The 56068-nt window shown below is 62.7% G+C and carries 54 protein-coding genes (2 of these 54 cut by a window edge); 33 read left to right on the top strand and 21 right to left on the bottom strand.

Features of this window, described 5'->3' with window-relative positions:
- Positions 1-607 carry the 5' portion of a substrate-binding periplasmic protein gene (locus LCU97_RS04675; RefSeq protein WP_232775696.1) on the bottom strand. 269 nt of this gene lie to the left of the window's left edge, so only the first 607 of its 876 coding nucleotides appear in the window; its start codon is at positions 605-607; its stop codon lies off the left edge, out of view.
- Positions 608-612: 5 nt separating this feature from the next.
- Entirely contained in the window at positions 613-1074 is a 462-nt protein-coding gene (gene pedF / locus LCU97_RS04670) for a cytochrome c-550 PedF (protein ID WP_053150752.1), read from the bottom strand.
- A gap of 252 nt (positions 1075-1326) precedes the next feature.
- Here pedF and exaA point away from each other — a divergent pair, with 252 nt between their 5' ends.
- A complete protein-coding gene (gene exaA, locus LCU97_RS04665) occupies positions 1327-3183 on the top strand; it encodes a quinoprotein ethanol dehydrogenase (protein WP_232775695.1) in 1857 nt (618 codons plus the stop codon).
- Positions 3184-3264: 81 nt separating this feature from the next.
- Entirely contained in the window at positions 3265-3909 is a 645-nt protein-coding gene (locus LCU97_RS04660; RefSeq protein ID WP_232775694.1) for a pentapeptide repeat-containing protein, read from the top strand.
- Positions 3910-3944: 35 nt separating this feature from the next.
- Here the strand turns inward: LCU97_RS04660 and LCU97_RS04655 are convergent, their stop codons facing one another.
- Together LCU97_RS04655 and LCU97_RS04650 are read right to left on the bottom strand one after the other, a co-directional pair.
- On the bottom strand, positions 3945-4583 hold the full coding sequence (locus tag LCU97_RS04655) for a response regulator (RefSeq protein ID WP_232775693.1): 639 nt from the start codon (positions 4581-4583) through the stop codon (positions 3945-3947).
- Positions 4580-5839 carry a HAMP domain-containing sensor histidine kinase gene (locus LCU97_RS04650; RefSeq protein ID WP_232775692.1) on the bottom strand — a complete coding sequence of 420 codons (1260 nt, stop codon included), beginning with the start codon at positions 5837-5839 and terminating at the stop codon, positions 4580-4582. Before LCU97_RS04650 ends, LCU97_RS04655 begins: the two co-directional genes overlap by 4 nt.
- A 428-nt stretch (positions 5840-6267) precedes the next feature.
- Here LCU97_RS04650 and LCU97_RS04645 point away from each other — a divergent pair, with 428 nt between their 5' ends.
- The 6 genes from LCU97_RS04645 to LCU97_RS04620 all read left to right on the top strand — a co-directional run bounded on the left by LCU97_RS04645 (position 6268) and on the right by LCU97_RS04620 (position 11456).
- Complete coding sequence (locus tag LCU97_RS04645; protein WP_232775691.1) at positions 6268-7431, top strand: ABC transporter substrate-binding protein; 1164 nt, start codon at positions 6268-6270, stop codon at positions 7429-7431.
- A gap of 27 nt (positions 7432-7458) precedes the next feature.
- Positions 7459-8439, top strand: coding sequence for a YVTN family beta-propeller repeat protein (locus LCU97_RS04640; RefSeq protein ID WP_232775690.1), 981 nt, complete (start codon positions 7459-7461; stop codon positions 8437-8439).
- The gene (locus LCU97_RS04635) at positions 8436-9167 is read left to right on the top strand and encodes an ABC transporter ATP-binding protein (RefSeq protein WP_053150730.1); all 732 of its coding nucleotides are present in this window, start codon (positions 8436-8438) and stop codon (positions 9165-9167) included. Before LCU97_RS04640 ends, LCU97_RS04635 begins: the two co-directional genes overlap by 4 nt.
- Complete coding sequence (locus LCU97_RS04630) at positions 9164-9955, top strand: ABC transporter permease (protein WP_053150729.1); 792 nt, start codon at positions 9164-9166, stop codon at positions 9953-9955. Before LCU97_RS04635 ends, LCU97_RS04630 begins: the two co-directional genes overlap by 4 nt.
- A 246-nt stretch (positions 9956-10201) precedes the next feature.
- On the top strand, positions 10202-10735 hold the full coding sequence (locus LCU97_RS04625; RefSeq protein ID WP_053150725.1) for a PQQ-dependent catabolism-associated CXXCW motif protein: 534 nt from the start codon (positions 10202-10204) through the stop codon (positions 10733-10735).
- 55 nt (positions 10736-10790) lie between these two features.
- On the top strand, positions 10791-11456 hold the full coding sequence (locus LCU97_RS04620) for a response regulator transcription factor (RefSeq protein ID WP_053151254.1): 666 nt from the start codon (positions 10791-10793) through the stop codon (positions 11454-11456).
- Between the two features lie 84 nt (positions 11457-11540).
- On the opposite strand, the gene nahK is transcribed toward LCU97_RS04620, so the two are convergent.
- The 5 genes from nahK to LCU97_RS04595 all read right to left on the bottom strand — a co-directional run bounded on the left by nahK (position 11541) and on the right by LCU97_RS04595 (position 19607).
- Positions 11541-14177 carry a hybrid sensor histidine kinase/response regulator NahK/ErcS' gene (nahK, locus tag LCU97_RS04615; protein WP_408636346.1) on the bottom strand — a complete coding sequence of 879 codons (2637 nt, stop codon included), beginning with the start codon at positions 14175-14177 and terminating at the stop codon, positions 11541-11543.
- Positions 14107-15270 carry a nitric oxide-sensing protein NosP gene (nosP, locus tag LCU97_RS04610; RefSeq protein WP_053150719.1) on the bottom strand — a complete coding sequence of 388 codons (1164 nt, stop codon included), beginning with the start codon at positions 15268-15270 and terminating at the stop codon, positions 14107-14109. Before nosP ends, nahK begins: the two co-directional genes overlap by 71 nt.
- Positions 15271-15447: 177 nt before the next feature.
- The gene (locus LCU97_RS04605; RefSeq protein ID WP_232775688.1) at positions 15448-16632 is read right to left on the bottom strand and encodes a porin; all 1185 of its coding nucleotides are present in this window, start codon (positions 16630-16632) and stop codon (positions 15448-15450) included.
- Between the two features lie 306 nt (positions 16633-16938).
- A complete protein-coding gene (locus tag LCU97_RS04600) occupies positions 16939-18213 on the bottom strand; it encodes a glucarate dehydratase family protein (RefSeq protein ID WP_053150711.1) in 1275 nt (424 codons plus the stop codon).
- On the bottom strand, positions 18210-19607 hold the full coding sequence (locus LCU97_RS04595) for an MFS transporter (RefSeq protein WP_053150708.1): 1398 nt from the start codon (positions 19605-19607) through the stop codon (positions 18210-18212). Before LCU97_RS04595 ends, LCU97_RS04600 begins: the two co-directional genes overlap by 4 nt.
- 107 nt (positions 19608-19714) lie before the next feature.
- Between LCU97_RS04595 and LCU97_RS04590 the strand changes: the two genes are divergently transcribed.
- Entirely contained in the window at positions 19715-20611 is an 897-nt protein-coding gene (locus tag LCU97_RS04590) for a LysR substrate-binding domain-containing protein (protein ID WP_053150705.1), read from the top strand.
- A 117-nt stretch (positions 20612-20728) separates the two neighbouring features.
- Complete coding sequence (locus tag LCU97_RS04585) at positions 20729-21163, top strand: nuclear transport factor 2 family protein (RefSeq protein ID WP_232775687.1); 435 nt, start codon at positions 20729-20731, stop codon at positions 21161-21163.
- A gap of 103 nt (positions 21164-21266) precedes the next feature.
- Here the strand turns inward: LCU97_RS04585 and LCU97_RS04580 are convergent, their stop codons facing one another.
- On the bottom strand, positions 21267-22190 hold the full coding sequence (locus tag LCU97_RS04580; protein ID WP_232775686.1) for a LysR family transcriptional regulator: 924 nt from the start codon (positions 22188-22190) through the stop codon (positions 21267-21269).
- Between the two features lie 128 nt (positions 22191-22318).
- Between LCU97_RS04580 and LCU97_RS04575 the strand changes: the two genes are divergently transcribed.
- Complete coding sequence (locus LCU97_RS04575) at positions 22319-22525, top strand: tautomerase family protein (protein ID WP_013693518.1); 207 nt, start codon at positions 22319-22321, stop codon at positions 22523-22525.
- Between the two features lie 305 nt (positions 22526-22830).
- On the top strand, positions 22831-23565 hold the full coding sequence (locus tag LCU97_RS04570; RefSeq protein ID WP_053150695.1) for an SDR family NAD(P)-dependent oxidoreductase: 735 nt from the start codon (positions 22831-22833) through the stop codon (positions 23563-23565).
- 54 nt (positions 23566-23619) lie between these two features.
- On the opposite strand, the gene LCU97_RS04565 is transcribed toward LCU97_RS04570, so the two are convergent.
- Both LCU97_RS04565 and LCU97_RS04560 read right to left on the bottom strand, forming a co-directional pair.
- Entirely contained in the window at positions 23620-25761 is a 2142-nt protein-coding gene (locus LCU97_RS04565) for a TonB-dependent siderophore receptor (RefSeq protein ID WP_053150691.1), read from the bottom strand.
- Between the two features lie 126 nt (positions 25762-25887).
- Positions 25888-27264 carry an aminotransferase-like domain-containing protein gene (locus LCU97_RS04560; RefSeq protein WP_232775685.1) on the bottom strand — a complete coding sequence of 459 codons (1377 nt, stop codon included), beginning with the start codon at positions 27262-27264 and terminating at the stop codon, positions 25888-25890.
- Between the two features lie 131 nt (positions 27265-27395).
- Here LCU97_RS04560 and LCU97_RS04555 point away from each other — a divergent pair, with 131 nt between their 5' ends.
- The 17 genes from LCU97_RS04555 (at position 27396) to LCU97_RS04475 (ending at position 42579) form a co-directional block, all read left to right on the top strand.
- Complete coding sequence (locus LCU97_RS04555) at positions 27396-28631, top strand: MFS transporter (RefSeq protein ID WP_082339719.1); 1236 nt, start codon at positions 27396-27398, stop codon at positions 28629-28631.
- The gene (locus LCU97_RS04550) at positions 28628-29299 is read left to right on the top strand and encodes a GntR family transcriptional regulator (protein WP_053150684.1); all 672 of its coding nucleotides are present in this window, start codon (positions 28628-28630) and stop codon (positions 29297-29299) included. Before LCU97_RS04555 ends, LCU97_RS04550 begins: the two co-directional genes overlap by 4 nt.
- 185 nt (positions 29300-29484) lie before the next feature.
- Positions 29485-30417 (top strand): 4-hydroxyproline epimerase, encoded by a 933-nt coding sequence (locus LCU97_RS04545; RefSeq protein WP_232775684.1) that lies wholly within the window; start codon positions 29485-29487, stop codon positions 30415-30417.
- Positions 30414-31529, top strand: a complete 1116-nt coding sequence (locus LCU97_RS04540) for an NAD(P)/FAD-dependent oxidoreductase (RefSeq protein WP_053150678.1) — start codon at positions 30414-30416, stop codon at positions 31527-31529. Before LCU97_RS04545 ends, LCU97_RS04540 begins: the two co-directional genes overlap by 4 nt.
- Complete coding sequence (locus tag LCU97_RS04535) at positions 31522-31758, top strand: 2Fe-2S iron-sulfur cluster-binding protein (RefSeq protein ID WP_053150675.1); 237 nt, start codon at positions 31522-31524, stop codon at positions 31756-31758. Before LCU97_RS04540 ends, LCU97_RS04535 begins: the two co-directional genes overlap by 8 nt.
- Complete coding sequence (locus tag LCU97_RS04530; protein ID WP_232775683.1) at positions 31755-33011, top strand: NAD(P)/FAD-dependent oxidoreductase; 1257 nt, start codon at positions 31755-31757, stop codon at positions 33009-33011. The genes LCU97_RS04535 and LCU97_RS04530 overlap by 4 nt, the downstream gene beginning before the upstream one ends.
- Positions 33012-33215: 204 nt before the next feature.
- Positions 33216-33968 carry an AraC family transcriptional regulator gene (locus LCU97_RS04525; RefSeq protein ID WP_232775682.1) on the top strand — a complete coding sequence of 251 codons (753 nt, stop codon included), beginning with the start codon at positions 33216-33218 and terminating at the stop codon, positions 33966-33968.
- Positions 33969-34197: 229 nt separating this feature from the next.
- Positions 34198-35016: an ABC transporter substrate-binding protein gene (locus LCU97_RS04520; RefSeq protein WP_053150666.1), complete on the top strand. Its 819-nt coding sequence runs from the start codon at positions 34198-34200 to the stop codon at positions 35014-35016.
- Positions 35017-35026: 10 nt separating this feature from the next.
- Positions 35027-36796, top strand: a complete 1770-nt coding sequence (gene lhpI, locus LCU97_RS04515) for a cis-3-hydroxy-L-proline dehydratase (RefSeq protein WP_232775681.1) — start codon at positions 35027-35029, stop codon at positions 36794-36796.
- Positions 36789-37454, top strand: coding sequence for an amino acid ABC transporter permease (locus LCU97_RS04510; protein WP_232775680.1), 666 nt, complete (start codon positions 36789-36791; stop codon positions 37452-37454). The genes lhpI and LCU97_RS04510 overlap by 8 nt, the downstream gene beginning before the upstream one ends.
- Before the next feature lie 38 nt (positions 37455-37492).
- Positions 37493-38143 carry an amino acid ABC transporter permease gene (locus LCU97_RS04505; protein ID WP_053150655.1) on the top strand — a complete coding sequence of 217 codons (651 nt, stop codon included), beginning with the start codon at positions 37493-37495 and terminating at the stop codon, positions 38141-38143.
- The gene (locus LCU97_RS04500) at positions 38136-38858 is read left to right on the top strand and encodes an amino acid ABC transporter ATP-binding protein (RefSeq protein ID WP_053150652.1); all 723 of its coding nucleotides are present in this window, start codon (positions 38136-38138) and stop codon (positions 38856-38858) included. Before LCU97_RS04505 ends, LCU97_RS04500 begins: the two co-directional genes overlap by 8 nt.
- Before the next feature lie 114 nt (positions 38859-38972).
- Positions 38973-40001 carry a trans-3-hydroxy-L-proline dehydratase gene (locus tag LCU97_RS04495; RefSeq protein WP_232775679.1) on the top strand — a complete coding sequence of 343 codons (1029 nt, stop codon included), beginning with the start codon at positions 38973-38975 and terminating at the stop codon, positions 39999-40001.
- A gap of 76 nt (positions 40002-40077) precedes the next feature.
- Positions 40078-40995: a dihydrodipicolinate synthase family protein gene (locus LCU97_RS04490; protein WP_232775678.1), complete on the top strand. Its 918-nt coding sequence runs from the start codon at positions 40078-40080 to the stop codon at positions 40993-40995.
- A 150-nt stretch (positions 40996-41145) separates the two neighbouring features.
- On the top strand, positions 41146-41700 hold the full coding sequence (locus LCU97_RS04485; RefSeq protein WP_232775677.1) for a DinB family protein: 555 nt from the start codon (positions 41146-41148) through the stop codon (positions 41698-41700).
- Between the two features lie 25 nt (positions 41701-41725).
- Positions 41726-42076 carry a DUF6152 family protein gene (locus LCU97_RS04480; protein ID WP_232775676.1) on the top strand — a complete coding sequence of 117 codons (351 nt, stop codon included), beginning with the start codon at positions 41726-41728 and terminating at the stop codon, positions 42074-42076.
- Positions 42076-42579 carry a DUF6644 family protein gene (locus tag LCU97_RS04475; protein ID WP_232775675.1) on the top strand — a complete coding sequence of 168 codons (504 nt, stop codon included), beginning with the start codon at positions 42076-42078 and terminating at the stop codon, positions 42577-42579. Before LCU97_RS04480 ends, LCU97_RS04475 begins: the two co-directional genes overlap by 1 nt.
- 52 nt (positions 42580-42631) lie before the next feature.
- On the opposite strand, the gene LCU97_RS04470 is transcribed toward LCU97_RS04475, so the two are convergent.
- From LCU97_RS04470 to LCU97_RS04450, 5 genes are all read right to left on the bottom strand, one after another.
- The gene (locus LCU97_RS04470; RefSeq protein ID WP_232775920.1) at positions 42632-43696 is read right to left on the bottom strand and encodes a 2,3-butanediol dehydrogenase; all 1065 of its coding nucleotides are present in this window, start codon (positions 43694-43696) and stop codon (positions 42632-42634) included.
- Positions 43697-43777: 81 nt separating this feature from the next.
- Positions 43778-44890 carry an acetoin dehydrogenase dihydrolipoyllysine-residue acetyltransferase subunit gene (locus LCU97_RS04465; RefSeq protein WP_232775674.1) on the bottom strand — a complete coding sequence of 371 codons (1113 nt, stop codon included), beginning with the start codon at positions 44888-44890 and terminating at the stop codon, positions 43778-43780.
- Positions 44890-45906, bottom strand: a complete 1017-nt coding sequence (locus LCU97_RS04460; protein WP_053150630.1) for an alpha-ketoacid dehydrogenase subunit beta — start codon at positions 45904-45906, stop codon at positions 44890-44892. Before LCU97_RS04460 ends, LCU97_RS04465 begins: the two co-directional genes overlap by 1 nt.
- 35 nt (positions 45907-45941) lie before the next feature.
- Complete coding sequence (locus LCU97_RS04455) at positions 45942-46919, bottom strand: thiamine pyrophosphate-dependent dehydrogenase E1 component subunit alpha (RefSeq protein ID WP_232775673.1); 978 nt, start codon at positions 46917-46919, stop codon at positions 45942-45944.
- Positions 46920-46921: 2 nt separating this feature from the next.
- Positions 46922-48004 carry an ATP-NAD kinase family protein gene (locus LCU97_RS04450; protein ID WP_053150625.1) on the bottom strand — a complete coding sequence of 361 codons (1083 nt, stop codon included), beginning with the start codon at positions 48002-48004 and terminating at the stop codon, positions 46922-46924.
- 342 nt (positions 48005-48346) lie between these two features.
- Here LCU97_RS04450 and LCU97_RS04445 point away from each other — a divergent pair, with 342 nt between their 5' ends.
- On the top strand, positions 48347-50212 hold the full coding sequence (locus LCU97_RS04445; protein ID WP_232775672.1) for a sigma-54-dependent Fis family transcriptional regulator: 1866 nt from the start codon (positions 48347-48349) through the stop codon (positions 50210-50212).
- Between the two features lie 9 nt (positions 50213-50221).
- On the opposite strand, the gene LCU97_RS04440 is transcribed toward LCU97_RS04445, so the two are convergent.
- The 3 genes from LCU97_RS04440 to LCU97_RS04430 form a co-directional block, all read right to left on the bottom strand.
- Positions 50222-50551 (bottom strand): hypothetical protein, encoded by a 330-nt coding sequence (locus tag LCU97_RS04440; RefSeq protein WP_053150620.1) that lies wholly within the window; start codon positions 50549-50551, stop codon positions 50222-50224.
- Between the two features lie 101 nt (positions 50552-50652).
- Entirely contained in the window at positions 50653-51891 is a 1239-nt protein-coding gene (locus tag LCU97_RS04435; RefSeq protein ID WP_232775671.1) for a cytochrome c biogenesis protein DipZ, read from the bottom strand.
- 111 nt (positions 51892-52002) lie between these two features.
- Positions 52003-52266, bottom strand: a complete 264-nt coding sequence (locus tag LCU97_RS04430; protein WP_053150614.1) for a DUF2790 domain-containing protein — start codon at positions 52264-52266, stop codon at positions 52003-52005.
- 253 nt (positions 52267-52519) lie between these two features.
- On the opposite strand from LCU97_RS04430, the gene LCU97_RS04425 reads away from it, so the two are divergent.
- From LCU97_RS04425 to LCU97_RS04415, 3 genes are all read left to right on the top strand, one after another.
- Positions 52520-53260 (top strand): response regulator, encoded by a 741-nt coding sequence (locus LCU97_RS04425; protein ID WP_003202589.1) that lies wholly within the window; start codon positions 52520-52522, stop codon positions 53258-53260.
- A complete protein-coding gene (locus LCU97_RS04420; RefSeq protein WP_232775670.1) occupies positions 53257-54579 on the top strand; it encodes an ATP-binding protein in 1323 nt (440 codons plus the stop codon). Before LCU97_RS04425 ends, LCU97_RS04420 begins: the two co-directional genes overlap by 4 nt.
- 176 nt (positions 54580-54755) lie before the next feature.
- Positions 54756-55271 carry an HvfX family Cu-binding RiPP maturation protein gene (locus tag LCU97_RS04415; protein WP_053150610.1) on the top strand — a complete coding sequence of 172 codons (516 nt, stop codon included), beginning with the start codon at positions 54756-54758 and terminating at the stop codon, positions 55269-55271.
- 104 nt (positions 55272-55375) lie between these two features.
- Here the strand turns inward: LCU97_RS04415 and LCU97_RS04410 are convergent, their stop codons facing one another.
- On the bottom strand, positions 55376-56068 hold the 3' portion of the coding sequence (locus LCU97_RS04410) for an HvfC family RiPP maturation protein (protein WP_232775669.1). It continues 54 nt past the right edge of the window; 693 of the gene's 747 nt are visible here — the last part of the coding sequence; its start codon lies beyond the right edge, outside the window; its stop codon occupies positions 55376-55378.

The following is a 56068-nucleotide window of genomic DNA, read 5'->3' as shown; positions in this document are numbered from 1 at the left end:
CCTGCATCGCCTTGAACGCCTGGCTGACACTGGGGTAATGGTGAGTCCTGGCGCTGAGCATGCCGTTGAACACCGACGTCAGGTAGAACGACGGCACGCTGTCGACTTCGACGCCGATGGGGTGCTGCTGGAACACTGCGACGCTGCCCACCGAATCCAGCCGCCGACGGTCATACGCCACCTGCCAGCGCTCCTGCTGATAGGGTCCGAACATCACCACCTGGGCATTTTCCAACTCGCCGACATCGTTACGCCTTTGCACGTAATCGTGATCGTAAGGCACGCGCATCATCAAGTCGGCCAATTGTCGGTCGTGCAGCGGGCTGCTGCGCCATATGTAATCGCGCAGGTCGTCATCGAGCTTCTCGCCGGGAGGCGCCCAGATCAGTTTCAGGCGTACGCCCATTGCCTTGGCCAAGGCTTGGGCCAGTTCCACATCGACGCCCCTGGGCTGGCCGTTTTCTTCGAAGCTGTAGGGCGCGAAGTCCTTGTAGACCGCCACTTTCAACTCACCGGCCGCGATCATCTGATCGTAGCTGCGCACCTGCGCCTGCACCGTCTGGCCGCACAGCAGCAGGCTGCAAATCACCCACGCGAACAGGCGCATGGCGATCACTCCTCGACGTGCACGCTGTCGAGATAAGTGCGCACGGCCCACAAGGCTTCCTGGCTCAGGTAATCGGCCATTTTCGGCATGTAGACCCGACCGTCGCGTACGGCGCCGTGACGCACGCGTTCGACGAACCATTCGTCGCCGGCCTCGGCGGCATCGAGCATGCGCAGGTCGGGGGCAATCCCGCCGGATTTGGCTTCCAGGCCATGGCACGCCGCACAGTTCTGGTTATACGCCGAGGCGCCGATCTCCACGGCCCGGTCCCGTTCGGGAGAATTGCGATAGGGGTTCTGGGAAGCCCAACCGTCGGCGTCCAATGGCAGGTTGGTGTCCTTGATGGGGGTCAAGCCCTTGGTTTCCACTGCCTGGGGCACTACGTTGCCATGGGCCCATGCGGAGCCTGCGCCGATCAGCCCCATCAGCAATGCGGTAGCGATGATGGCGTTGCGTTTTGTTGTCATTGTTATGCCCTCTGGATTACACGCAAGACCTCTTCGCAGAGGCCGTGCCGTCATCTTAGGAACCGTGTCGCGCCAGCCGAATGCTGCTTTGGTGCGCGGGTCCTAGTTCCTTGGTAGCAAGCCCTCCGACGCAGGTCGCAAAGACAGGCGGTTCGGGAAGACTTCCCGGCAAGGGCGGGATTTTTTCCGTATCGGCCAGGCCCCGGCGCGACCCAACCTAGTCAGGCCAAAACCTCACTGGGAATGCCCACCATGACAATAAAAAACCCACCCGCCCTCTGCGCCCTGAGCGCCGCCCTGCTGCTGGCCGGCAGCTTGTCGTTCAGCTCCCTGGCCAGCGCTGCCGTCAGCTGGGAAGACATCGCCAACGACCACCTGACCCCTCAGGACGTGCTGCAATACGGCATGGGCACCAACGCCCAACGCTGGAGCCCGCTGGCCCAGGTCAACGACAAGAACGTCTTCAAGCTCACCCCTGCCTGGTCCTATTCGTTCGGCGACGAAAAGCAGCGTGGCCAGGAGTCCCAGGCCATCGTCAGCGATGGCGTGGTGTACGTCACCGGCTCGTATTCCCGGGTGTTCGCCCTCGACGCCAGGACCGGCAAGCGCCTGTGGACTTACAACCACCGGCTGCCCGACAACATTCGCCCGTGCTGTGACGTGGTCAATCGCGGCGCGGCCATCTATGGCGACAAAATCTACTTCGGCACCCTGGACGCGCGGGTGGTTGCCCTGGATAAAAACACCGGCAAAGTGGTATGGAACAAGAAATTCGGTGATCACTCCGCCGGCTACACCATGACCGGCGCCCCGGTGCTGATCAAGGACAAGAGCAGCGGCAAGGTGCTGCTGATCCACGGCAGCTCCGGCGATGAGTTCGGCGTGGTCGGACAGTTGTTCGCCCGCGATCCCGACACGGGTGAAGAGGTCTGGATGCGGCCCTTCGTCGAAGGCCACATGGGCCGCCTGAACGGCAAGGACAGCACCCCGACCGGCGACGTCAAGGCGCCCTCCTGGCCCGACGACAAGACCACCGAAACCGGCAAGGTCGAGGCCTGGAGCCACGGCGGAGGCGCGCCCTGGCAGAGCGCCAGTTTCGACCCCGAGACCAACACCATCATTGTCGGCGCGGGCAACCCCGGCCCATGGAATACCTGGGCCCGCACGGCCAAGGACGGCAATCCCCGCGATTACGACAGCCTTTACACTTCCGGCCAGGTGGGTGTCGATCCCAGCACTGGCGAGGTGAAATGGTTCTACCAGCACACGCCCAACGATGCCTGGGATTTTTCCGGCAACAACGAGCTGGTGCTGTTCGACTACAAGGACAAGGATGGCAGGGTGATCAAGGCCACCGCCCATGCCGACCGCAACGGCTTCTTCTATGTCGTGGACCGCAACAACGGCAAGTTGCAGAACGCCTTTCCTTTCGTCGACAACATCACCTGGGCCAGCCACATCGACCTCAAAACCGGCCGCCCGGTGGAAAATCCCGGCCAGCGCCCGGCCAAACCGTTGCCCGGCGAAACCAAGGGCAAGCCGGTGGAAGTGTCCCCGCCGTTTCTCGGCGGCAAGAACTGGAACCCCATGGCCTACAGCCAGGACACGGGGCTGTTCTACGTCCCCGGTAACCAGTGGAAGGAAGAGTACTGGACCGAGGAAGTGAACTACAAAAAGGGCTCGGCCTACCTGGGCATGGGGTTTCGCATCAAGCGCATGTATGACGATCATGTCGGCAGCCTGCGGGCGATGAATCCCACCACGGGCAAGGTCGTCTGGGAACACAAGGAACCGTTGCCGCTGTGGGCCGGCGTGCTCGCCACCAAGGGCAACCTGGTGTTCACCGGCACCGGCGACGGTTTCTTCAAGGCTTTCGACGCCAAAACCGGCCAGGAGCTGTGGAAATTCCAGACCGGCAGCGGCATCGTCTCCCCGCCCATCACCTGGGAGCAGGACGGCGAACAGTACATCGGCGTCACCGTCGGCTATGGCGGCGCCGTACCGCTGTGGGGCGGCGACATGGCCGAATTGACCAAGCCGGTGGCCCAGGGCGGGTCGTTCTGGGCGTTCAAGATTCCGAGTTGGGATAAGGCGACGGCGCAGAAGTAGCACGCTCTCAGAACCTCAACCCAATTCCCCATTGTGGGAGCGGGCTTGCTCGCTCCCACAGGGTCAACCGAGTTTACTGCCATGAATTACTTACCCCTGGCATTGGTGCTGCTCGCCTCTAGTGCCCATGCCGAAGACTCCGACGCGGCCCTGATCCTCAACGGCTGCGTCATCGCCGAATCCAGCCAATGCCCCGGCGCCAACCTGCGCGGTGCCCGGCTGGCCAACCAGGACCTGCGCAAGATGAACCTCAGCGGTGCCGATCTACGGGATGCCGACCTGCGGCACGCGAGGCTGGACCTGGCGAATCTGGAGCGCGCCCGACTGCAGGGCGCCAACCTGACCCGTGCCAGTCTGCAGCAAAGTAACCTGCGCCTGGCCGACTTCACCGGTGCGACGCTCAAGGCCATCCAGGGCTGGGGGCTGTTTGCTCAAGGTGCACAGCTCCAGCGTGCCGACCTGAGCGCAGCCTATCTTCAGTTCGCTCGCTTATCCGGCGCGCGACTGCACGGAGCCAACTTGCAAGCGGCCGACTTGGAAATGGCTTGGCTGAGCAAAGCCGACCTCAAGGGCGCCGACCTGCGCGACGCCAACCTGCAAGAAGCCAAGTTCGGCGAAAGCAACCTGGAACAGGCCGACCTGAGTGGCTCGCGTCAGCATTACGGGAACTTCCAAGATGCAAACATGCAGGATTGCAAAGGATGTCCGGAATCCTGGGACCGATGAGAGCCTTTCGCCACAGGATGAGTTCTATAGGTTTTTTACCCCGCCACCCGCACCAAGCCCAGGTCGATCCCCAGATGCACCAGCTCGGCATGAGAGCTGACCTGCAACTTGCTCTTGAGCAGTGTCAGATGGTTCGACACGGTTTTAGCGCTGATGCACAACTGCTCGGCGATGGTGCGTGCGGGTGTGCCCTTGGCGAGCATGACGAAAATCTCCAGCTCACGCTGGGTCATGCTTTGCAGGCGCGGGTCGGTGTTTTGCCGGGGGCCGGCGCAAGCCAATTGGGTCGCCAGGGACTGTTCGATATAGGCGTGGCCGGCCGATACCCGGCGCACCGCCTCCACCAGCACCTGGGGCGCCGAGTTCTTGGTCAGATAACCGCAGGCACCGGCGTCCAGTGCCTGACGCACCAGCGGCAATTCATCGTGCATGCTGAAAAACAGGACCCGCAGTTGCGGCAGGCGCTGGCGCAGGCGCCGCGTGGTCTCCAGGCCACTGATACCGGGCAGGCCGAAGTCCATGATCACCAGATGCGGTACCTGTTCCTGCACGTGGCTTAACGCCTCTTCTCCGGTGGCTGCCTCCCGGACATGCAAATCCGGCATCAAGGCCCGCAGGAGACTAGCGTAGCCCTGCCGAACCACCGCGTGGTCGTCCACCAACAAAATGTTCATCGTGCCTCCAGAGGGATATTCAAGGCCAGTGCCCAGCCTGCACCGGGCCGGCAGATGACGCGCAATTCGCCGCCCAGGCTGCGGGCCCGCTCGCACATCGAATGCAGGCCCACGCCCGGTCGATACGGCTGGAGGGCGCCCTGGCCGTTGTCGCGAACCAGCAGGCGCAGACGGCCGGCACGCTGACGCAAACGGATCCGTACATGGGTCGCGTTGGCATGGCGGGCAACGTTGGTCAGTGCTTCCTGCAACAGGCGATACAGGTGGGTCTTGTCCGGTCCCGACAACGGTGGCAAGGCATCCGCGATGCGTAACTCACAGGCGATGCCATGGGTGTCCTGGCATTGCCGCGCCAGCAAGCCAATGGCTTCGCCAAGCGGCAAGTGTTGCAGCACCACCGGGTACAGATCATGGACCAACGCCCGGAATCCCTGTTGCAAGTGCTCGCAGTCGTGCTCCAGCTGACTGACCGTCTGCTCCAGTACCGAAGGCTGACCGGTGACCAGGCGCAGCAGACAGGCCCTGGCGCGGATGCCAGCCACATACTGGCCCAGGTCGTCGTGCAGCGCCTGGGCCAAATGGGTACGCTCACGCTCCTGCACCGCCAGCAGCGCCTGGGTGAGCCGGGTGTTATCGGCCCGAGATTGGGCCAGGGCGGCGGTCATTCGATTGAAATGCCCTGCCAACTGTCGCGCCTCAGGGATGCCTTCGGCGGGCAGGTGCACTCGCAGGTCGCCGCTCGATACCTGGCGCAGCGCCCCCAGCAACTGATCCAGCATGCGCATGACCCGGTCCACCGCCCAGCGAATCACCAGCAGGCTGAGCAGCAGGGCCATGGCACAGACAACCAGCAACTGCACCAGCGAATCGAGGATCTCGTCGATTTCGTCTCGTGGATCGACGGCAATCCAGGCCCGTCGCCCGTCGCGCAACTGCACCACTTGAGCCATAGGACTGTCGTCGAGCAGCCATCGCCCGACCCAGCCCTTGGGCCCCTCTTCGTCCGGTATCGGGAACACCTCTCCAGGCCCCAGCCAACGCACCCGCACATGGCGCAAGCTGCCTGTCAGCCGTGGCTGCAGGCTCGTCGGATCGCGCTCGGCGGTTTCCTTGAGGTAATGCACCACGGATTCGGCTGATTGCAACTCGCGCTTCACGTCGGCCACGGCCTGATGCAACAGCAGCAGCGCACAGGCCAGGGTGACCAGGGCGAAGAATGCCGTGACCCAGAGGTTGATGCGCCACAGAGCAGACATGGTCAGTACCCCATTGCCGGGTTGAACTCACACCCCCAGCGCCAGACACATCCCTCTTGTGGGAGCGGGCTTGCTCGCGAAAACGGTCGATCGGTTTGCATAGAGGTGGACAGTGCCGCCGCCTTCGCGGGCAAGCCCGCTCCCACAGGGGGCCGCGGGTGTTTGCAGGTTTCGTGTTCACCGCACGATCCCTGTTTTCCAGACAACCGATCAACCCCGATCAAACTCAGGACCAGCAACAACGGCAACAGCAGCGCTTTGAAAGTCCGCACAGTCCGTCCGCTCCCTGATGAATGACAATGCCCTGCATCCTAGAACCCCGGGCCCGGCGGCGGGTTACTACCTTGGTACTGCACCGGCGATACTTTCTGCATATTTCCCCATGGGCGCGTGCTTCCTATGCTGGCGCTACCTGTAGTGGAGGTGTTATGCGTCGGCTCGTCAGTCTCACCTTGATTACTCTTCTTGCAGTCGCCGCCCAGGCGGATGAGGCGGCGCCGTTGCAGGTGCGTATCGGCTACCTGGGTTACCGTCCCGATCCGGGCCCGCTGCTCTCAAACGTGATCGCTGAGCCTGCCGACGCCGGACTACGTGGCGCTGAACTGGCGATCATCGACAGCAACAGCACCGGACGTTTCCTCAAGCACGATTACCGCCTGGAAAGCGCCAGCGTCGACAGCCCCGAAGCGCTGCTCCAGGCGGCCCGCGCCCAGCATGACCAGGGGCTGCGGTTGTTCGTGGTGAACGCCCCGGCCGCCAGCCTGCGCCAGCTCAGTGCCGCCATGCCCGACAGTTTGCTGTTCAACGCGGGCAGCCCCGATGACAGTCTGCGCACCACGCAATGCCTGGGGAACGTACTCCACAGCCTGCCCGATCGGGCCATGCTTGCCGATGCTTTGGTGCAATTCAGTGTCGTGCGCAAATGGCAGCGGGCACTGCTGATCGTCGGCCAGACGCCCGACGACCAGGCCTACGCGACCGCCCTGCGGCGGGCCATGAAGCGCTTCGGCATGACGGTGGTCGCCGAAAAAGCCTGGCAGTTCGACAACGACCAGCGCCGCAGCGCCCAGGCCGACATGCCGCTGTTCACCCAGACCGCCGAATACGACGTCGTGCTGGTGGCGGATGAACGCGGCGACTTCGGCGAATACCTGCCCTACCAGACCTGGTACCCGCGTCCGGTGGCCGGCACCCAGGGGCTGGTGCCCACCGGCTGGCACAAAACCGTGGAAACCTACGGCGCGGCCCAACTGCAAAAACGCTTTGAATCCCTGGCCGGTCGCTGGATGAACGACCGCGATTTTGCCGCCTGGATCGCCGTGCGCAGCATCGCCAGCGCCGTCAGCAAACTGCGCCAGAACGATGCTCTCGCGATCCGCCAGTTGGCCCTGAGCGATCAGTTGCCGCTGGACGGATTCAAGGGACGCAAACTCAGCTACCGCCCCTGGAACGGGCAACTGCGCCAGCCGATTCCCCTGGTACAGCCTCGGGCTCTGGTGAGCACCTCGCCCCAGGACGGCTTCCTGCATCCGTCCAACGAAATGGACAGCCTGGGCTACGACCGCCCCGAAGTGAGCTGCCGTTACCCCTGATCCGATAACAACAATAAGGAAACCGCCATGCGTCGCCCATTGCTGCAAGCCTGCCAAGCCCTGTCCCTGGGCATCGCGTTGTTCGCCGCCAGCCCTGCCGGCGCCAGCATCGCCTGGGTCTCCAACGAGAAAGACAACAGCCTGAGCCTGATCGATCTGCAGAGCCTGGAAGTCATCGAGACGCTGCCGGTGGGCCAGCGCCCCCGAGGGCTGTTGCTGTCTCACGACAATCGGCTGTTGTACATCTGCGCCAGCGATTCGGACCGGGTGCAGGTGATGGACGTGGCGACGCGCAAAATCATCAAGGAGCTGCCCTCGGGCAAAGACCCGGAACAGTTCGCTCTGCACCCCAACGACCGCTGGCTGTACGTCTCCAATGAAGACGATGCCCTGGTCACAGTGATCGACACCCAGACCTCCGAAGTGCTGGGCCAGATCGGCGTGGGTGTCGAGCCCGAAGGCATGGCCGTGAGCCCGGACGGCAAGTGGGCAGTCAACACCAGCGAAACCACCAACATGTTGCACTGGATCGACACCAGTACCCAGACGCTGGCCGACAACACCCTGGTGGACCAGCGTCCGCGCTTCGTCGAGTTCAGTCGCGACGGCACCCAGCTCTGGGCGTCGGCGGAGATCGGCGGCACTCTGACGATTCTCGATGTCGCCACGCGCCAGGTGCTCAAGACCCTGACGTTCCAGATCAAGGGCGTGCACCCAGACAAGGTGCAGCCGGTGGGCATCAAGCTCAGCGCCGACGGCAAGCTCGCTTTCGTCGCCCTGGGCCCGGCCAACCATGTGGCGGTTATCGACGCCAAGACCTTTGAAGTGCTGGATTACCTGCTGGTGGGCAGGCGGGTCTGGCAATTGGCGTTCACCCCGGACCAGCGTCAGCTGCTGGCAACCAACGGCGTCAGCGGTGACGTCTCGGTGATCGACGTGCAGAGCCGCAAAGTGCTGAAGTCGGTGAAGGTCGGGCGCTATCCCTGGGGCGTGGTGGTGACACCATGAACGCCTTGCAGGTCAGCGACCTGAGCTTCGCCTACGGTACACGCGACGCTCTCCGGCAGTTGGATTTCAGCCTGCCCGCCGGGCAATTCGCCTCGCTCCTGGGGCCCAATGGAGCGGGTAAGTCGACGTTGATCGCGCTGCTCACGCGCCTTTATGACGTGCAATGCGGCGAGATCCGCGTCGGCGGTCACTCTTTGCAAACCTCGCCCCGCCCGGCCTTGCGCCAGTTGGGCGTGGTGTTCCAGCAAAGCACCCTGGACCTGGATTTGAGCGTGGAGCAGAACCTGCGTTATCACGTCGCGCTGCATGGCCTGTCCCGACGCGAGGGCAGCGTCCGGATCGACACTGAGCTGGCCCGTCAGGAACTGACCGAACGGCGCCACGAACGGGTGCGCAATCTCAACGGTGGACATCGTCGCCGGGTGGAAATCGCCCGGGCGCTGCTCCACGAGCCGCGTCTGTTGCTGCTGGACGAACCCAGCGTCGGCCTTGATCCGGCCAGCCGCCAGGCCCTCGGCCAACACGTTCGCCAACTCTGCCGCGAACAGGGCATCAGCGTGCTCTGGACCACCCACCTGCTGGATGAAGTGCAACCCAGCGATACGTTGTTGATCTTGCATCAGGGCCGCCTCGTCGCCAGCGGTCCCGCCGAGGTCATTAGCCTGGAGTACGGCGGAACCCTGGGCTCAGCCTTCAATCGATTGACCGCTGTGGGAGCCCACCCATGAACGCGTACTGGCAGTGTTTGCGCGGCATCGTGATGCGCGAATGGCTGCGCTTCGTCTTGCAACGCACGCGCCTGCTCAGTGCTCTGGTCCGACCGTTGCTGTGGCTGCTGGTGTTCGCTGCGGGTTTCCGGGCGGCATTGGGCATCGCCATCATCGCGCCCTACGACACCTACATTCCTTACGAGGTATACATCGTGCCGGGGTTGGCCTGCATGATCCTGTTGTTCAATGGCATGCAGGGGTCGTTGTCGATGGTCTATGACCGGGAGATGGGCAGCATGCGCGTCCTGCTGACCAGCCCCCTGCCCCGCGCCTTCCTTCTGGCGAGCAAACTGCTGGCGACTTCGCTGATCTCGCTGTTGCAGGTCTATGCCTTTCTCGCCATTGCCTGGTTGTACGGCGTCCAGCCGCCAGCGATGGGCCTGTTGCTGGCGCTGCCGGCCCTGTTGCTGGTGGCCCTGATGCTCAGCGCCCTGGGGTTGCTACTGTCCAATGCCATACGGCAATTGGAGAACTTTGCCGGGGTCATGAACTTCGTGATCTTCCCGATGTTTTTCCTGTCCTCGGCGCTGTATCCGCTGTGGAAGATGCTTGAGGCCAGCCCCTGGCTGTATTGGCTTTGCGCGGTGAATCCGTTCACCCATGGCGTGGAACTGGTGCGCTTTGCCCTGTATGGGCAATTCAATTTGCTGGCGATGACGGTCTGTGCCGGCTTGACCCTGGTCTTCGCGCTGCTGGCGGTGTGGACGTTCAATCCGCAGCATGCGGCGGTGCGCAAGGCTGGCTGACGGTTTGCCTCTAATTCCGTGTGGGAGCGGGCTTGCTCGCGAAAGCGGTGGATCAGGTGACATCGGTCGTTAGCTGACACACCGCATTCGCGAGCAAGCCCGCTCCCACAAATTCGCGCATGTCGATGGATCCATGATCCTCCACTCATTTTTACGACTTTAGTACTGGTTTTCCTGTCTATGGTCGCATTCACAAGACCGCCACCCTGGCATGTAATGGACGCATAACAATAAGGATCAATCCCTATGTTCCGTTCATTGGCGATCGTCTTGCCCTGCCTGTGGCTGTGTGTCGCGCAAGCCGACACCTCGTTGTTCTCTCCCGAGGGATACCGCATCGACCGGTATCGCAGCCCGACGCCCGCCGTGGCGCAAGGCGCGCAAACCATCGATACCCAGGCGTTGCAGCAACTGCTGGGGCAAACCCCGCCTCCGGTGCTGATCGATGTCTACCGCAGGCCCTGGGTGCAGGGGCAATTCATCGACAATGAGCCCCACGCCAACCTTCCCGGCAGCTTGTGGCTGGCCAATACCGGCGACGGCAATCTGGATCCCGCCTGGCGGGATTACTTCGTCCATTACCTGCGCAAAGCCACCGCTGGGCGCGCGGATCGACCGCTGGTCTTTTACTGCCGCTCCGATTGCTGGTTGAGCTGGAACGCGGTAAAACGCGCCGCGTCCATGGGCTATAAGCATCTGTATTGGTACCGTGATGGCCTCGATGCCTGGGAGGCGGCCAACCTGCCCCTGCAAGCGGCCCGGCCCGAGCCCTTTCCTTGATCCTGAATGTGCGTGCAACCGCTCCAGCCCCAACACAATAACGAGGTGAATGGCCGTGTATAAAATCCTGATAGCCGACGATCACCCACTGTTTCGCGAAGCCATCCACAACGTCATCAGCGACGGTTTTCCCGGCAGCGAGGTGATGGAAACCGCCGATCTGGACAGCGCCCTGGCCCTGACCCACGAGCACGACGACCTGGACCTGATCCTGCTGGACCTGAACATGCCCGGCATGCATGGCCTCAATGGCCTGATCAACCTGCGCAACGAAGCGCCCACCATACCCGTGGTGATCGTCTCCGCCGAACAGGACAAACAGATCGTCCTGCAAGCCATCACCTACGGCGCGGTAGGGTTCATTACCAAATCGTCGCCGCGCTCACAGATGACCGACGCCATCGAGCAGATCCTCAACGGCAACGTGTACCTGCCACCGGACATCATCCGCACCCAGAAGAACCCGGTAGGTCGACGCCTGAGCGAAACCCCGGCCTTCCCGCCCGAACTGCTCCAGGCCTTGACCCGCAAGCAATTGCTGGTGCTCGAGCGCATGACCAAGGGCGAGTCGAACAAACAGATCGCCTACACGCTGGACATTGCCGAAACCACGGTCAAGGCTCACGTCTCGGCCATTTTGCGCAAGCTCAACGTGCACAACCGGGTGCAGGCGATCCTCAGTGCGGGGGACATCGATTTCGGGGCTTATCTGAGGCGCTGAGCCGCAATATCCCTTTGCGCAGTTCCATGTTTCGCAGAGTGTTCAATCCTGTGGGAGCTGAGCTTGCTCCCACAAGAACCTGCGCTATTGAGGCCGGACCAACAGGTGACTCATCGCCGTTTTGAGCTTCATCGGCCGCACCGGTTTGTGCATCAGGGTGTGGCCGCGTTCGCGGATCTGCTGCTTGAGTTCGTTGCTGTAGTTGGCGGTGATCATCATCGCCGGGATCGGCGTGGCCCGCCGGGCATTGATCCGCGCCACGGCGTCCACGCCGTTCTGGTCATGGTCCAGGTGATAGTCGGCGATCAGCAGGTCCACCTCGGCGTGATCGCTGTCCAGCTGACGCGCCAGATCCTCCTCCGACAACGCAGTCACCACCCGGCACCCCCACCCCTCGAGCAACGTGCGCATACCGGCGCAGATCGCCGCGTCGTTGTCCAACACCCAGACTCGCGCGCCACGCAAGCGTTCGAGCATGGGTTCGCTCATGTCCAGGCACGGTTGCGGCTTGGGCGCGGTGGCGCTCAAGGGTACATCGATGGCGAACATCGAACCCTTGCCCGGCCATGAACGCACTTGGATCCGATGCCCGAGAATGCCGGCGATCTTTTCGACGATCGCCAGCCCCAGGCCCAACCCGCGATCCTGGTCCGGGCGCTGCACGTCGCCGCGCTTGAACTCCTGGAAGATTTCCTCCAGGCGCTCCTCGGCGATGCCGATGCCACTGTCCCAGACCTGGATCGAGACGCGCTGGCGGTGCCGCCGGCATCCCAGCACGACTCTGCCGCTGGGGGTGTAGCGAATGGCGTTGCTCAACAGGTTGCGCAAGATCCGTGCGAGCAGTTGCATATCGCTGCGCACCAGCACCGAACACGGCACGAAGCGCAGTTCCAGGCCTTCACTGCTGGCCACCTGCGCATATTCAGCGGCCAGGTTTTCCAGCAATTCGCTGAGGGCGAAGGGTGCGATATCCGCCTTGATCACCCCGGCATCGAGTTTGGAAATGTCCACTAATGTACCGAGCAGATTCTCCACGTCCTGCAAGGAATTGCTCACATTGCGCACCAGTTGAGCATTCGCCACCGGCTCACGGCGTTCGAGCAAGGCGCTGGTGAACAACCGGGCGGCGTTGAGCGGTTGCAGCAGGTCATGGCTGACCGCCGCGAGGAATTTGGTTTTCGACAGGTTGGCCTGCTCGGCCTCTTGCTTGGCTTCGCGCAGGCGCACCTCCACCCGGCTGCGCTCGTCGATTTCACGTCGCAATTGATCATTGAGGGTGGTCAGCTCGGCGGTGCGCTCCTGGACCCGCTGCTCCAGGTTCTGATAAGCCTGATGCAGCGCCTCGGCGGTGCGGCGGCGCTCGGTGATGTCGCGAATCAGCACGAAGATCCCCACCACCTCGCCGTTGGCCAGCCGGTTCGGCACGTAGGAGCGCAGCATGTAGCGTTCCTGGTTGTTGATGTTGGTTTCGGCGAATTCGAACGTCACGCTTTCACCCGCCAATGCCCGGGCCACGTAAGCCTCCAGGCGCTGGTAATGCTGCTCGCTGTGGGCCTCGCGCAGGCTCTGGCCGAGCATTACGCCCCGTGGCCAGCAATACCACTGCTCGTAGACTTTGTTGGTGAACTCATAGACCAGATCGGCGTTGAGGTAGGCAATGAGTGCCGGGACGTGATCGGTGATCAGCCGGATCCAGCGCTCGCTTTCACTCAACGCTTCGGCGTGCTGATAACGCTCGGTGATGTCGGTAAAGGTGTTGACGTAGCCGCCGGTGGGCAGCGGATGGGTACGGATTTCCAGGACCCGGCCGTCGGACAGGCGCTGCTCGCACTCGTGGATCAATCGACCGTTGCTGTCGCGGCTGGCGGGGGTCAGCAGTTGCAGTTCGCTGTCGGCGATCACCTCGTTGAACGGCCGGTGGGCCGCCACTGGTGCCAGGCCGCTGAGCTCCAGGAAGCGACGGTTCCACAATTCAAGCACGCCCTGGGCATTGACCATCGCCACGCCCTGGGAGAGGTTGTCCACCGCGCGCTGCAACAAATGGGATTTCTGCGCGACAGCCTGTTCGCGGCGCACGGTTTCACTGAGCTTGACGTCGGTGATATCGGTGAACAGGATCACCCGTCCGCCTTCCTGGGTCGGCCGTTCGCTGACCTGCAACCAGCGCCCGTTCTGCAAACGGTACAGCACATGCTCATCGCCCGGCCCCCGGGTTTCCTCGCTGAACAAGCCGTTGGCGGTCATCAGGCGCTTGACCTCGCCCAGTCGCATCCCGGCGATGATGCGCACTCGACTGTGGGCCCAGAATGCCTTGAAACGGCTGTTGAACAACACGATGCGCTGTTGTTCATCGAACAGCACGAATGCATCGGAAATGCTCTCGATGGCGTCGATCAGATGTCGGTGGGCCGTTTCCGCCCGCAGCCGCGCCTCGCCCAGCAAGTGATTGCCGGCCTTGAGCTCGGCCATGGCCTGGTTCAGCGCGTCGGTGCGTTCGCGGACCTGTTCGGCCAACACCACCGAATGCTGGAATGCCGCATACGGATCGCTGCCTCGGGTCACGCCGGATTCCACCCGCTCGATCAGTGCCTCGTTGATGCGCCGCAACTTACGGTTTTCGTGCTGCAGGTGAGCGATTTGCGCCTGCAGGTCAGCGGTGGCCGGGGACGCGATGTCGGGCAATGGCAACTCCGGTAAAGGTCTGGTTGATGTGCATGCCATTGAACTGTTCTCCGTAGGTGTTGAAGCCCATCACCCGTTGTTCCCGCAGAAACTGCCCGATTTGCTCCAGGCCGCCACGGTCCTCCAGCTCCAGACGCCTGAGGAAACAATCGCAACCGATGGTCAGCAAGAGATCGCCGAGGCGTGCCTGCAAGCCTTCGAACAGGTCTTGCAGGTTGGTCAGCAAGGGACCGGGAGTCATGGCCGTCAGGACGATGCCGTTCTCCACCGCGCAGTAGAAACTCAGGCTCAGGTCCGGGTGCACCTGCTGGATGGCCCGCACGTAGTATTGATCGTTGATGCGCACCGCCAGCGGATGCGCCGCGAAGACCCGGTAATCGAGGCCGCTGACCGGCACGCCGATATGCCGGGCGTATTCCTCGGCGGCGGGTTCGGCGTTGAGTTCATAGACCCGGCGAGAGGTACTGTCGGCACCGGTCACCACCAGTTTCTCCTGCCGGGGCAGGATGTGATGGGTGGTAAAGACTTCAAAGGCCAGCCAGGTGTTGATCAACACCACGACGGCCGCACCGCTGTGGAACTGGCCTTCGAAGTACACGTGGGTATGGGTCAGGTAATTGTCGTCGCCGGCCGAACCACCGAAATGCGGAATGTCTCCCAGGGCGGCACTCAACGCCGCCAGGACCATTTCTTCACGGCTGGACAGGCCATCCAGCAAGGTCAGCGCAAAGCTATGGCCTTTGATCGGTGCCAGGGCATTGCTGCGACAAGCGCCGGCCAGCCGTTCGACCATCTGCTGGGCGTCGATCAGGCTGAAATGCTCCATCTCACCGATCAATTCGGCGGCAATGGAAAAATGCCGGTGATCGAACCCCACCGCCGTCACACAGTTGCGACCGTACCCCTGTGGGGTGATCTCCCCCGCGCTGGTGCAACCCACCAGGCGAATGCCACCGAAACTTTGCGAGAGCGCCTGGCCCAGGGCGGGCAGATTGTACTCGGCGGAACAGAAAAAAAGCACGAACCCCAGGTAGGGATGCAGCAACTGACGCGCCAGTTCCTGGGCCGCTTGCTGGACATCCGTTGCCTGGGACATCGCGCTGACCACGCCTTCGTTCTGGGCCTGCTGCATGGTTGCCTCCGTGGTGAGAGCCTTGAGTGTACGAAGCCGAGCCGGGGCGACGAATGCTACTTGGGTAGCGGGTGGGCGCTTCCATGGGAGGAGAACAGCGAAGGCCCCGGCCGCGATGCGCACGGCTGGAGCCTTCAAAAACCCGATCCGAATAGCCTTTACAGCCGTTCTATAGGGTTACCAGGTCAACACCGCCCCCACCGCAAAAGTGTCGGTGTCTTCGTTCTGGGCGCTGGTGTCGTGGCCGTTGATTTCGAACTGGTTGTACTCGGCCACGAGCTTGAGGTTGTCGTTGACGTCGTGGAACAAGGCGATGCCGCGGGTTTCGTAATCGGCACCGCTGCCCACCACGCCGTTGCCGTCGTCATCGGTCTTGCCGTAGGACAGGGCCAGCCGGTTTTTACCCAACTTGTACGAGCCCTGGAGCAGGTAACCCTTGCTGTCGACGTTACGCAGCGTGGCTTCGCCGGCGTTGTTGGTGAAGAACGGGTTGATGCCTTTGGCCTGAAACCCGGAGCCTGTGAGCGACAGCCCACCCATCTTGGCCTGGACGCCGTAGCCCAGGCCTTTGGAGGTCACCGATTCGACCGTGGAGTCGGTGTTTTCCGACGTCTGGTAGCTGCCGTTGAGCCAGCTGTATATCTTCGCCCCGCCCAGGTCGAACTGGTAGGTAATCTCGCTCTCGGTGCGTGGGTTTTCCTGGTAGGCCTTGCCGGTGGCGCTGTTGTCGTTGGTGTCCACCGGATCCATGATCCCCACCGCCACTCGCAGCCCATCCATCACAGGAGTCCGGTAGGTGATTTGCGACGTCGGGAACGGATAGGGATAACCGCTGCCGATGTTGCCGAACGACACACCGCCACCGTCCACCAACCCCAGAGTGTCGCTGACCTGGCCGTAACCGGCCAACAGTTCGTCCAGCAGAATATTGGAGCGGGCAAACAGGCCGAAGTCCTTACCAATCAACACCTCGCCCCATTCGGGATTGGCGACGGTACCGTAGAACTGGCGCACATCGATAGCGGTGTCGGTGCCGTTGGTTTCGCTGTCGTTGATGGTCACCCAGAATGACGCACGGGCGCCAAGCTTGAGGTCATCGACCTGCTTGCCCATGTTGAAGCCCAGGTAGTTGGGCAAAAAACCCATCTTGACCCGCGACTGACGACGATCGAACTGCTCACCGGCGCGGTCCACGTCACTGTTGACGTAGAAGGCATTGATGTAGCCGTCAGTGGAAAACGTGGTCTGGTCCTTGTCGTACAGCATGATTTCGGCCTGGGCCCAGGGCGTCAGCCCAAGGGTCGAAAGGCTGGCGATGACCGCAGAAAAAAAATGGTGGCGGGTATTTTTATTGTTGTGCATGGCGCGCTCCGCAACAGGGGACGGGATGTCGGAGGCGATTATCGAAAGGCTGGTGGCGGCGCCATACGCTGCCTTGGAGGTAAATGGCGACTGCTTTGGAAGCGCCGGGCCGGCGCGGTTGTTTGGGCGTAAGACTGCAATGCTCGGAGGCGCAATACTTCAGGCCCAACCCTATCCACCTGTGGGAGCGGGCTTGCTCGCGAAAGCGGTGAATCAGTCACAAAATGTGCTGGCTGATACATCACATTCGCGAGCAAGTCCGCTCCCACCGTGGAGGTAGCCACCCGGGCGATGGATGTCTACGCTTTAGAACCTGGGTTTGACGATTTTCCAATCCGGCCGATAGCGCTGCATCTGCCGCACATCGTCACGCTGGCGGATGCCGCAGCTGAGGAACTGGTCATGCAGCTTGCCCAGTTGATCACGATCCAGCTCCAGCCCAAGGCCCGGCGCCCGGGTTATTTTCACGCAGCCATCGACGATGGGCAGCTTGCCGCCCTTGATGACTTCTTCGTCCGGCTCCTGCCATGGGTAATGGGTGTCACAGGCGTAGTCCAGGTTCGGCACGGCGGCGGCCACATGGGCCATGGCCATCAGGCTGATGCCCAGGTGCGAGTTCGAATGCATCGATACCCCCAGGCCAAAGGTGGCGCACATTTTCGCCAGTGCCTGGGTGTCCCTCAGCCCGCCCCAGTAATGGTGGTCCGCCAGGACAATCTGCACGCTGTTGAGCGCCACGCTGCGGCGGAACTCGTCGAAGTCGGTCACCACCATGTTGGTTGCCAGCGGCAGACCGGTTCGCTTGTGCAATTGGGCCATGCCTTCCAGGCCCGGCGTCGGGTCTTCGTAGTACTGGAGGTCATCGCCCAGCAATTCGGCCATGCGGATGGACGTTTCCAGGGACCAGTTGGCATTCGGATCGATGCGCAGCGGGTAGCCGGGGAACGCCTTTTTCAAGGCCTTGATGCACGCCACCTCATGCTCCGGTTCCAGGGCGCCGGCCTTGAGCTTGATGCTCTTGAAACCGTAATCCTGGATCATGCGCCGGGCCTGAGCGACGATCTGCTGCTCATCCAGGGCCTCACCCCAGCTGTCTGGCGGGTAAGGTGAATCGATGTGTTCGGCGTACTTGAAAAACAGATAAGCGCTGAACGGCACTTCGTCGCGAATCGCCCCGCCCAGCAGATCCACCAGCGGAACGTTCAGGTATCGGGCCTGAAGATCCAGGCATGCCACTTCAAAGGCTGAGTAAGCATTGCTGACCGCCTTGCTCGCATGAGACCCCGGCGCCAGCTCCGCCCCGGCCACGCTGGCCGGCCTCTGCGCAGCCACGGTGGCCTGAACGATGGCTCGCAATTGGTTGAGGTTGAACGGGTCCAGTCCAATCAACTGGCTCTGCAGTTGTTGCTGGATCGCCAGGGCCGGCGCATCGCCATAGCTTTCTCCCAGACCAATGTAGCCATTGTCACTCTCGATCTCGATGATCGAGCGCAGTGCGAACGGCTCGTGGATGCCGCTGGCATTGAGCAAGGGCGGATCGCGAAAGGCAATGGGTGTAACGGTGACGCGTTTGATCTTCATACAGCGGCTCCCGATGGGCCAGGGTTCAGGGCTTGGTTTTTTTCCGGCGGGTCGACGGCTTCGACGGTTTCGCGCCGACCGGACAAGGAGTTGGGCGTGTCACGCCCCGGCGTCGTCCGGGCGAAGAAGATCACCACGGCGGCGATCAGCGAAGTGATGGCCAGCCCGTACAGACCGCCCTCGATGGAGCCGGTGGTCTGTTCCAGGAAACCGAAAGCCGTGGGGGCGACAAAACCGCCGAGGTTGCCGATGGAGTTGATCAGGGCAATCACCGCCGCGGCGATACGGGCGTCCAGATAGCCCTGCGGGATGGGCCAGAACAACGCCGACGCTGCTTTGAAACCGATGGCCGCGAAGCAGATCGCAACGAAGGCGAACACCGGTCCGCCGGTGGTGGACATGAACATACCGAACGCCGCAATCACCAGGGTCACGGCGACCCAGGCCTGCTGGAATTTCCATCGACTGGCCAGGGCAGCGAAGCCGTACATCGCCACGATGGAAATGATCCACGGGATGGAATTGAGCAGGCCGACCTGGAAATCCCCCAGGCCGCCCATTTTCTTGATCATGCTGGGCAGCCAGAACGTGGCGCCGTAGATGGTCAGGGCGATGGAAAAATAGATGAAGCAGAACAATGCAATCTGACGGTCGGCCAACAGCTTGAACATCGACGGCTTGATCACCTGGGCGGCTTCCCTGGCCCGTTGCTCCTCGGCAATGGTGGCAATCAGCACGGTCTTCTCTTCGGCCGTCAGCCATCTGGCCTGGCTAGGGTGCGATTGCAGCCAGAACCAGACAAAACCGCACAGCACGATGGAGGCAAACCCTTCGATCAGGAACATCCACTGCCAGCCATGCAGGCCCATGCCGCTGATATGCAACAAGGCACCCGACACGGGGCCGGAAATCACCGAGGCAATCGCCGAACCGCTGAGGAAAATCGCCATGGCCTTGCCGCGTTCGTTCGCGGGCAACCATTGGGTGAAGTAGTAGATGATGCCGGGAAAGAAGCCCGCCTCCGCCGCGCCGAGGATGAAACGCAACACATAGAAACTGGTTTCGCCGCGCACGAAGGCCATTGCCATTGCCGCCGCGCCCCAAGTGAACATGATCCGCGTCAGCCAGGCGCGAGCACCGTAGCGTTGCAGCAGCATGTTGGAGGGCACTTCGAACAGCGCATAGCCGACAAAGAACAGCCCGGCGCCCAGGCCGTAGGCCGCGGCACCGATGCCCAGGTCGGTTTCCAGGTGGCTGCGCACGAAGCCGATGTTGACCCGGTCGATGTAGTTGACGATGAACATCACCACCACCAGGGGCAGGACATGACGTTTGACCTTGGCGGCGGCAAGCGCCAGGGTGCTGTCATGCGTGGAGTCCGATACGTTACTCAAGGGAGCCTCCCAATCATTGTTTTTGTGGGGAACGGCTCGATGATGGACGGGGCATATTGTTTCCGTCTAATCTAACTTGGCACTTGATTGATACCTGGATTGAATCAATGTTCGAACTCGCCCAACTGCGCTGCTTCACCACCGTGGCGACTGAACTGAATTTTCGTCGCGCCGCCGAACGGTTGAACATGACCCAGCCACCGCTGAGCCGGCAGATCCAATTGCTCGAGCATCACCTGGGCGTCGAGCTGTTCACCCGCAGCACCCGCAGCGTGGCCCTTACGGCAGCCGGTCGGGCATTCTTCATCGAAGCGCAGAACCTGTTGCAACAGGCACAACAGGCCGCCGTGGCCGCGCGGCGATTCGCCCAAGGCGACATCGGCTCGGTCACCATCAGCTTTGTCGGCAGCGCGGTGTATGAATTCCTGCCCAAAGTGATTGCCGAGGCCCGGCTGAAGCAGCCCCAGGTCAAGATCGTCCTGTCGGAGATGAACACCTACCAGCAACACGAGGCCCTGCGCGCCCGCCGCATCGACCTCGGGATCGTCCGCTCGCCGCTACTGGAAACCGGTTACGCCACCGAATGCCTGGTGCGCGAGCCCTTCGTCCTGGCAGTGCCCGCCGGCCATCCGCTGGCCCGCGCCGAATCCGTCAATGTGCAAGACCTCGATGCCCAACCCTTCCTCATGTACTCCCACTCCGCCTACCCGCCGTTCAACGAACTGCTCACAGGCATGCTCCGCTCGGCGCGGGTCGCGCCGCAATTCGTGCAATGGCTGGGGTCATCGTTGACGATCCTTGCGCTGGTCAACGCCGGCATGGGCCTGGCGCTGGTGCCCCGGTGTGCCACCAGCGTGGTGTTCAAACAGGTGGTGTTTCGCGAGATCGATTTGGGCGAAGGGGTGCAGAGCGAATTGCATCTGGTATGGCGCGAGGACAACGACAATCCGGCGTTCACCATGTTGCTGGACGGGATCCGCGGGGCGGTTCGCGAAGGAATGTGACATCAACCACGGCGTTGGGCTATTCCCGTTGCCCTACACAAGTTATACGATGACCGATGAGCGTAGGCGATCATCGTCCGCTCCTTTGCCCGACAACTACAAAAACAAGGAAAGATCATGAGAAAAGCCAAATTGCTGATGGGCTTCGTTTGCCTGTTCAGCGGCTACGTCGCCGCCGCCCCCGCAACGGCCGAACAAGAAGTGGCCGAAGCGGTCGATCACCTGACCCAGGCCATGCTTCACAAAGACATCCCACAACTCCAGGCCCTGGCTTCCGAAAACCTGACCTACGGCCATTCCAGCGGAAACATCCAGGACAAGAAAGCCTTCATTGCCGATATCGAAACGGGCAAGAGCGCGTTCAAGACCCTGGAAATGAAGAACCAGAAAATCACCCTGTCCGGCGACACCGCCCTGGTGCGTAACCACTTCTCGGCCCAGGCTCTCAAGGGCACTGAAGTGGTGCCGACGGAAATCGAGAACTTCCAGATCTGGCAGAAGCAGAAGGATGGCAAGTGGCTGCTGATCGGTCGTCAGGCGTTCCGGTTCTGATCGCGAATGGATCCAGGCGTTTTCTGTGGCGGCTTCCGGATGAGTGCTTCGCACTCAAGCGGGTGCAGGCGCTCTCGCCACAGGGAGCGCCTTCAGGCGCGGGTCAGGCACCGGCCCACTGTTGCCGGTATTCCAACAGGAACTCCACGAACGCACGCACCCGTTGCGGCACGTATCGACCATGGGGGTACAACAGAGTGAAAGGACGTGACCGACCGCTGTACGGCTGCAGCACCTCCACCAGGCTGCCGTCCGCCAGTTCCTTTTCGATGATGAAACGGTAAGTCTGGAACAGCCCCGCCCCGTGTTTGGCCAGCGTCACGCCACCCAGTACGTCATCCGAACAGCTATAGCTGCCTTGAGCGAATAGCTCTTTTTCCTTGCCCTCCACATTGAACAGCCAGGAAATCCGCCGCCCGCTGCTGGGCAATTCGAACTGTATGCATTCGTGATCGTCGAGGTCTTCCAGGGTCTGCGGCGTGCCCGCCGTGCGTAGATAATCCGGGGACGCGACCACGACCAGTCGGGCATCCTCCAGCAACCGGGCGATCATCGAAGAGTCCGGCTGCGCCCGCACCCGGATCGCCAGGTCATAGCCTTCTGCAACGAAATCAATGTTCCGGTTACTTAAATGGATGTCCACGCTGACCTGCGGGTAGCGCGCGCGAAAGGCTGGCAGCAGCGGCAGGATCCGGTGATGGCCATAGGTGGTGGGCAGGCTGATGCGCAGTTGCCCGGACGGCATCGATTGCGCGCCCATCACCTCCTGCTGCGCTTCGACCAGTTGCGTCAGTGCCTGTCGGCATTGTTCGAAGTAGGTCCTGCCGGCTTCGGTCAGCCGGATACTGCGCGTGGTCCGCACGAAAAGACGCGAGCCCAGGCGCTCCTCCAGGCGAAAGATCGAGCGGCTCACGGCCGCTGGCGTCACGCCTGCCACCTGGGCCGCCGCCGTAAAGCTGCCCGCCTCGGCCGCCAGGCAGAACAGTTCGATACTGCCGAGCTGCAAGTCTTCGAAGTGCCGCTTCATGATTTATTACACCACGTATCAACTGAATATTCCCGACGCCTGTTTACCATCCTGCTACGTATAAATACAGTGGCCTTCGGTTGCGCAGGAATTGTCCTGCGTCCATTTACCAACAACTGGAGTGCAACATGCCTTTCGTCAACGTACGGATTACCCGTGACGGCGTGACCCGCGAGCAAAAAGCCCAAGTGATCTCGGAAATCACCGAAACCCTCCAGCGCGTGCTGGGCAAGGACCCGCACCTGACTCACATCGTGATCGAGGAAGTCGACACGGATAACTGGGGGTATGCAGGGATGACGACGACGGCGTATCGAAGTCTTCCGAAGGAGTGATGAGGTTTTTTGCCCTGCCGAGCCCGGTCCCAGTGACCGGGCTTTTTCATTGGTCCTGCATACAATCCTGTGGGAGCGGGCTTGCTCGCGAAAGCGGTGTGTCAGCAGCGAATATGTAACTGAACCACCACCTTCGTGAGCAAGCCCGCTCCCACATCAGCGGTGATGACAGGAAGATTGATTACACCACGTATCAACTCAAGTACCAGAGCCCTCATTTATCAAACTCCGGTGCAGCAATAACCTGATCCCAACCAGCGCCCACACGGGCACAACGTTTCAACTCAACGATCAGGAGTCACAACATGAGCAGCAAAAAAACCGTCATCATCACCGGCGCCTCCAGCGGCATCGGCCTGGGTCTGGTCAAGGCGTTTCTGGATAAGGGGTACAACGTGGTCGGCAACGCCCGTTCCCAGTCCGGCCTCGATGATGCTGCCGCACAACTCGGCCACCCGGCCGGTTTCATCGGCGTGGCGGGCGATATCGCCGCTCCGGCTACCTCCACTGCGCTCATCGCCAAAGCCATCGAGGCCTTCGGAGCCGTTGACGGGTTGGTGAACAACGCCGGGTTTTTCTTGCCCAAACCCTTCGTCGAATACAGCCCTCAGGATCTGGAAGCGCTGCTGGACACCAACCTCAAGGGGCTCGTCTACGCCAGCCAGGCAGCCGCCGCGCACATGGTCGGCCGGCAGCAGGGTTTCATCATCAACATCTCGGCCGCGGTAGCCCTGCAACCGAACATCCAAGTGCCTGCCGCCCTGCCGGTGCTGATCAAGGGCGGCGTCAACCAGATGACCCGTGCCCTGGCGCTGGAACTGTCACCCCATCACATCAAGGTCAACGCGGTCGCGCCCGGCATCATCGACACGCCCATGCATGACCCGGCACACCGCGAATTCCTCAACAACCTGGCCCCGGCTGGTCGTGTGGGCACCATCGAAGAAATCGCCGAAGCCGTGCTGTACCTGGCGGGTGCCGACTTCACGACTGGCGCGATCCTGCCGGTGGACGGCGGGATGAGCACCGGCAAGTGGTAAAAAGAAAACCCCGGAGGCAGGCAAGTCCTCCGGGGTTTTCATGAAGCGCGGGATTCAGAGCGTGTAGGAGATGCCGGCCTGCACGGTTCGCGGTGCGCCTGGGTAAGCGTAGACGCCGCCAAACGCGCCCTCCTCATAATCGGCGTCGAACAGGTTCTTCAAGTCCAGGTTCAGGCGGATCCGTTCGTTGACCTTGTAGTAGCCGAGCAGGTCCACGACGGTGTAACTATCCATGGTAAAGGTGCTGGCCGCGGTATTGCCGGCCCGCTCGTCGACGTACCGGGTACCCAAGCCCAGGCCGAGCCCCTTGAGGCCACCGTCCTGGAACTCGTAGACGTTCAACAGGCTGAAGCTGTTCTTGGGTACGTTGAGCAGGCGGGTGCCGGACGGGATACTGATGTCCTTGGTCACTTCGGCATCGACGTAGGCGTAGCCCCCAATCACGCGCCACTCCGGCGTCAGGTTGCCGGCCACGTTCAGGTCAAAACCACGGCTGCGCACCTCTCCGGCGGCTACGTTGAAGGTGGTGTCCAGCGGGTCGGGGGTGAGCACATTGCGCTTTTCGATCTGATAGATCGCCGCGTCGACGCTCAACTGGCGGTCCAGCGCTTCCCACTTGATCCCCATTTCGTAGGACTTGCCTTCTTCCGGCTTGAAGCCTCCGCCCTCACGACGGGCACCGGTGTTGGGTTTGAAAGAGCGGGCAGTGTTGGCGTAGACAGCCACCGTGTCGGTCAGGTCGTAGGTCACGCCCAGACGCGGAGTGACCGCATTATGACTGGTGTCCCAATTTCGGCTGCCGGGAGGATTCTGTGGGACGAAAGACTCGTACTCATGCTCGAACCGCTCGAAACGTGCCCCTGCCAGTACTTTCAAGCGCTCGGTGAGCGCCACTTGGTCCTGGACGAACACACCCAAGGTTTTGAGATTCTCTTGGTCATCGGTGGGCTTGCGCGTCAACGCAGGACGAGGCTGCCCATAGACCGGGTCGAAGATATCGATCGGGTAGGCACCTGCCCCTGCAGCGGAGCGTTGGATGATGGACTGGTACTGGTAGTCCTCGTACTCGATACCCGTCAGCAACGTATGCTCGAACCCGCCAGTGGAGAAGTGCCCGGTGAGGTTGAGCTGGGTGTCACGGTCGGTCCATTCCAACTTGCGATAGTTGAAGTTGCGCCCCAGGGTACGCCCGTCGGCAGCGATGCCGTTGCCTTCCACCGCATTGCCCTGCAAGGTGCCGTCGAGCCACTGGGTGCCGCCGGCCAGGGTCCAGTCGTCGTTGAGCATGTGTTCGAAGCGCACCTGCAACATATTGTTGTCGTTGTGCAGCTTGCCGGCGTCTTTTTCGCCGAAGAAGGTATCGCGCGAGGCGGTGCCGCGCTGGCCGGGGTAATGGGTCAGGCCACGGTCCAGCGGTGCATTGTTGCGCATGAAATCGCCTTCGAAGGTCAGGCGCGTGGTGTCGTTGAGCTGCCAGGTGACCACGGGCGCGATGCCATAGCGCTCGGTCTCGACGTGATCGCGGAAGGTGTCGCCGCCCTCGCCTATCACGTTCAGCCGGTAAGCCAGGCGGCCCTCTTCGTCCAGCGGCCCGGAGGCGTCCAGGGTGCCTCGACGCATCCCCTGGTCATTGACCTGGCTGCCCAGGGTCACCGTGCGCTCGGCCAATGGTTGCTTGGACACCACGTTGAATGTCCCGCCCGGGTCGCCACGGCCATACAGCATGGTGGCCGGGCCGCGCAGCACTTCCAGCCGCTCGATGGTGTTGGCATCGGGCATATTCGGGTAGCCACGGTTGATCGGGAAACCATTGCGGTAGAACTCTCCGGTGGTGAAGCCGCGCACCGTAAATGTGGTCAGCCCCTGGCCGCCGAAATTGTTGGCCCGACCCACCCCACCGGCGTAATCGAGAGCCTCTTGCAGGCGCGTGGCGCCAAGGTCTTCCACGACGTCGCGGGACACCACTGAGATGGATTGCGGCGTTTCGTGGATCGCCGTATCGGTACGGGTTGCGCTGGCGGAACGGGTGGCGTGGTAGCCCTTCACCGGACCTTTTGCAGTCTCGTAATCAGCGCTCCCGATGACGTCGGTGGCTTGCAGTTCTAGCGTTGCCGGGCTGGCCGCGACGGGCTCCTCTGCCCAGGTGGATAAGGAATAAGCCTGAAGCACACACAGTGAAACGAGAATCCGACGCATCGATGCACAATCCTAATGACAGAACACCGGCCACCTGAGGCCGACAAGAATGTGTCGCGAAAGATACAGCAACTCATTCCTATTTGATATACGTTCCCATTAGTATCTTTCCGGACTCCCACAGCCCTAACGCGCTTCCTCTATCCGCTGAAAAAACCTCTGTGCGCGAACATCCTGGACGTAAGCCACATTCAGCCGCAACCAGTCACACGCCTCCCCCGCCGGCATGAAGCGGGCGCTGTTGGAAAGCTGGACCTGCGTTTCACGCGCAATCTGCTGCACCCGCCCGCTCTCCAGATGCCGAGGCCGGGCCCAGACGAACAGCCCTCCTGTCGGCTCGGCGAACACCTCCCAATGCCCCTTGTCCAGCAGGCGAAGCGTGCTCGCCATTTGCTTGTTCAAGCGCTGGCGCAAGCGCTGGAGCAGCTTGCGATACGCCCCGTTGGCCAACAGGGTCGCCACGACATTTTCCGCCAGCAGAGAGCAACCGATGCCAGTCACCATCTTCACTTCGGCCAGGCGATGGATGATGTCGGGTGGGGCGACGACATAACCGATGCGCAATGAACTGGAGAGCGTCTTGGAAAAACTGGCGAGGTAGATCACCCGGTCCAGGCCAGCGAGCGCGGCCAGGCGAGTCGTCGCGCCGTTCTGGAAGTCCGCGTAGATGTCGTCCTCGATAAGGCGCAAATCATGCTGGGTCGCCAGTTGCAACAACCGATACGCCACACCCGGCGCCAGGCTGGTGCCGGTGGGGTTCTGGTACATGCTGTTGATGAAGAAACAAGAGGGTTTGTGCCGCGCCAGCAACCGCTCCAGGCATTCGAGATCAGGGCCCTCGGCGGTCCTGGGAACCGCCAGGGTTCTGACACCGTACAGCCTCAGCAGATTGAACAGGTTGTAATAACCGGGGCTCTCCACCAGCACCAGATCACCGGGCTTGAGCAGCGTGCGCACCAACAGGTCAAGGCCGTGGCTCGCTCCTTGGGTGGTGATGATCTGCTGGGGATCGACGTGGATATCAATCAGCCCCAGGCGTTTTTGAATGTGCTGGCGTAAGTGGGCAGAGCCCAGCGGGGTGCTGTAGTTGAACAAGGCCTGGCTGTCACTGCGCACCACTTGGCGGATCGCCTGGCCCAGGTCGGTGTCGTCGCGCCAGGCATCCGGCAGCCAGCCACACCCCAGCTTGAGCTGCGTCGACGCATTATCGAACAACGACCACGGGCCATCGCCGCTCTCAACGTCCGGTTCCGTCGGGCAGGAACGCTGCTGCGCCACGAAAAAGCCCGAGCCATGGCGGGACTCCAGGACGCCGCTGGCGACCATCCGGTCATAAGCCTTGATGACCGACGACAGGCTCACGCCATTTTCCTGGGCCAGGGACCGGATGGAAGGCATCCGGGCGCCGGGACGGATACGTTGCGCGTTTATCCAGCCTGTGAGGTGCGTCACGAGCTGCCGGATCACGGGCACCCCGGCATTGCGATCGATATTCAGGTCCATGGCGACGCTCTTGGCGAAGTGTTCTCGATTTTTAAGCGAACAGTTAAACACAAATGGTTCGGATGTGTTCCTTGTCCGTGTGAAGCCCGGACGTGATAGTCGCCCAAACGCCTCAACCTTCAGGAAACACTTTGAACACACAGCACCGGCACGCGTGGGGACTGGCTTTCGGTCTCTGCCTGATCACCCTTGCAGTCAACCTGCAAGCCCCGCTCTATACCACCTACGCGCAAGCCTCCGGCTATGGCGCCGGCGCTACGGCGGTGGCGTTTTCATGTTATGTGTTGGGGGTGTTACCCGTCCTGCTCGCCTTCGGTGGACTGCCTGACCGGGTGGGACGCAAACCCTTGATATTGATAGCGCTGGGTCTGTCGATGGTGGCGACTGTGATGACCTTGCTCTGGCCGAATCTGGTCGCGCTGGGCCTGGCAAGATTGATGATGGGGCTGGGCACGGGATTGGCCTCGGCGACATCGACGGCCTATATGAGCGAACTGCTGGCAAACGACGAACCCCGTGCCTGCGCCAATCGGGTCACGGCCAGCACGTCCCTGGGCTTTGGTCTTGGCGCAGCGCTGACCAGCCTGTTCCTGCTGATGTACCCCAGTGTCGTTCCAGGGAGCTTCTGGTTGCAATTGGGATTGGCCGCTATCGCAATGGTCGTGGTTTCACGTCTGCCGGACCCTGCGCCGAAGACCCGCCGCGCCCGCATGTTGCGCCCGCCACTGTTCCCGGCCGGCAGCCTGCCCTATAGCTTTTCGATGCTGCTGGCCTGGGCCACCTCGGGCCTGGTGATCGCCATTCTGCCCTCGGTACTGGCCACCCACGATCTACAGCGCTGGTCGGGGCTCTCGACCTTCACGGTCATCAGCTGCGGCTTGCTCTTCCAGCCCTGGGTACGACGGATGCAACCGGCCCGCGCCACCGGGTTGGGCTTGTTAGTCTTGCCCCTGAGCTATGGATTGTTGGCCTGGGGGGCCAGCCAGGGATCGCTCAGTGCGGTACTGCTGGGAGCGCTGGGGGCCAGCAGCGCGTGCTACGGCTTTCTGTACCTGGGCGGGTTGTCGGCGATCACGACCCTGGCAGGGGCGGAAAAAGCCCGGGTCAGCGCCGGATTCTTTCTGTTCGCCTACGTCGGGTTCAGCATTCCCGTGGTGGTGACCGGGGTGTTGGCGGACCATTTTGGCGCTGATGTGGCGTTGATTCTGTTCGGGGTGGCGTTGTCGTTGGGTGCGTCGGTCACGGGATTAGTCATTGTTCGGACAGAAGCGTACGTAACCCGCATCCAAGATCCAGGACAGCTCGACACCCCTTCTGCCAAGTCGTATACCATATCCCCCTCTCAGCCAGCCGACCCGTCGCCGTGACCTTATCCAAGTTCAACCTGCCAGACCTGGGCAACACCCCCTCCACTTCGGAAATCATCACCCGTCACCTGCGCGACGCCATCGTGGCTGGGCATTTTGCCGAGGACGAGCCGATTCGCCAGGACGACATTGCCCGTCAGTTCAATGTCAGCAAGATCCCTGTGCGCGAAGCCCTCAAGCGGCTGGAGGCCGAAGGCCTGGTGATGTTTCAGCGCAATCGCGGAGCGATGGTCACGCGCATTTCCGAAGCGGAACTGGCGCAGATGTTCGAGGTGCGGATGCTGCTCGAAGACAAGGTGCTGCGCCTGGCGATTCCGAACATGACCGAAGACACCTTCACCCGTGCCGAGGCCATCTGCCGCGAGTTCATCGGCGAGGACGACGTGGGACGCTGGGCCGAGCTCAACTGGCAGTTGCACGCCTGCCTGTACGAGCCGGCGCAACGCCCCTTCATGGTCAGCCTGATCCGCTCGGTCCACGACAAGCTGGAGCGCTACCTGCGCATGCAGATGAGCCTGTCGGCCGGCAAGGAACGCGCCGATCATGAACACCGGGAAATCGTCGACGCCTGCCGCGCCAGGGATGTGGAACGGGCAGTGAGGCTGCTGGACGAGCACATCGCCGGCGTCTGCAAGACCTTGTTCGAGTTCCTGCCGCCCAGTCATTGAGCCCACCCCACCCTCCCTGTGGGAGCGAGCCTGCTCGCTGCCATAGAGGATTCTTGTGTAGCTGGAGTTTGTGGGTGTCGCAGCTGTGCCGATTTCGTCATCAGCACCGGATAAAACCATCAAGCCGCCGACCCTCGGTGCGGGCCACGCTTGCGTTCACTCATCTGAACGGGAGCGGCCTGTCCATGAAACGCATTACCGTCATCGATTCCCACACCGGCGGCGAGCCAACCCGCCTGGTCATCGACGGCTTTCCCGACCTGGGCCGGGGCAGCATGGCCGAGCGCAGGCAACGGCTGGCCGAGGAGCACGATGCCTGGCGCACAGCCTGCGTGCTGGAACCCCGCGGCAGTGACGTGCTGGTAGGCGCGCTGCTCTGTGAACCGGTGGACCCGAAGGCCTGTGCCGGGGTGATCTTTTTCAACAACAGTGGCTACCTGGGCATGTGCGGTCACGGCACCATCGGACTGGTAGCGTCCCTGGCCCATTTGGGCCGGATCGGCCCCGGCGTGCATGCCATCGAAACCCCGGTGGGCACCGTCCAGGCGACCTTGCATGAAGATCGCTCGGTCAGCGTGCGCAACGTACCCGCCTACCGTTACCGCAAGGCACTGAGCGTGGAAGTGCCCGGCATCGGCCCGGTGGTGGGTGACGTGGCCTGGGGCGGTAACTGGTTTTTCCTGATCGCCGACCATGGCCAGCGCGTGGCGGGCGACAACCTCGACGCGTTGACCGCCTACACCTTCGCCGTGCAACAGGCCTTGGAACAGCAAGGCTTTCGCGGCGAAGACGGCGGCCTGATCGACCACATCGAACTGTTCGCCGAAGACCCGCACGCCGACAGCCGCAACTTCGTGCTCTGCCCCGGCAAAGCCTATGACCGCTCTCCCTGCGGCACCGGCACCAGCGCCAAACTGGCGTGCCTGGCGGCGGACGGCAAGTTGCAACCCGGACAGATCTGGCGCCAGGCGAGTGTCATCGGCAGCGAGTTCGAAGGTTCCTACGAACCGGCGGGCGAGCGCATCGTGCCCACCATTCGCGGTCGCGCCTTCATCAGTAACGAAGCCTCGCTGATCATCGAACCGGATGATCCGTTCGCCTGGGGCATTCGTCCGTGAACGAAGCGCCTGTGGCCGATGTGATCGTCATCGGTGCCGGCATCATCGGCGCGGCCTGCGCCAGGGTATTGGCCCGGCGCGGCCTGGAAGTACTGGTGCTGGATGCCGGCTGGCAGGGCGCGACAGCCGCCGGCATGGGCCATCTGCTGGTGCTGGACGACAACCCGGCGGAACTGGCCCTGAGCCAATACTCCCTGCAACGTTGGCGCGAGCTCGCCCGACTGCTGCCCGAGCACTGCGCCATGCGTAACAACGGCACCTTGTGGCTGGCCGCCAATGCAGAAGAAATGGCGGTAGCCCACGACAAATACCGCAACCTGGCGGCCCATGGCGAAGCTTGTGAGCTGATCGGCCGGGCGACCCTGCGCCAGCGCGAGCCCGAACTGCGCGAAGGCCTCGAAGGCGGGTTGCTGATCAAGGGCGACTGCATCCTCTACGCCCCGGCCGCCACTCGCTGGATGCTGGATTCACCGGGTATCCGCCAGCAACGGGCGCAGGTCAGCGAAGTGGATGGCCGGCGCGTGCGCCTGGACGATGGTCGCTGGCTGAGCGCCGAAGCGGTGATCCTCGCCAATGGCATCCAGGCCACCGAGTTATGCCCGGAACTGCCCATCGAACCGAAAAAGGGCCATCTGCTGATCACTGATCGCTACCCCGCCACCGTCACCCATACCCTGGTGGAGCTGGGTTATGTCACCAGCGCCCACAATGCCAGCGGTCCCTCGGTGGCGTGCAACATCCAGCCACGCCCGACCGGACAGTTGTTCATTGGCGCCTCGCGGCAGTTCGGAACCGTCGATCCGCAGGTGGAAGGCTGGATGCTGGCGAAAATGCTCAAGCGCGCCGTCGAGTACATGCCGGGGCTGGCGCACCTCAACGGCATTCGCGCCTGGACCGGTTTCCGAGCCGCCAGCCCCGATGGCCTGCCGTTGGTGGGCCAACATCCGCAGCGCAAGGGGTTATGGCTGGCGGTGGGGCATGAAGGGCTGGGCGTCACCACGGCACCGGCGACGGCCGATCTGCTGGTCGCCCAACTGTTCAACGAAACGTCACCGTTGGCGGCACAGCCTTATCTGCCGCAGCGCTTCCTTGGGGAACCGGTCCATGCCTGAATTATTACTGGATGGTCATCCATTATCCGTCGCCAGTGGAACCAGCGTCGCGGCAGCATTGGCACTGGGCTCAGACGGCAGCAGCCGCACCTCGGTCAGCGGCCAGCGCCGGGCGCCCTTGTGCGGCATGGGCATCTGCCAGGAATGCCGGGTACTGATCGACGGCCAGCGGCGCCTGGCGTGCCAGACGCTGTGCCGAGACGGCATGCAAGTGCAGACCCGACCATGAACGAAACCACCGACCTGCTGATCATCGGCGCCGGCCCCGCCGGCATGGCCGCCGCCCTCGCCGCGGCGAGCAGTGGCGCATCCATTGTGCTGCTGGACGACAACCCACTGCCGGGCGGACAGATCTGGCGCGACGGCCCCCAAGCCAACCTGCCCACCGAGGCACGACGCCTGCGCGAATGGCTGCTCGCCCGCACCAATGTGCGCTGCCATCCTGGCACCCGCGTGATTGCCCGCGCAGCCGACCAGACATTGCTGGTGGAGGACGCCAAACACGGCTGGCAGATCCGCTACGAGCGCTTGATCCTGTGCACCGGCGCCCGCGAACTGCTGCTGCCCTTCCCCGGCTGGACGCTACCCGGCGTGACCGGTGCCGGCGGCTTGCAGGCGTTGATCAAGGGCGGCCTGCCGGTACGCGGCGAACGGTTGGTAATCGCCGGCAGCGGGCCCTTGTTGCTGGCCAGCGCCGCCACGGCGCGGCACCAAGGTGCGCAAGTGCTGCGGATCGCCGAGCAGGCCGGTCGCGCTGCCGTGGCCGGTTTCGTCGCGCAATTGCCCCGCTGGCCGGGCAAGTTCGTACAGGCGTTCAGCTTGTTCGACGGCCACTACCGCACTGACACCCATGTGGTGCAAGCCTACGGGGACGAACGACTCGAAGGCGTGCGCCTGCTGCAACACGGCAAGCCCATCGAGCTGGCCTGCGACCGGTTGGCCTGCGGCTTCGGCCTCATCCCCAATACCCAGCTCGGTCAGGCCCTGGGCTGTGAGTTGACAGGCAACGCCCTGGCGGTGGATAGCTGGCAAGCGACCACCCGCCCCGGCCATTACGCCGCTGGCGAATGCACCGGTTTCGGTGGAAGCGAACTGGCGCTTGTGGAAGGTGCCATCGCCGGACACGCGGCGGTCGACGATACGGCCGCCGCCCGACGCCTGTGGTCGCGTCGTGCACATTGGCAGGCTTTCGCCAGGACGTTGAACAAGGCGTTCGCCCTCGATGCACGGCTCAAAAACCTGGCCCGCGCCGACACCCTGGTCTGCCGCTGCGAAGATGTGGCCTATGGCGAGCTGACCGGACATCCGAACTGGCGTGAAGCGAAACTGGCGAGCCGCTGCGGCATGGGCGCATGCCAGGGGCGGGTGTGCGGCGCGGCGCTGGAATATCTGCTTGGCTGGACACCGCCGGTGCCGCGTCCGCCCTTCAGTCCGGCGAGGATTGAAACCTTGCTGGAGCTGGAAGAATTCCCGCGCAACTGAATCCTGGTATCTGTATTGGGTCTGCCGGCCTCATCGCGAGCAGGCTCGCTCCCCCGGGGATCCGGTGGAAGTTGCATTTGCGACTGATCTCGACCCTTTGTGGGAGCGAGCCTGCTCGCGATTGCGGCGTGACAGCCACCCATTTTTCGAATGACACTGCGCCATCGCGAACCCGCTCGTTCCTACAAAAGGCGCTGCCGGCCCATGTACCCCTCGCTCACTGTTTTCCCACCTTGCGACCTCGATACCCTGCTGCGCAGCCTGCAACCCATCGCCCCGCTGCTCGACACCCTGTCGGACGTGGTGTTTTTCATCAAGGACAAGCAGGCCCGCTACGCCTTCGTCAACCAGACCCTGGCCCGACGCTGCGGCTTCAAGCACAGCGGCGACCTGCTGGGCCTCACCGCCGAGCAGGTATTTCCCGAGCGCTTCGGCCCGCTGTATACCGAACAGGATCGACGGGTCCTGGCAAGCGGTCGGGAACTGGCCGACCAACTCGAGCTGCACCTGTACTACGGCAACCAGCCGGTGTGGTGCCTGACTCACAAACTCGCCCTGTGCGACGCCGATGCACGGATCGTTGGCCTCGCCGGCATTTCCAGGGACTTGCAATTGCCCCGTTCCGCAGACCCGGCGTTCCAGAAGCTGGCGGCGGTCGACGCCCACATCAAACAGCACTTCGCCCGCCCGGTCAGCCTCGCTGAACTGACCGCTATCGCCGGGCTGTCGGTGGCGCAGCTGGAACGTCAGTGCAAACGCATCTTCCAGCTCACGCCCCGACAGATGATTCACAAGGCTCGACTGGAAGAAGCCTCGCGGCTGTTACTGGACAAACACCTGCCGATCACCGAAATCGCCCTGCGCTGCGGTTACACCGACCACAGCGCCTTCAGTCGCCAGTTCCGCGCGCTGACCAGCCTTTCACCGAGCCAGTTTCGCGAGAACCAGCGCCAGTAGCCTGTTCCCTTGCGGGGCATCGGCGGCGCACTTGCTCCTATCTGTAACACTGCGATGAAACAGGCTTGTTTGCTGCTGGGCGTCCGTCCGAAGCAGTTTCTTAACTATCAATGACTTAACCACAGCGAGCGGTAAAACACCGATCAGGCACGTTGATTGCTTTATTTAATATCGTATACGAAATCCTAACTACGATATCTCAACGCACCGATTCGACAGCGAGGCACTTATGAAGAACCCTGCATTGGCCGTAGCGTTAAGCGTTGTCCTGACTCCCCTGTTCATCTCCCCGGCACATGCCGACAAACTCGACGACATCATCGGCTCCGGCAAGCTGCGTTGCGCCGTGACCCTGGACTTCCCGCCCATGGGTTTTCGCGACGAAAGCAACAAGCCGGCGGGCTTCGACGTGGATTACTGCAACGACCTGGCGAAAGTGCTCGGCGTGGAGGCCGAAGTCGTGGAAACGCCGTTTCCCGACCGGATCCCGGCGCTCATTTCCGGTCGCGCCGACGTGATCGTCGCATCGACCTCCGACACCCTCGAACGGGCCAAGACCGTCGGCCTCACCGTGCCCTACTTCGCTTTCCAGATGGTGGTGCTGACCCGCGACAACACCGGCATCAACAGCTTCGCCGACCTCAAGGGCAAGGCCCTGGGCAATACCAGCGGTACCTACGAAGCCATCGCCCTGGAAAAAGACCAGAAAAGCTGGGGCAGCGGCAGCTTCCGGGCCTATCAGTCGCAGAACGACACGTTGCTGGCCGTCGCCCAGGGACACATCGATGCGACGGTGGTGACCAACACCGTGGCGGCCGCGACCATCAAATCCGGCAAGTACAAGAATCTTAAAATTGCCGGCGACGCCCCCTACGTCATCGACTACGTCTCCCTCGGTGCCAAGCGCAGCGAGTACGGCCTGATCAACTACCTCAATCTCTTCATCAACCAGCAGGTACGCACCGGCCGCTACAAGGAGCTGTTCACCAAATGGGTTGGCACCGACATTGCGCCGACCAACCTGACCGTTCCTCAGGTCTACTACTGAGGATCGGGACATGCCAAGCACGCCTGTCCGCGTCGAAGGTCGCTGTCTGGTGGAGGGAGCCGCCCAGGGCACCCTACTCTTCGCCGATGTGAGCCTGAGTTTCTGGGGTGGTGTGGACCCGGCCACCGGCGAGGTGATCGACCGCCACCATCCGCTGAGCGGTGAACGCTTGGGCGGGCGCGTATTGGCGATTCCCGGTGGGCGCGGCTCCTGTACCGGCAGCAGCGTGATGATGGAACTGATCAGCAACGGTCACGCGCCCGCCGCCCTGGTGCTGGCCGAAGCCGACGAGATCCTGACCCTGGGCGTGCTCGTGGCAGAAGTGATCTTCCAGCGTACCCTGCCGGTCGTGTGCGTCGGTCGCGAGGCGTTCGATCGATTGCGGGGCCAAGGCTTCGCGCGCATCGAAGGGAACGGTGTGACCTTGTCCGGACGCCGTCCCAACGATGGCTGGCAAAGCAGGCAGGCTGCCCTGCCATCCTCTGCGCCGTCGAGTGTTCAGCTTACCGGGCAGGATCGGGCATTGCTCGACGGGGCGCATGGCAAGGCTGCCCAGGTGGCGATGCAGATCGTATTGCGCATGGCCGCCATCCAGGGTGCGGAACAACTGCTGGACGTGACCCAGGCGCATATCGACGGCTGTATCTACACCGGTCCGGCCAGCCTGCGTTTTGCCGAACAACTGGTGCAATGGGAGGCGAAGGTACGGGTACCCACCACCCTCAATGCCATTTCCGTGGACCAGCGTCGCTGGCGGGAACTGGGCGTCGACCCGCTTCTGGGCGAGCCGGCCAGCGCCTTGGGCGATGCCTATATGGCGATGGGCGCGCAGATGAGTTTCACCTGTGCGCCCTACCTGCTCGACACAGCCCCCAAGGCCGGCGAGCAAATCGTCTGGGCCGAATCCAATGCGGTGGTCTATGCCAACAGCGTACTCGGCGCACGCACCCAGAAATACCCGGACTTCCTCGACATCTGCATAGCATTGTGCGGACGCGCACCGTTGGCCGGTTGTCACCTGGACGCCCGGCGCAAGGCCGGATTGATCGTCGAGGTGCCGGTGTCGGGCGCCGTCGACGACAGTTTCTATCCGCTGCTGGGCTACCACGTCGGTCACCTGGCGGGCCGGAACATCCCGCTGATTCGCGGCCTGGAACACGCCGCCCCCAGCCAGGACGACCTGAAAGCCTTCGGTGCCGCGTTCGCTACCACCAGCGCCGCGCCGCTGTTCCACATCGCCGGGGTAACCCCGGAAGCCCTCGACCCGGATACGTGGGAGCCGGTTTTGCCGGTCAAAGCCGTCGATATCGCGGGCCTGCTTGCCAGTTGGCGCGAGTTGAACAATGCCCGGGACAACCACGTGGATGTGGTTTCCCTGGGTAACCCGCATTTTTCCCTCAGCGAGTTCGCGGCCCTGGCAAAGCTGTGCGCGGGTCGACATAAACATCCGCAAGTAATGCTGGCGATCACCTGCGGTCGAGCGGTACTGGAACAAGCCCGCGCCGGCGGGTATCTCGCGTCCCTCGAAGCCTTCGGCGCTACGCTGGTCACCGACACCTGCTGGTGCATGTTGGGCGAACCCGTGATCCCGCCACAGGCCACCACGTTGATGACCAACTCCGGCAAATTCGCCCATTACGCGCCGGGCCTGGTGGGCCGCGGTGTGCACTTTGCCAGCCTCGCCGAATGCGTCGAGGCGGCGTGCACCGGCACCACCAGCGGCCAGCCGCCGATGTGGTTGCGCCCTGTCAATCGTCCAGGAAACAGATCCCATGTTTGACTACAGCTTCCAGTGGCGCCCCGCCCTGCGCGCCCTGCCCGATATGCTGGCCGGGGCGTGGGTGACGTTCGAAACCGCGGCCCTGTCGATGATTTTCGGCGTGCTGATCGCCCTGGTGCTGACGGTCATGCGCCAGGCGCGCCACCCATTGCTACGCGGGGTGGGCAACGGCTGGGTTTCCATCGCCCGTAACACCCCCTCACTGTTCCAGATCTACATCCTCTACTTCGGCCTCGGTTCCCTCGGGTTGCACGTCAGTTCATGGCTCGCGCTGCTGGCCGGGATCACCTTCAACAACGCCGGCTATCTGGCGGAGAATTTTCGCGGCGGCCTCAAGGCCGTGCCCGGCACACAGATGCGCGCGGCGCGTTCCCTGGGGATGAGTGCGTTCCAGGCCTACCGGATGATCATCGTCCCGCAGCTGTTGCGCATCGTCTTCTATCCCTTGACCAACCAGATGGTCTGGGCGGTGTTGATGACGTCGCTGGGGGTGGTGGTCGGCCTGAACAACGACCTCACCGGCGTGACCCAGGAATACAACGTCAAGACGTTCCGTACCTTCGAATATTTCGCCCTCGCGGCAGTGCTGTATTACCTGATCGCCAAATCGATCGTCGGACTGGCCCGGCTGCTGTCCTGGCGGCTCTTTCGCTATTGAAAGCATCGTTATTGAAGCATCCTTATCGAGGGCCCGTCATGTTTGCCACAAGCCTCACCGTCAACGACCTGCTGTTCCTGCTCGAAGGGGCCTGGGTCACGTTGCAACTGACCGCATGGTCGATCCTGCTGGGCAGCCTGGCCGGCCTGCTGTTCGGCCTGCTCCGGGCCCTGGCGCCAAGGGCCAGCCTGCCACTGGCCTGGGTGCTGGATGTGTTTCGCAGCGTGCCGCTGCTGATCCAGTTCGTGTTGTTCAACTCTTTCAAGAGCATTGCCGGGCTGAACCTCAGCGCCTTTGCGGTCGGCTGCATCGTGCTTGGAATCTACGCGGCGGCCTATTTCACCGAAATCGTCCGGGGCGGCGTGCTGGCGGTGCCCCTCGGCACGCGGCGCGCCAGTCGCTCCCTGGGCCTGAGTTATCTGCAGGACCTGCGCTTCATCGTCCTGCCGATTGCCACGCGGGTGGCCTTTCCCGGCTGGCTGAACCTGGTGCTCGGCGTAATGAAAGACACCGCCCTAGTGATGTGGATCGGCATCGTCGAACTGCTGCGCGCCTCGCAGACCATCGTCACGCGCATTCAAGAACCCCTGCTGGTGCTGTGCATCGCAGGCCTCATCTACTACGTCATGAGCCTGGTGGTCGCCCGCCTCGGCGCACGGTTGGAAAGAAGGTGGCAGGAAAATGATTGAAATCGAAAACGTGCACAAATCCTTCGGTGATCTGGAGGTGGTCAAGGGCGTGAGCCTGACGGTGGACAAGGGCGAAGTGGTGTCGATCATCGGCGGCTCGGGCTCCGGCAAATCGACGCTGCTGATGTGCATCAACGGCCTGGAGCCGATCCAGAAAGGCAGCATCCGCGTCGACGGCATCGAAGTCCATGACCGCGCCACCGACCTCAATCACTTGCGGCAGAAGATCGGCATTGTCTTCCAGCAATGGAACGCCTTCCCTCACTTGACCGTGCTGGAGAACGTGATGCTGGCACCGCGCAAAGTGCTGGGCAAGAGCAAGCAGGACGCCGAAGCCCTGGCGGTGCGTCAGCTCGAACACGTTGGCCTGGGCGACAAGCTCAAGGCGTTTCCCGGCAAACTTTCCGGGGGCCAGCAACAACGCATGGCCATCGCCCGGGCCCTGGCAATGTCACCGGACTACATGCTGTTCGACGAAGCCACCTCGGCCCTGGACCCACAACTGGTGGGCGAAGTGCTGGACACCATGCGCATGCTTGCCGAAGACGGCATGACCATGGTGCTGGTGACCCACGAGATTCGCTTTGCCCGCGATGTGTCCGACCGGGTGGCGTTCTTTTGCAATGGCCGGGTGCATGAGATCGGGCCGCCGGAGCAGGTCATCGGCAACCCGATGCAGCCGGAGACGGCGGCGTTTCTCAGGTCAGTGAAATAGCCCGATAGCCTTTCGCGAGCAAGCCCGCTCCCACAGGGGATCTGTACGCACCGCGCGCCCTGTGGGAGCGGGTTTGCTCGCGAAGAGGCCCGAACAAACAACAAGGATCACCCCATGCGCTCATCAAAGATCATCCATATAGTCAGCTGCCACGCCGAAGGCGAAGTCGGGGATGTGATCGTCGGCGGCGTCGCCCCACCGCCCGGCGACACGGTGTGGGAGCAGTCGCGCTGGATCGCCCGGGACCAGACCCTGCGCAACTTCGTACTCAACGAACCCCGTGGCGGGGTGTTCCGCCATGTGAACCTGCTGGTACCGGCCAAGGACCCACGGGCGCAGATGGCCTGGATCATCATGGAGCCGGCTGACACGCCGCCGATGTCCGGTTCCAACTCCCTGTGCGTCGCCACCGTGCTGCTGGACAGCGGCATCCTGCCCATGACCGAACCCCGGACGCACCTGGTGCTCGAAGCGCCGGGGGGCCTGATCGAAGCGTTCGCCGATTGCCACGACGGCAAAGTGCAACGGGTAGAAATCAAGAACGTGCCCTCCTTCGCCGACCGCCTCGATGCCTGGATCGAAGTCGAGGGCCTGGGGTCGTTGCGGGTGGACACGGCCTACGGCGGCGACAGCTTCGTCATTGCCGACGCTCAGGACCTGGGCTTTGCCATTCGCCCCGACGAAGCGGCCGACCTGGTGGCCACCGGCATGAAGATCACCCGGGCCGCCAATGAACAGCTGGGTTTCGTGCATCCGCTGAATCCCGAGTGGTCGCATATCTCGTTCTGCCAGATCGCCGCGCCCATCGTTCATGAGGCCGGTATCGCTACGGGCGCCAATGCCGTGGTGATCCGGCCCGGCAAGATCGACCGCTCGCCCACCGGCACCGGCTGCTCGGCACGCATGGCGGTGCTGCAGGCCAAAGGGAAGATGCAGGTAGGAGATCGTTTTATCGGACGCTCGATCATCGGCTCCGAATTCCACTGTCGTATCGATTCGCTGACCGACGTGGCCGGACGCCCGGCGATCTACCCGTGCATCGCCGGCCGGGCGTGGATCACCGGGACTCACCAACTGCTGCTGGATCCCCAAGACCCGTGGCCGCAAGGCTATCGGTTGTCGGACACCTGGCCTGGGGCCTGATTTTGAACTGGCATCGCCCTGTGTGAGCAAACTTTGCTCCCACACATCACAAACCATTAGCAATCGGAGACAACCCATGAGCAAACGCATCAACTGGAGCGGCGTATTCCCTGCCGTCACGACCCAATTCAACGACGATTTTTCCATCAACCTGGAAAAAACCCACCAGGTGATTTCCAACGTCATCCGTGACGGCGTGTCGGGCCTGGTGGTCTGTGGTTCGGTGGGGGAAAACACCTCCTTGAGCGCCGAGGAAAAAATCGCCGTGACCGAAGTGGCGGTGGACGCCTCCCGTGGCCGGGTGCCGGTGATCTGCGGCGTGGCCGAGTTCACCAGCGTGCAAGCTGCCAAGGTCGCCAATGCCGTGCGCAAGGTCGGTGTCGACGGTGTGATGTTGATGCCGGCCCTGGTCTATGGCTCCAAGCCGTTCGAAACCGCCGAGCATTTCCGCTACGTGGCCCGGCACGCCGATGTACCGCTGATGGTCTACAACAACCCGCCGATCTACAAAAACGACGTGACCCCGGACATCCTGATATCCCTGGCCGATTGCGACAACGTGGTGTGCTTCAAGGATTCGTCCGGCGACACCCGGCGCTTCATCGACGTGCGCAACGAAGTGGGTGACCGTTTCGTGTTGTTCGCCGGGCTCGACGACGTGGTGCTCGAAAGCCTCGCCGTCGGCGCCGAGGGCTGGGTGTCGGGCATGTCCAATGTGTTCCCGAAGGAAGGCGAAACCATCTTCCGCCTGGCCCGCGCCGGGCGTTTCGCCGAAGCGATGCCGATCTACGAATGGCTGATGCCGATCCTGCACCTGGACGCCCGCGCGGACCTGGTGCAGTGCATCAAGCTGTGCGAAGCCATCGCCGGCCGCGGCAGCGCCCTCACCCGCCCACCGCGCCTGGCGTTGCCAGAGGAAGACCGGCTGTACGTGGAACAGATCATGGCCAAGGCCATGGCCAATCGGCCGGCGTTGCCGGATGTGGGGCTTTAGGACCTCCCTCTAGAAATATGAAGGCCTGTGTGGGAGCGGGCTTGCTCGCGAAAGCGGTCTGTCTGGCAAGACTATGCTGTATGTGCCGCCGTCTTCGCGAGCAAGCCCGCTCCCACAAAATTTGTGGCGGCCATGACAGGGAGGCTCCCCATGAACTATTTCCTGGCCCAGGCTCTGAACAATCAATGGGCCAATCACAGGCTGCTCAGTGCCTGCGCGCAGTTGAGCGAGGCTGACTACGCCGCGCCGCGCACAGGGTTCTTCCCGTCCATCCAAGCCACGCTTTGCCACATCCTGGAAGTGGACCGCTATTACCTCACCGCCCTGGAAGGCGACCGGGACGGCCAGATAAAGGATTTCTCCGAGACCCTGGCCTTTGCCCCACTGGTGCATCAGCAGACCCAAACCGATCAGCGGCTGGTGGCGCTCTGCGAAGCCCTGCGGCAAACAGACCTCGCCCGCTGCGTCGACCTGGTGCGGGCCAACGGTGTCGTGCGCGAACGAATCGACCGGCTGCTGTTGCACCTGTTCGAACATCAGATCCATCATCGTGGGCAGGTCCACACCATGCTCAGCGCCACCCACGTCGAGCCGCCGCAACTCGATGAGTTCTTTCTCGATTGCGACCGCCCCTTGCGCAAGGACGAGGAACAGCGGCTTCAACTCGATGAACGGCGGGTCTGGCGCGAATATTTGCCTGGTTGAACCGCCCCCAAAAGGAGATCTTGCCATGAACGTTACCCTGCGTTGCATAGGTTTGGCATCGATGCTGATGGCCACGGCAGCACTCGCTCACCACGGCTGGAGCGAATACGACGCCAGCAACCCCTTGGAACTCGACGGCACCATCAAGGAAGCCGGTTACTCCCATCCCCACGGCTACGTGCGCCTGCAAACCACCGACAAAACCTGGACCGTCGTGCTGGCCCCGCCGTCACGCATGGAGAATCGGGGCCTGACCAAAGACATGCTCAAAGCAGGTAACCGGGCCACCGTAGTCGGCTATGCAAACCGCAACAAACCCGATGAATTGCGCGCCGAACGCATCACCATCGGCGACAAGACCACCGAGTTGCGCTGATGCAGGCCTCCCAGGCTGGCGCGCCCCAAGGCTGGATGGACCAACTGGGGGATTCATCCCTGGCGCTGGCCATGCGCAGCGAGCTGTGGCTCTACCCGCTGGTGGAAGTCGTGCATATCATTGGCTTTTCGGTGCTGGTGGGCGCGGTGGTGATGTTCGACCTGCGCATCCTGGGGCTGTCCAAGGGCATCGCCGTGACCGCCCTGGCCCGTCATCTGCTGACCTGGGCCCTTGCGGCCCTGCTGCTGATCGTGCCTGCCGGGCTGATGATGTTCAGCGCGCACCCCCATGACTTTGCCGGCAACGACGTTTTCGTCCTCAAGCTCTGTCTGATCGCGACGGCGGGCCTCAACGCCCTGGTGTTCCACGTTGGAATCTACCGCGGCGTCCAGCAATGGAATGTCGGCCACAAGGCGCCCGGCCTGGCCAGAATCCAGGCGCTGGTGTCCATGGCGCTTTGGATCGCGGTGATCTGCTGTGGCCGGCTTCTGGCCTATACCTGAAAAAAGGCGATGGCCGCTTCGACCATCGCCAAATCGCCCACCTCAGGCGCGCTCAGATCCGTGCGGGCGACACAATGATCTTCACGTTGTGTTCCTTGTTGTTGACCAGTTCCTCGAAGCCCTGTCCGACGATCTGCTCCAACTGAATCCGCCCGGTCACCAGCGGCGAGATGTCCAGGCGTCCGTCAGCGATAAAGGCGATCACGTCGGCGAACTCGCCGTTGTAGGCCAGCGCCCCGAGCACCTGTTTCTCGGTGGAGACCAGTTCAAAGAAGTTGAATGAACTCGGCTCTTCGAAAATGCCCACCAGCACGCATTTACCGGCCTTGCGGATCAGGTCGATGGCCACTTTGGCGGTGTGTTTGTTGCCGATGCATTCGAAGCTGACATCGGCACCCAGGCCGCCGGTCAGGCGCCGGACTTCGGCCAGGGCGTCGCACTCGTTCGGATCGATCACATGGCTGGCGCCGACTTCCAAGGCCTTGGCCTTGCGTGCGCTGGACATTTCCAGGGCAATCACCTGGGCCGCGCCGGCGGCCTTGGCGCACATGATGGTGCACAACCCGATAGTGCCGGCGCCCACCACCACAACGTTCTGGCCCAGCAGGCTGCCGGCCTTTTTTACCGCGTGCATGCCCACCGCCAACGGCTCGATCAACGCACCGGCCTCGGTCGGGAAACCGGCTGGCAACTTGTAGAGCAAATTGGCCGGGACATTGACCAGCTCGGCGAACGCACCGTTATTCATCAATCCGGTAAATGCCAGGTTTTCGCAAATGTTGTACAGCCCGTGGGTGCAGTAATAGCAGGTGCCACAATGCTGGCAGGCGTCGGCCGCCACCGGCTCGCCGACACTGAAGCCCTCGACACCGGCACCCAGCTCGACGATTTCACCGCAAAATTCATGACCGAGGATGCACTGGCCCTTGATACCGGTCAGCGGGTGCGGCGCGTCTACCGGAATGAATACCGGTCCGGCCACGTACTCGTGCAGATCGGAACCGCAGATGCCGCACCATTGCACGCGGATCTGCACCCAGCCGGCGGGCGGCGATACAGGCAATGGCACATCCTCGACGCGGATGTCGTTGCGACCGTGCCAGACAGCGGCGCGCATGCTGCGGGTAGGTATGGTTGAAACGTTCATGACGTTGCCTCCAGAAAGCTTGGGGCGACGACCCGGTCGTCGCCCGATCGATCAGTTCTCTTGAATGAACTCGAGAATCAGCCGGTTGACCTGCTCGGCCGCTTCCATTTGCACCATGTGGCCCTGGCCCGGTAGCACCTCGACCCGTGCCGCCAGCCCTTGACTGTGAGTCGCCGGGATGATGGCGTCGTCACTGCCCCAGATCACCAGCGTCGGCACGTGGCCGGCCTGGACCACTTCGCGCAAGTCCATCTGCTGGCGCCCCTCGGCAAACAGCGTCGCCGACAGCTGGCGCAGCGCGGCGTCCACGCCCTCCAGGCGCTTGTACTTGAGCATGTCGTCGAGCATCTGGCGGTTGACCAGCTCGGCATTGGAGAACAACTGCACCAGTTGCGGCTTGAGGGCGTTGCGATTGGCGGCGTCGACAAAACCTTGCAGATAACTGCCGTTGATCTCCTGGCCCAGGCCAGCACTGCCGATCAGCGTCAAAGAACGCACCCGCTGGGGCATCAGGTGCGCGGTGTTCAAGGAAACGGCGCCCCCCATGGAATGCCCCACCAGGTGTGCGACGTTGATGTCCAGATAATCGAGCAGGCTCAGCACCACCGAGCTCAGTTCATCCAGGTCCCCGCGCTGCAAGGCTTTGCCAGACTCGCCGTGCCCCGGCAGGTCCAGGGCGATGACCCGCCGTCCAGCCGCCAGCGCTTCGTGGTTGAACAGCCAGTTGTTCAGATCACCACCGAAGCCGTGCACCAGCACCAGCGGCGTGCCGCCTTCGCCGCGCTCGAAATAGCGGATCACCCGGCCGTCCAGTTCGATTTTTTGTGGCTTCGGTCCGCTGTCTTCATCGGCGGCATCGCCCGGCACGAAGTTGGACTGGAACTGCTCGATGACCGCATCGATCTCGGCGTCGCTGACCTCGCCTTCCACGACGATGCCGAGCAAGGCGCCGACCGCCAGGGTTTCGTCCTGACGAGCGACCTGCCGGCGCAATACGCCGGAAAATGGCGCTTCGACGCTGCTGGAAATCTTGTCGGTTTCCACGTCCATCACTTCATCGCCCTTGGCAATGGCCTGGCCCTCTTCCTTGAGCCAGGCATCGACCCGGCCTTCGGTCATCGACAGGCCCCACTTGGGCATCGTCAGGGTATGAATCCGGCTCATCAGCGCTTGCTCCATTCGATCAGTTTGAGCACGGCGCTTTCGATCTTCGCCGCGTCGGGGATGTACAGGTCCTCCAGGGAGTCGGAGAACGGCACCGGCGTATGGGGTGCGGTGACCATTTCAATCGGCGCCTTGAGCGCGCCGAAGGCTTTTTGCGCCACCAGCGCCGAGACATCGGTGGCCATGGAACAACGCGGGTTGGCTTCGTCGATCACCACCAGGCGCCCGGTTTTCTCCACGCTCTCAAGGATGCTGTCCTCGTCCATGGGGCTGGTGGTGCGCAGGTCGATGACTTCGCAATCGATGCCCCGCCCGGCCAGGTTGCGGGCCGCGTCCAGGGCGATATTGACCGTACGGCCATAGGACACGAGGGTCACATCCTTGCCATCGCGCAGGAAATTCGCTTCGCCAAAGGGGATGGTGTACAGCTCTTCGGGCACCTCGCCCTGCATGCCGTACAGCAACTTGTGCTCGCAGAAGATCACCGGGTCGTTGTCGCGAATCGCCTGGATCAACAGGCCCTTGGCATCGTAGGGCGATGACGGGCACACCACTTTCAACCCCGGAATGTGCGTCCACAGCGACGTCAGCATCTGTGAATGCTGGGCCGCTGCGCGCAGACCGGCGCCGACCATGGTGCGAATCACCAGCGGCGTGACGGCCTTGCCGCCGAACATGTAGCGAAACTTCGCCGCCTGGTTGAGGATCTGGTCCAGGCAGCAGCCGGCAAAGTCGACGAACATCAGTTCGCACACCGGACGCACGCCGCACGCCGCGGCACCGACCGCGGCACCGACGTAGCCGATCTCCGACAACGGCGTGTCCAGCACACGACCGGGAAACTGATCGTAAAGGCCCTTGGTGACACCGAGCACACCGCCCCAGGCATCGTTTTCACCGGGCGCGCCGGCGCCACCGGCCACATCTTCGCCCATGATGAACACGCTGGCGTCGCGGCGCATTTCCTGGGCCAGGGCCTCGTTGATTGCCTGCTGATAGCTGATTTTTCTCGCCATGATGGGATTCTCTGTTCTTGTTTTAAGGGAGGCGTTCAGGGATAGGAGACGTAGACGTCGGTGAGCAGGTCCGCCGCCGCGGGCTTGGGATCGGACTTGGCCTTGTACACTGCGTTTTCGATCAGCAGCTCCACTTCCTTGTCGATCTGGTCCAACTGCTCGGCCGCCAGCAGTCCGGCCCGGGTGGTGCGCTCGCGGAACTGCATCAAGCAGTCCTGATGCTCGCGAAAGTGCTTGACCTCGTCGGGTGCCCGATAAGTCTGGGCATCGCCCTCGAAGTGGCCGTAGTAACGAGTCAGCTTGACCTCGATCAGCGACGGCCCTTCCCCGGCCCGGGCACGCTCGATGGCGGCCCCGGCGGCTTCGTGCACGGCGAAGAAGTCAAAGCCATCCACCGTCACCCCCGGCATGCCGAACCCGGCGGCCCGGTCGGCGATGTGATCGCAGGCCACCGACCAGTTGGAGGCAGTGGCTTCGGCGTAGCCGTTGTTTTCAGCGACGAACAGGCACGGCAGGTTCCACACCGAGGCCATGTTCATGGCTTCGAACACAGCCCCCTCGTTGGAACCGCCGTCACCGAAAAACACCACGGCGACGCTGTCGGTGCCCTTGAGCCGTGCCGCCAGCGCGGCGCCTACCACCAACGGCGCACCGGCTCCGACAATGCCGTTGGCGCCGAGCATGCCTTTTTCGAAATCGGCGATGTGCATCGAGCCGCCCTTGCCCTGGCAGACCCCGGTCTTTTTGCCGTAGATCTCGGCCATCATCCCGTAGACATCCACGCCCTTGGCAATGCAATGACCATGACCACGGTGGTTGGAGGCAATGCAATCGTCATCGCCCAAGTGGGCCATGACTCCGGCGGCGGACGCTTCTTCGCCAGCGTACAAGTGGACGAAGCCGGGGATCTCGCCCGTGGCGAATTCCACGTGCAGGCGTTCTTCGAAGGCACGGATGGTGCGCATCACCTGGTAGGCGTGCAGCAATTGATCGTGGGTAAGCGATGTCGACATTTTTATTCTCCGAGGGTGTCTTGAAGGCTGTATTGAAGGTTCAGGGGGTGTTGCGGATGTTCGCGGCCGATGGCCAGCAGCCGGTGTTGCGCGGCGTAGGCCAGCACCGCGTTGACATCGATGCTCAGCGGACCGCCGGCATCGAGGGTGATCGTGGGTCGGTCGTTGGCGTTGAATTCGATTTCCCGCTCGCCATCCAGCGCCAGGGTGCCACTGGACAACGCCAGACCATGGGCGACACCCGGCTCCAGTGGACCGGCAGCAAGCACGCCGCAGCCTTGCAGCAGACCGGGGGCCAGGGGCACCAACAGTGCTTCGGTTGACTGCGGGTCCAGGCGCATCCAGGCGCCGCCCGGAGCCTGGCGGGAAACCGGGAACCACAAACCACATAGCGCCGACAGGCCAATGGCTTGCGGTTCGGCAAACGTCACGAAGACTTCCGCCAGGTCCTGTGCCCGGCTGATGGCCCGGGCGCCGACAAAACGCAGCGGCGACACGGCCACATCCACCAGGGCGATTTCCCGCAGGCCGCGACCGGCTTCGCACACCAGCAAGCGCTTGTTGCGCCGCAGGGCAATCTGCGACGGCACCCGGCCGCTGGCGTACAAGCCACCGGCCAGTGCGGCACTGGTGGCTTCGCGCAGTTCGGGAAAGGCATTGTTGGTGCCAGTGGAAAGGGTCAGCAGCGGGGTGTCCCCCACTTCGGCGGCCACGGCCTTGTGGGTACCGTCGCCGCCGAGCACGGCGATCAACGAAACCTCGCGCTCAGCCATCAGGCGTGCGGCTCGGCGGGTGTCGTCCACCGTCTGGCGCAGGGTAAGGTCAAGGAACTCCAGGGCCGGCCAGTGGCTGCCGCGGGCTTGTCGGCTGTGGCTGTTCTTCAGGACGGCGGCGGCGATGCCGGTCATGTCGGTGGGCATCAGCACCTGCTCGATGCCGGTGGCCCCGAAGGCTGCCAGCAAGCGCTGGATGACCGAAACCTTGTCGGTGCTGGAAAACAGCCCGGCGTTCGCCGTCAGGCGGCGCACGTCGCGACCCGATGCGGGATTGGCGATGATGCCGACGGTCAGTGGCGGCCGGTTCATGGCGCCACCCTGGATTGGGCCGCAGAATGGCCTGGGCAGAAAGTCATGGACACCTCATTGTTATTATTGGAACCCCGTCCAGCGGGTCGAGGGGGATAGAGCAAGGGGGGTGCCAGATGCAGCGACTATCGCTGAAATCCGCATGCCAGAGCGGTTTCTACGCTCTTTAAGCAACAACGAAACCCGTCCTCGTGAGACGCGACATGTCAGCCTGCACAGACTCGCGATGAGACGGTGAGACGTAGCGTCTCAGCGGGGTTCCACCTCCCGCCGTGCTTGTCTACGCTTGGCTAACGGCGCTTAATGCGCCTACAACGACAAGAAGCTGAACCGGAGGCCCCTATGCTTTCCGCTCACTCCCGGGCGCATGTGGATTGCGTCAGCCGCGTGGTGAAGAACGCGGAGCGCTTGCCGCAAAGGCCCGTGCCGGACCTGATCCTCGACTCCTGGCGCCGCTCCATGGAGCAGCACCACCTCGACCCCGGATCCCTACAAGGACCGCGCATCCTGTCCGAGGCCGTGCTCAGGCAATGCCGCGAGCGTTCCGAGCTGTTTCTCAACATCGCCAGCGAGGAAGTCGCCCGTCTCCACGGTCGGGTGCGCGACGCCGACTACTGTGTGCTGTTGACCGATGCCCAAGGCCGGACCATCGACTACCGGGTGGAAACCACGATCCGCAATGACTGCCGCAAGGCGGGCCTGTACCTGGGTACCTGCTGGTCGGAGGGCGAAGAAGGCACCTGTGGCGTCGCCGCCGTGCTCACGGCCAAGGCCCCGGTGACGGTGCATAAGCGCGACCATTTTCGCGCGGCCTTCATTGGCCTGACGTGTTCTGCCGCGCCGGTCTTCGATCCGCACGGGGATCTGCTCGGCGTGTTGGACGTGTCGGCGGTGCGCTCTCCAGACGATCGGCGCTCGCAGCATCTGATCCGGCAGATGGTGGTGCAGAGCGCCCGGGAAATCGAACAGGCGTTTTTCATGAGCAGCGCCCAGGGTTATTGGGTGCTGCGAGCCCATCGCAACGCCGGCTACGTCGACAGCCAGCCCGATTTTCTGTTCGCCTGGGACGACGATGGCTGCCTGCAGGCCCTCAACCCGGCGGCCCGCCAGTACCTGTTGCAGCACTATGGCCAGTTACCGCGACACATCGGTCAGGTCTTCGATCAGGAGCAATTGCACCGTGCTCGCGACGAAAGTCTTTACCCGCTCGCCCATGGCCTGCATGGCCGCTTGAGCGCGCCCCGCCACCGGGCCGGCCCGCGACCACGGGTGGCAGTGGCCGCCATCGAGCTGGACTCACGACTGGCCGATAGCCTGCGCCTGGCCGTGCGAGTCAAGGACCGCAACCTGCCGGTGTTGATCCAGGGCGAGACCGGCTCCGGCAAAGAGGTGTTCGCCCGCCAATTGCACCAGACCAGCCAGCGGCGCGACCGGCCCTTCGTGGCGCTGAATTGCGCGGCGATACCCGAAAGCCTGATCGAAAGCGAGCTGTTCGGCTACGTTGCCGGAGCCTTCACCGGGGCTTCGGCCAAAGGGATGCAGGGCCTGTTGCAACAGGCTGACGGTGGCACGCTGTTCCTCGACGAGATCGGTGATATGCCGCTGACGTTGCAGACCCGCCTGTTGCGGGTCCTGGCCGAAGGCGAAGTGGCGCCCCTGGGGGCCTCACGCCGCAAGGCCGTGGACATCCAGGTGATCTGTGCCACCCACCGCGACCTGGAAACCCTGGTAGCCGCCGGCGAGTTTCGCGAAGACCTGTATTTCCGCCTGGGAGGCGCCCGCTTCCAGTTGCCGCCGTTACGCGAACGCACGGACCGGCTGGCGCTGATCAACCGCATTCTCGAAGAGGAATCGACGCCGTGCGGCGACTCGGTGCAATTGAGTGGCGCGGCGTTGGAATGCCTGCTCGGTTATCACTGGCCGGGCAATATTCGCCAGTTGCGCCACGTACTGCGCTATGCCTGCGCGGTGTGCGAGACGGGCGTGATCCAGGTCGGCCACCTGCCCGAATCGCTGCGCAACGCAGATACCACGACCGGCACGCCGGAGCCGGTCGCCTGCCCGGAACGTCAGGCGCTGCTCGATGCACTGGTGCGTCACCGCTGGAAACCTGCCGCTGCCGCCCAGGCCCTGGGCATCTCCCGGGCGACGCTGTATCGACGGGTGCGCCAGCATGGTATCCAGATGCCCGGCAGGCGCCCGGTATGAAACCCATCCTTAGCGTTGCGCCAGCTCGTGGCGCACGCATTGCTCATAGTAGGTTTGCTTGATTGCCGCCGGTTTGAGACGTGAGGCGCTGTTGTAGGTTTGTTCGGTAATGCCCAAGGCCGTCATGCGCATCCAGGGTCTGGGGAACTTGCGTACCTGCAGTTTCTTCCGGGCGCCGTAGAGACTCACCCCGGCCAACTTCGAGGCCTGGGCACCCGCGGCGATATCCGAACCCCAGCGGCAGACCGATTGCTGGTTCTGCGTCAGCGCCCTGGCCTGGGCCTCGCACGTAACGGCCACCACCAGGAATGTCGTCACGACCCACATAGAAATACGCATAGGTTTGTCGTCCAACTTCATGAAATGAAAGAAGTTTGACGACGTTTAAAGGAGCAAGGGGCCAGCACTGACGCTCGGTCCCCTCGCCACAAATCTGTGCATTATTGCCCCTTGGGTTGATGGGGGCCGGCGGAATCCGTCTTCGCCTCCTGCAACAACTGCTGGATCACCTGTTCCTGTTCGCCATACCGCCCCTCGCCAAAATGGCTGTAACGCACCTGCCCCTTGGCATCGATGAAGTAATGGGCTGGCCAGTACTGGTTGTCGAAGGCGCGCCAGATCGCATACTGATTGTCGATGGCCACCGGATAATGGATGTTCAGCTTGCGAACTTGCTCGCGCACGTTGTCGATGATTTTCTCGTAGCCGTATTCCGGCGTATGTACACCAATGACCACCAACCCATCCTTCTCATATTTCCTGGCCCAATCGTTCACGTAGGGCAGCGTGTGCTGGCAATTGATGCAGTCATAGGTCCAGAAATCCACCAGTACCACCTTGCCCCGCAAGGACTCGCTGTTCAGCGGTGGCGAATTCAGCCATTGCACCGCCCCCTCCAGCGAAGGCATGGCGCCTTGAGAGGCCAGGGTTGGCATCGATGCGGCGCCGGCTTTGCTGACGACGTAATCGATGGCCTTGGGGACATTTTCCAGCAAGCCTTGCTCCAGTGTTGCCGCCCCTTGGGACGAGGTACTTGCCAGCAAGCGATCATCGGCCCCCGTGCCGATCGCCACGGCGGCCAGCAGCACAACGGCACCAGTGCCGCGGCGCAACCAGGTCGTGATCGGCAACGAAAGCTTGAGCCGGCCCATCAACCCGCGCCCGGCCAGGATCAACGTCCCCAGCGACAAGGCGCTGCCCAGGCCATAGGCAAGCAACAGCAGGCTCGTTTCGGCGCTCGCGCCTTGCAACATGGCGCCGGTCAGGATCACCCCGAGTATCGGACCGGCGCAGGGTGCCCAGAGCAACCCGGTCGCGACGCCGATCAACACCGACGCCAGCGGCCCGGCCATCCGCCCTGCTCCCGCATCGATACGGTTGCCCAGGCTCACCAGTGGTCGTGCCAGCCAGGTGCCGACCCGACTGAACATCAACGACAGGGCAAACAGCACCATCACGCCCAGCGCGACCTGCCGGCCGATACTGCTGGCACGCAGAACCCATTCGCTGCTGGCCACCGCCAGGCTGGACACCAGGGCAAATGTCAGCACCATGCCGGCAAGCGTCAGCAGCACCGAACGAGGGGAACGATCGGCCCGGGCGAACAGAAACGGCACCACGGGGAGAATGCAGGGGCTGAGGATCGTCAGGATCCCGCCCAGGAAAGCGATCAGTAGCATGGCACACCTCAAAGGGAGACTGGCAGACTCGTAAAGCCAGGGAACGGTCTATCTCAACAACGATAACTATTTAAATACAATGAGTTATCCGATATTTATGAGATTCTGGATTCAATTGTCTTCATGGCAGTTATCTGAAAACTTGCGGTAATCCAGTGCCTGCTCGTGTCCTGCCGAGTCCAGATAGGTCATGCGCGCATTCACCACTCCGCAAGCCGGATTGGCGTCTTCGCTGATGGATAGCACCTTCTGAATATCCAGGTGGGTGCCGTAGCTATAGGTTTGCGCCTGGACATTACTTTCGGCCCGGGCCGACAGGGTGCAGATGTTCAGCGCGGCGAAAAGGCAAGTGGCGTAGATGGCTTTGGTGTTCATGGCGCGGTCCTCGATTCATTCAATGGTCTGGTTTTCTGTCGAGGCCCCAGGCTCTGTCTGAAAAGCCTAGGGTTGCCTCGTTGGAAGCCATTGAATGCCCTTGAGGTATCGCGGCTGTATCGAACCCGCCGGCTTTTTGCATCGCTGTGTATCCGTCGTGCGCCAGATACACTGCAATACAATCCGTCTCGGGCCAGGCCGGCCGGCGTCTGTAGACTGACCACCAACGAACCGCCATAAGGGGCTGAACATCATGGATCATGTCGATCATGTGCTGATAGTGGATGACGATCGCGAGATCAGAGAGCTGGTTGGCAATTACTTGAAGAAAAACGGCCTGCGCACCACCGTCGTCGCCGATGGCCGGCAGATGCGCGCCTTCCTGGAAACCACCCCGGTGGACCTGATCGTGCTGGATATCATGATGCCCGGCGATGACGGCCTGGTACTGTGCCGGGAACTGCGCGCCGGCAAGCACAAAGCCACGCCGGTACTGATGCTCACCGCCCGCAACGACGAAACCGACCGGATCATCGGCCTGGAAATGGGCGCCGACGATTACCTGGTCAAACCCTTCGCCGCCCGTGAACTGCTGGCCCGCATCAATGCCGTGCTGCGTCGTACCCGCATGCTGCCGCCCAACCTGGTGGTCACCGAAAGCGGTCGCCTGCTGGCATTCGGCCGCTGGCGCCTGGACACCACGGCCCGGCATCTGCTCGATACCGACGGCACCATGGTCGCCCTCAGCGGTGCGGAATACCGACTGTTGCGGGTGTTCCTCGATCATCCGCAGCGGGTGCTCAACCGCGACCAACTGCTGAACCTGACCCAGGGCCGGGACGCCGACCTGTTCGATCGCTCCATCGACCTGCTGGTCAGCCGGCTGCGCCAGCGCCTGCTGGATGACGCCCGCGAGCCGGCCTATATCAAGACCGTGCGCAGCGAAGGCTATGTGTTCTCGCTGCCGGTTGAGATTCTCGAGGCTTCGGTATGAACCTGCCACTGCGTTGGCCGCGGACCCTCGCGTCGAGGCTGTCGCTGATCTTCCTGATCGGCCTGATCCTGGCCCAGGGCCTGTCTTTCGGCGTCCAGTATTACGAGCGCTACCAGACGGCAAAGACCACCATGCTTGGCAATCTGGAAACCGATGTCTCGACTTCCGTCGCCATTCTCGACCGCCTGCCCGCTGCCGAGCGCCCCGCGTGGCTGCCTCAACTCACACGGCGCAACTACGGGTATCTGCTCGACGAAGGCCTGCCGGGCCAGCCCATGGTGCCCGACGACGCGCCCGTGTCGGTCAGCTCGATCCAAGAGGCCGTCGGCCAGGCCTATGCACTGACCTTCACCGACATCCCCGGACCGCAAAAACACTACCAGGCTCATTTGCGCCTGAAGGACGGCAGTCCGCTGACCATCGATGTCCGCCCGGCCATGATGCCCCTTTCCCCTTGGTTGCCGGTGGTACTGCTGGGGCAGTTGGCGCTGTTGATCGGCTGCACCTGGCTGGCGGTACGCATCGCTGTCCGCCCGTTGACCCGGTTGGCCCAGGCGGTAGAAACCCTCGATCCGAACGCCCACGGCATGCGTCTCGACGAAAAGGGACCGACCGAAGTGGTCCACGCCGCCAAGGCCTTCAATGCCATGCAGGACCGCATCGCTGCCTATCTCAAGGAGCGCATGCAACTGCTGGCGGCCATTTCCCATGATTTGCAGACGCCCATCACCCGCATGAAGCTGCGCGCGGAGTTCATGGACGACGGCCTCGAAAAGGACAAGCTGTGCAGCGATTTGACTGAAATGGAGCATCTGGTGCGCGAAGGCGTGGCCTACGCCCGCAGCATCCATGGCGCAACCGAGGCCAGTTGTCGCATCAACCTGGACGCGTTTCTCGACAGTCTGGTCTTCGACTACCAGGACACCGGCCAGGATGTGCAGCTTTGCACAAAGTACACTGCCGTCATCGACACCCGCCCCCATGCCTTGCGCCGGGTGCTGGTCAATCTGGTGGACAACGCGCTCAAGTTCGGCGGCGCGGCCCGGATCGAGGTGCAGGAAGACCGCAGTGGCCAACTGGCGATCCGGGTACTGGACCGCGGTCCCGGCATCAGCGAACAGGAACTGGCTGAAGTCCTCAAGCCGTTCTACCGGGTGGAAAGCTCGCGCAACCGCGAAACCGGCGGTACCGGGTTGGGCCTGGCTATCGCCCAGCAACTGGCGATCGCCATGGGCGGCTCGCTGACCCTGAGCAATCGGGAGGGCGGCGGATTGTGCGCCGAGTTGCGGCTGAGTCGCCAAGTCGCTCATGCAAGCTGAGATGCACCGCTCCCGAAAGGGTTTGCGGTGCAACGGATTTGTATGACTGTGTGTCTGCTAGTGTCCGGCTTACACAACGTTGCAAGGCGCCTCTCTGGCGACACACGCTGCTTACACCCGTTTGAAAGACTCCCTGGTGTTCCCGGCGCGTACCGCCGGTCCCAAGGAGATCCGCCATGTACCCCACCGTTTCAAACACCCTGAAAACATTGCACACCCCTCTTGATCAGGCCGGCCCATGGCTCGCGCCCCTGGGCTTGCGGTTGTTCCTGGCCTGGGAGTTCTTCGAATCCGGTCTGGAAAAATGGAACGGCCAGAACTGGTTCGCCGACATCCAGTCCGCGTTTCCGTTTCCCTTCGATCAACTGCCGGCGAGCTGGAACTGGGAACTGTCGATGTGGGCCGAACTGATCTGTGCCCTCGCCCTGCTGATCGGCCTGGGCACCCGCTTCTCGGCGCTGGTGCTGATCATCGTCACGGTGGTGGCCACTGCGGCCGTGCACTGGCCGGCGGACTGGTCGACCCTGAGCGAACTGGCCCAGGGCTATGCGATAACCAACAAAGGTCATGGCAACTTCAAGCTGCCGTTGATCTATCTGGTGGCATTGCTGCCGCTGGTGTTGCAGGGGGCGGGAAAGTTGAGTGTGGATGCGCTGCTTAAAACCGTGTTGCACCGCCACAACAAAGCCTGACACGGGTCCCTGTGAGAGCGGGCTTGCTCGCGAAAGCGGTCTATCTGGCACTTGGATACTGAATGTGCCGACGTCTTCGCGAGCAAGCCCGCTCCCACAGGTTTTCACCGAACGCCGACTACCCCTTCAGCCAGCATCCGCCGCAGCAACGCCACCGCACTGTCCATGAACTCGAACGAATTCACCCCCGCCTCCCGCGCCAGCCCCAGTAGCTGCCCTCGCCCGTCCAATCCCGCAAATGCCTCGATGCGCTCCAATAGCCGCCAGGCCAACGGGCTGAGCTCGGAAAAGCGCACCTCGAACCCAGGCGTGCGCCGGATCAGCAACAGCGTCGGCTGAGGCGGCGGTGTCGAAGGCTGATAGTCGGTTGCCAGGCGATGCACCGGCCATTGATAGGCCAACGGCCAGGCCAGGGGCGAGATACACAGGGGTCGGTCGAGCAACAGTGCTTCATCACTGGGCGGCAGCGATTGGGCTTGCGATTGCAGCAGCGCCATTTCGACCCACTCGTAATGCGCCAGCTCAGCCATGAACGGCGGCGAGTCCGGCGATTGCCGGGTCGTCAGATAGCCCACGAACTCCTCCGCGACTTCCCCGAACCGGGGCGTGACGCAACGATGCTCGCGCAGGAAGCCGCGCACCGTGGCGCGCCAGGCCTCCTGCCCCAACAGGCTCACCAGCACCGGAAAGGTCCCGCTGAGCAACGAGCGCATGTTCTCGAAGATCAGGTCGCGATACACCTGCGCCCGCGCGCCGTCCATGCCCTCCGGAACCGGGCAGTGCTCAGGGTCGCGCAG

It is taken from the genome of Pseudomonas uvaldensis (assembly GCF_021271205.1).
Classification (GTDB): domain Bacteria; phylum Pseudomonadota; class Gammaproteobacteria; order Pseudomonadales; family Pseudomonadaceae; genus Aquipseudomonas; species Aquipseudomonas uvaldensis.
This window is presented reverse-complemented; position numbering and strand designations above follow the sequence as displayed.

Bases quoted from the DNA above. Each gene is read 5' to 3' on its own strand.
- pedF (WP_053150752.1), bottom strand. From the start codon at position 1,074: ATGACAACAAAACGCAACGCCATCATCGCTACCGCATTGCTGATGGGG.
- exaA (WP_232775695.1), top strand. From the start codon at position 1,327: ATGACAATAAAAAACCCACCCGCCCTCTGCGCCCTGAGCGCCGCCCTG.
- LCU97_RS04660 (WP_232775694.1), top strand. From the start codon at position 3,265: ATGAATTACTTACCCCTGGCATTGGTGCTGCTCGCCTCTAGTGCCCAT.
- LCU97_RS04655 (WP_232775693.1), bottom strand. From the start codon at position 4,583: ATGAACATTTTGTTGGTGGACGACCACGCGGTGGTTCGGCAGGGCTAC.
- LCU97_RS04650 (WP_232775692.1), bottom strand. From the start codon at position 5,839: ATGTCTGCTCTGTGGCGCATCAACCTCTGGGTCACGGCATTCTTCGCC.
- LCU97_RS04645 (WP_232775691.1), top strand. From the start codon at position 6,268: ATGCGTCGGCTCGTCAGTCTCACCTTGATTACTCTTCTTGCAGTCGCC.
- LCU97_RS04640 (WP_232775690.1), top strand. From the start codon at position 7,459: ATGCGTCGCCCATTGCTGCAAGCCTGCCAAGCCCTGTCCCTGGGCATC.
- LCU97_RS04635 (WP_053150730.1), top strand. From the start codon at position 8,436: ATGAACGCCTTGCAGGTCAGCGACCTGAGCTTCGCCTACGGTACACGC.
- LCU97_RS04630 (WP_053150729.1), top strand. From the start codon at position 9,164: ATGAACGCGTACTGGCAGTGTTTGCGCGGCATCGTGATGCGCGAATGG.
- LCU97_RS04625 (WP_053150725.1), top strand. From the start codon at position 10,202: ATGTTCCGTTCATTGGCGATCGTCTTGCCCTGCCTGTGGCTGTGTGTC.
- nahK (WP_408636346.1), bottom strand. From the start codon at position 14,177: ATGGCATGCACATCAACCAGACCTTTACCGGAGTTGCCATTGCCCGAC.
- nosP (WP_053150719.1), bottom strand. From the start codon at position 15,270: ATGCAGCAGGCCCAGAACGAAGGCGTGGTCAGCGCGATGTCCCAGGCA.
- LCU97_RS04605 (WP_232775688.1), bottom strand. From the start codon at position 16,632: ATGCACAACAATAAAAATACCCGCCACCATTTTTTTTCTGCGGTCATC.
- LCU97_RS04600 (WP_053150711.1), bottom strand. From the start codon at position 18,213: ATGAAGATCAAACGCGTCACCGTTACACCCATTGCCTTTCGCGATCCG.
- LCU97_RS04590 (WP_053150705.1), top strand. From the start codon at position 19,715: ATGTTCGAACTCGCCCAACTGCGCTGCTTCACCACCGTGGCGACTGAA.
- LCU97_RS04585 (WP_232775687.1), top strand. From the start codon at position 20,729: ATGAGAAAAGCCAAATTGCTGATGGGCTTCGTTTGCCTGTTCAGCGGC.
- LCU97_RS04580 (WP_232775686.1), bottom strand. From the start codon at position 22,190: ATGAAGCGGCACTTCGAAGACTTGCAGCTCGGCAGTATCGAACTGTTC.
- LCU97_RS04575 (WP_013693518.1), top strand. From the start codon at position 22,319: ATGCCTTTCGTCAACGTACGGATTACCCGTGACGGCGTGACCCGCGAG.
- LCU97_RS04570 (WP_053150695.1), top strand. From the start codon at position 22,831: ATGAGCAGCAAAAAAACCGTCATCATCACCGGCGCCTCCAGCGGCATC.
- LCU97_RS04565 (WP_053150691.1), bottom strand. From the start codon at position 25,761: ATGCGTCGGATTCTCGTTTCACTGTGTGTGCTTCAGGCTTATTCCTTA.
- LCU97_RS04560 (WP_232775685.1), bottom strand. From the start codon at position 27,264: ATGGACCTGAATATCGATCGCAATGCCGGGGTGCCCGTGATCCGGCAG.
- LCU97_RS04545 (WP_232775684.1), top strand. From the start codon at position 29,485: ATGAAACGCATTACCGTCATCGATTCCCACACCGGCGGCGAGCCAACC.
- LCU97_RS04535 (WP_053150675.1), top strand. From the start codon at position 31,522: ATGCCTGAATTATTACTGGATGGTCATCCATTATCCGTCGCCAGTGGA.
- LCU97_RS04530 (WP_232775683.1), top strand. From the start codon at position 31,755: ATGAACGAAACCACCGACCTGCTGATCATCGGCGCCGGCCCCGCCGGC.
- LCU97_RS04525 (WP_232775682.1), top strand. From the start codon at position 33,216: ATGTACCCCTCGCTCACTGTTTTCCCACCTTGCGACCTCGATACCCTG.
- LCU97_RS04520 (WP_053150666.1), top strand. From the start codon at position 34,198: ATGAAGAACCCTGCATTGGCCGTAGCGTTAAGCGTTGTCCTGACTCCC.
- lhpI (WP_232775681.1), top strand. From the start codon at position 35,027: ATGCCAAGCACGCCTGTCCGCGTCGAAGGTCGCTGTCTGGTGGAGGGA.
- LCU97_RS04510 (WP_232775680.1), top strand. From the start codon at position 36,789: ATGTTTGACTACAGCTTCCAGTGGCGCCCCGCCCTGCGCGCCCTGCCC.
- LCU97_RS04505 (WP_053150655.1), top strand. From the start codon at position 37,493: ATGTTTGCCACAAGCCTCACCGTCAACGACCTGCTGTTCCTGCTCGAA.
- LCU97_RS04500 (WP_053150652.1), top strand. From the start codon at position 38,136: ATGATTGAAATCGAAAACGTGCACAAATCCTTCGGTGATCTGGAGGTG.
- LCU97_RS04495 (WP_232775679.1), top strand. From the start codon at position 38,973: ATGCGCTCATCAAAGATCATCCATATAGTCAGCTGCCACGCCGAAGGC.
- LCU97_RS04490 (WP_232775678.1), top strand. From the start codon at position 40,078: ATGAGCAAACGCATCAACTGGAGCGGCGTATTCCCTGCCGTCACGACC.
- LCU97_RS04485 (WP_232775677.1), top strand. From the start codon at position 41,146: ATGAACTATTTCCTGGCCCAGGCTCTGAACAATCAATGGGCCAATCAC.
- LCU97_RS04480 (WP_232775676.1), top strand. From the start codon at position 41,726: ATGAACGTTACCCTGCGTTGCATAGGTTTGGCATCGATGCTGATGGCC.
- LCU97_RS04475 (WP_232775675.1), top strand. From the start codon at position 42,076: ATGCAGGCCTCCCAGGCTGGCGCGCCCCAAGGCTGGATGGACCAACTG.
- LCU97_RS04470 (WP_232775920.1), bottom strand. From the start codon at position 43,696: ATGCGCGCCGCTGTCTGGCACGGTCGCAACGACATCCGCGTCGAGGAT.
- LCU97_RS04465 (WP_232775674.1), bottom strand. From the start codon at position 44,890: ATGAGCCGGATTCATACCCTGACGATGCCCAAGTGGGGCCTGTCGATG.
- LCU97_RS04460 (WP_053150630.1), bottom strand. From the start codon at position 45,906: ATGGCGAGAAAAATCAGCTATCAGCAGGCAATCAACGAGGCCCTGGCC.
- LCU97_RS04455 (WP_232775673.1), bottom strand. From the start codon at position 46,919: ATGTCGACATCGCTTACCCACGATCAATTGCTGCACGCCTACCAGGTG.
- LCU97_RS04450 (WP_053150625.1), bottom strand. From the start codon at position 48,004: ATGAACCGGCCGCCACTGACCGTCGGCATCATCGCCAATCCCGCATCG.
- LCU97_RS04445 (WP_232775672.1), top strand. From the start codon at position 48,347: ATGCTTTCCGCTCACTCCCGGGCGCATGTGGATTGCGTCAGCCGCGTG.
- LCU97_RS04440 (WP_053150620.1), bottom strand. From the start codon at position 50,551: ATGCGTATTTCTATGTGGGTCGTGACGACATTCCTGGTGGTGGCCGTT.
- LCU97_RS04435 (WP_232775671.1), bottom strand. From the start codon at position 51,891: ATGCTACTGATCGCTTTCCTGGGCGGGATCCTGACGATCCTCAGCCCC.
- LCU97_RS04430 (WP_053150614.1), bottom strand. From the start codon at position 52,266: ATGAACACCAAAGCCATCTACGCCACTTGCCTTTTCGCCGCGCTGAAC.
- LCU97_RS04425 (WP_003202589.1), top strand. From the start codon at position 52,520: ATGGATCATGTCGATCATGTGCTGATAGTGGATGACGATCGCGAGATC.
- LCU97_RS04420 (WP_232775670.1), top strand. From the start codon at position 53,257: ATGAACCTGCCACTGCGTTGGCCGCGGACCCTCGCGTCGAGGCTGTCG.
- LCU97_RS04415 (WP_053150610.1), top strand. From the start codon at position 54,756: ATGTACCCCACCGTTTCAAACACCCTGAAAACATTGCACACCCCTCTT.